General features: G+C 74.3%; 49 protein-coding genes and 1 pseudogene (1 of these 50 running past the window's edge). 27 read left to right on the top strand and 23 right to left on the bottom strand.

The genetic code is table 11. The features are described 5' to 3' along the window. Positions 1-9: 9 nt before the first annotated feature. The 5 genes from PUR61_RS06200 to PUR61_RS06220 form a co-directional block, all read right to left on the bottom strand. Positions 10-1,506 carry a cytochrome P450 gene (locus PUR61_RS06200; RefSeq protein WP_329876602.1) on the bottom strand — a complete coding sequence of 499 codons (1,497 nt, stop codon included), beginning with the start codon at positions 1,504-1,506 and terminating at the stop codon, positions 10-12. Between the two features lie 310 nt (positions 1,507-1,816). Then, the gene (locus tag PUR61_RS06205; RefSeq protein WP_329876462.1) at positions 1,817-2,437 is read right to left on the bottom strand and encodes a GTP-binding protein; all 621 of its coding nucleotides are present in this window, start codon (positions 2,435-2,437) and stop codon (positions 1,817-1,819) included. Further along, positions 2,418-2,777, bottom strand: a complete 360-nt coding sequence (locus tag PUR61_RS06210; RefSeq protein ID WP_329876465.1) for a DUF742 domain-containing protein — start codon at positions 2,775-2,777, stop codon at positions 2,418-2,420. The genes PUR61_RS06205 and PUR61_RS06210 overlap by 20 nt, the downstream gene beginning before the upstream one ends. After that, on the bottom strand, positions 2,774-3,181 hold the full coding sequence (locus tag PUR61_RS06215) for a roadblock/LC7 domain-containing protein (protein ID WP_329876467.1): 408 nt from the start codon (positions 3,179-3,181) through the stop codon (positions 2,774-2,776). The genes PUR61_RS06210 and PUR61_RS06215 overlap by 4 nt, the downstream gene beginning before the upstream one ends. Next, positions 3,178-4,761, bottom strand: coding sequence for an ATP-binding protein (locus PUR61_RS06220; RefSeq protein ID WP_329876469.1), 1,584 nt, complete (start codon positions 4,759-4,761; stop codon positions 3,178-3,180). Before PUR61_RS06220 ends, PUR61_RS06215 begins: the two co-directional genes overlap by 4 nt. Before the next feature lie 529 nt (positions 4,762-5,290). Here PUR61_RS06220 and PUR61_RS06225 point away from each other — a divergent pair. Together PUR61_RS06225 and PUR61_RS06230 are read left to right on the top strand one after the other, a co-directional pair. Continuing rightward, entirely contained in the window at positions 5,291-6,385 is a 1,095-nt protein-coding gene (locus PUR61_RS06225) for a polysaccharide deacetylase family protein (RefSeq protein ID WP_329876471.1), read from the top strand. Between the two features lie 132 nt (positions 6,386-6,517). After that, a complete protein-coding gene (locus tag PUR61_RS06230) occupies positions 6,518-7,102 on the top strand; it encodes a hypothetical protein (RefSeq protein WP_329876473.1) in 585 nt (194 codons plus the stop codon). A gap of 88 nt (positions 7,103-7,190) precedes the next feature. Here the strand turns inward: PUR61_RS06230 and PUR61_RS06235 are convergent, their stop codons facing one another. Next, positions 7,191-7,802 (bottom strand): choice-of-anchor C family protein, encoded by a 612-nt coding sequence (locus tag PUR61_RS06235; RefSeq protein WP_329876475.1) that lies wholly within the window; start codon positions 7,800-7,802, stop codon positions 7,191-7,193. A 685-nt stretch (positions 7,803-8,487) separates the two neighbouring features. On the opposite strand from PUR61_RS06235, the gene PUR61_RS06240 reads away from it, so the two are divergent. Both PUR61_RS06240 and PUR61_RS06245 read left to right on the top strand, forming a co-directional pair. Then, positions 8,488-9,312 (top strand): hypothetical protein, encoded by an 825-nt coding sequence (locus PUR61_RS06240; protein ID WP_329876477.1) that lies wholly within the window; start codon positions 8,488-8,490, stop codon positions 9,310-9,312. Positions 9,313-9,594: 282 nt separating this feature from the next. After that, the gene (locus PUR61_RS06245; protein WP_329876479.1) at positions 9,595-10,182 is read left to right on the top strand and encodes a lytic polysaccharide monooxygenase auxiliary activity family 9 protein; all 588 of its coding nucleotides are present in this window, start codon (positions 9,595-9,597) and stop codon (positions 10,180-10,182) included. 61 nt (positions 10,183-10,243) lie between these two features. Here the strand turns inward: PUR61_RS06245 and PUR61_RS06250 are convergent, their stop codons facing one another. The 5 genes from PUR61_RS06250 to PUR61_RS06270 all read right to left on the bottom strand — a co-directional run bounded on the left by PUR61_RS06250 (position 10,244) and on the right by PUR61_RS06270 (position 17,648). Beyond that, positions 10,244-13,009: a hypothetical protein gene (locus tag PUR61_RS06250; protein WP_329876604.1), complete on the bottom strand. Its 2,766-nt coding sequence runs from the start codon at positions 13,007-13,009 to the stop codon at positions 10,244-10,246. Positions 13,010-13,104: 95 nt separating this feature from the next. Then, positions 13,105-14,220 carry an ATP-binding protein gene (locus PUR61_RS06255; protein WP_329876481.1) on the bottom strand — a complete coding sequence of 372 codons (1,116 nt, stop codon included), beginning with the start codon at positions 14,218-14,220 and terminating at the stop codon, positions 13,105-13,107. Between the two features lie 76 nt (positions 14,221-14,296). Beyond that, positions 14,297-15,727, bottom strand: coding sequence for a VWA domain-containing protein (locus PUR61_RS06260; RefSeq protein WP_329876483.1), 1,431 nt, complete (start codon positions 15,725-15,727; stop codon positions 14,297-14,299). Further along, positions 15,724-17,172, bottom strand: coding sequence for a hypothetical protein (locus PUR61_RS06265; RefSeq protein ID WP_329876606.1), 1,449 nt, complete (start codon positions 17,170-17,172; stop codon positions 15,724-15,726). Before PUR61_RS06265 ends, PUR61_RS06260 begins: the two co-directional genes overlap by 4 nt. Further along, positions 17,142-17,648, bottom strand: a complete 507-nt coding sequence (locus tag PUR61_RS06270; RefSeq protein ID WP_329876608.1) for a hypothetical protein — start codon at positions 17,646-17,648, stop codon at positions 17,142-17,144. The genes PUR61_RS06265 and PUR61_RS06270 overlap by 31 nt, the downstream gene beginning before the upstream one ends. Before the next feature lie 286 nt (positions 17,649-17,934). On the opposite strand from PUR61_RS06270, the gene PUR61_RS06275 reads away from it, so the two are divergent. Then, positions 17,935-18,942, top strand: a complete 1,008-nt coding sequence (locus PUR61_RS06275) for a hypothetical protein (RefSeq protein ID WP_329876485.1) — start codon at positions 17,935-17,937, stop codon at positions 18,940-18,942. Positions 18,943-18,972: 30 nt separating this feature from the next. Here the strand turns inward: PUR61_RS06275 and PUR61_RS06280 are convergent, their stop codons facing one another. Beyond that, positions 18,973-19,371, bottom strand: a complete 399-nt coding sequence (locus PUR61_RS06280) for a DUF1801 domain-containing protein (RefSeq protein WP_329876487.1) — start codon at positions 19,369-19,371, stop codon at positions 18,973-18,975. A 110-nt stretch (positions 19,372-19,481) separates the two neighbouring features. Continuing rightward, entirely contained in the window at positions 19,482-20,150 is a 669-nt protein-coding gene (locus PUR61_RS06285; protein ID WP_329876489.1) for a hypothetical protein, read from the bottom strand. Between the two features lie 128 nt (positions 20,151-20,278). On the opposite strand from PUR61_RS06285, the gene PUR61_RS06290 reads away from it, so the two are divergent. Beyond that, the gene (locus PUR61_RS06290) at positions 20,279-21,190 is read left to right on the top strand and encodes a glutaminase (protein WP_329876610.1); all 912 of its coding nucleotides are present in this window, start codon (positions 20,279-20,281) and stop codon (positions 21,188-21,190) included. A gap of 335 nt (positions 21,191-21,525) precedes the next feature. On the opposite strand, the gene PUR61_RS06295 is transcribed toward PUR61_RS06290, so the two are convergent. The 3 genes from PUR61_RS06295 to PUR61_RS06305 all read right to left on the bottom strand — a co-directional run bounded on the left by PUR61_RS06295 (position 21,526) and on the right by PUR61_RS06305 (position 23,414). Then, positions 21,526-21,966: an NTP pyrophosphohydrolase gene (locus PUR61_RS06295; RefSeq protein WP_329876491.1), complete on the bottom strand. Its 441-nt coding sequence runs from the start codon at positions 21,964-21,966 to the stop codon at positions 21,526-21,528. Between the two features lie 168 nt (positions 21,967-22,134). After that, entirely contained in the window at positions 22,135-23,058 is a 924-nt protein-coding gene (locus PUR61_RS06300) for an aldo/keto reductase (protein ID WP_329876612.1), read from the bottom strand. A gap of 2 nt (positions 23,059-23,060) precedes the next feature. Next, positions 23,061-23,414 carry a hypothetical protein gene (locus PUR61_RS06305; RefSeq protein WP_329876618.1) on the bottom strand — a complete coding sequence of 118 codons (354 nt, stop codon included), beginning with the start codon at positions 23,412-23,414 and terminating at the stop codon, positions 23,061-23,063. Between PUR61_RS06305 and PUR61_RS06310 the strand changes: the two are divergent. After that, a pseudogene (locus PUR61_RS06310) lies at positions 23,412-23,735 on the top strand (LysR substrate-binding domain-containing protein); the annotation flags it as partial. The gene PUR61_RS06305 and the pseudogene PUR61_RS06310 overlap by 3 nt on opposite strands. Before the next feature lie 210 nt (positions 23,736-23,945). Here PUR61_RS06310 and PUR61_RS06315 read toward each other — a convergent pair. Continuing rightward, complete coding sequence (locus PUR61_RS06315) at positions 23,946-24,743, bottom strand: MHYT domain-containing protein (protein WP_329876493.1); 798 nt, start codon at positions 24,741-24,743, stop codon at positions 23,946-23,948. A gap of 703 nt (positions 24,744-25,446) precedes the next feature. Between PUR61_RS06315 and PUR61_RS06320 the strand changes: the two genes are divergently transcribed. Further along, entirely contained in the window at positions 25,447-25,902 is a 456-nt protein-coding gene (locus tag PUR61_RS06320; protein ID WP_329876495.1) for a hypothetical protein, read from the top strand. 137 nt (positions 25,903-26,039) lie between these two features. Here PUR61_RS06320 and PUR61_RS06325 read toward each other — a convergent pair whose 3' ends face one another. After that, complete coding sequence (locus PUR61_RS06325) at positions 26,040-26,837, bottom strand: SDR family NAD(P)-dependent oxidoreductase (RefSeq protein ID WP_329876497.1); 798 nt, start codon at positions 26,835-26,837, stop codon at positions 26,040-26,042. A gap of 129 nt (positions 26,838-26,966) precedes the next feature. Here PUR61_RS06325 and PUR61_RS06330 point away from each other — a divergent pair, with 129 nt between their 5' ends. Then, on the top strand, positions 26,967-27,458 hold the full coding sequence (locus PUR61_RS06330) for a MarR family winged helix-turn-helix transcriptional regulator (RefSeq protein WP_329876500.1): 492 nt from the start codon (positions 26,967-26,969) through the stop codon (positions 27,456-27,458). Positions 27,459-27,633: 175 nt separating this feature from the next. On the opposite strand, the gene PUR61_RS06335 is transcribed toward PUR61_RS06330, so the two are convergent. From PUR61_RS06335 to PUR61_RS06350, 4 genes are all read right to left on the bottom strand, one after another. Beyond that, positions 27,634-28,728: a baeRF3 domain-containing protein gene (locus PUR61_RS06335; RefSeq protein ID WP_329876502.1), complete on the bottom strand. Its 1,095-nt coding sequence runs from the start codon at positions 28,726-28,728 to the stop codon at positions 27,634-27,636. Positions 28,729-28,798: 70 nt separating this feature from the next. Further along, on the bottom strand, positions 28,799-29,431 hold the full coding sequence (locus PUR61_RS06340; RefSeq protein ID WP_329876504.1) for a hypothetical protein: 633 nt from the start codon (positions 29,429-29,431) through the stop codon (positions 28,799-28,801). A gap of 316 nt (positions 29,432-29,747) precedes the next feature. Further along, on the bottom strand, positions 29,748-31,346 hold the full coding sequence (locus tag PUR61_RS06345; RefSeq protein WP_380520045.1) for an MFS transporter: 1,599 nt from the start codon (positions 31,344-31,346) through the stop codon (positions 29,748-29,750). A 229-nt stretch (positions 31,347-31,575) separates the two neighbouring features. Beyond that, positions 31,576-33,870: an FUSC family protein gene (locus tag PUR61_RS06350; protein WP_329876506.1), complete on the bottom strand. Its 2,295-nt coding sequence runs from the start codon at positions 33,868-33,870 to the stop codon at positions 31,576-31,578. A 234-nt stretch (positions 33,871-34,104) separates the two neighbouring features. Here PUR61_RS06350 and PUR61_RS06355 point away from each other — a divergent pair, with 234 nt between their 5' ends. The 10 genes from PUR61_RS06355 to PUR61_RS06400 all read left to right on the top strand — a co-directional run bounded on the left by PUR61_RS06355 (position 34,105) and on the right by PUR61_RS06400 (position 46,555). After that, complete coding sequence (locus PUR61_RS06355; RefSeq protein WP_329876508.1) at positions 34,105-35,061, top strand: GlxA family transcriptional regulator; 957 nt, start codon at positions 34,105-34,107, stop codon at positions 35,059-35,061. Between the two features lie 204 nt (positions 35,062-35,265). Next, positions 35,266-36,264, top strand: coding sequence for a type I glyceraldehyde-3-phosphate dehydrogenase (gene gap / locus PUR61_RS06360; RefSeq protein ID WP_329876510.1), 999 nt, complete (start codon positions 35,266-35,268; stop codon positions 36,262-36,264). Between the two features lie 261 nt (positions 36,265-36,525). Next, entirely contained in the window at positions 36,526-38,031 is a 1,506-nt protein-coding gene (locus PUR61_RS06365) for an MFS transporter (RefSeq protein WP_329876512.1), read from the top strand. Between the two features lie 243 nt (positions 38,032-38,274). Next, the gene (locus PUR61_RS06370) at positions 38,275-39,096 is read left to right on the top strand and encodes an AfsA-related hotdog domain-containing protein (RefSeq protein WP_329876515.1); all 822 of its coding nucleotides are present in this window, start codon (positions 38,275-38,277) and stop codon (positions 39,094-39,096) included. Then, entirely contained in the window at positions 39,093-39,761 is a 669-nt protein-coding gene (locus PUR61_RS06375; RefSeq protein WP_329876517.1) for a methyltransferase family protein, read from the top strand. The genes PUR61_RS06370 and PUR61_RS06375 overlap by 4 nt, the downstream gene beginning before the upstream one ends. After that, positions 39,758-40,450 carry a nitroreductase family protein gene (locus tag PUR61_RS06380; RefSeq protein WP_329876519.1) on the top strand — a complete coding sequence of 231 codons (693 nt, stop codon included), beginning with the start codon at positions 39,758-39,760 and terminating at the stop codon, positions 40,448-40,450. The genes PUR61_RS06375 and PUR61_RS06380 overlap by 4 nt, the downstream gene beginning before the upstream one ends. Further along, entirely contained in the window at positions 40,443-43,325 is a 2,883-nt protein-coding gene (locus PUR61_RS06385) for a PEP/pyruvate-binding domain-containing protein (RefSeq protein WP_329876521.1), read from the top strand. Before PUR61_RS06380 ends, PUR61_RS06385 begins: the two co-directional genes overlap by 8 nt. After that, entirely contained in the window at positions 43,318-44,586 is a 1,269-nt protein-coding gene (locus tag PUR61_RS06390; RefSeq protein ID WP_329876523.1) for a cytochrome P450, read from the top strand. Before PUR61_RS06385 ends, PUR61_RS06390 begins: the two co-directional genes overlap by 8 nt. After that, a complete protein-coding gene (locus tag PUR61_RS06395) occupies positions 44,583-45,482 on the top strand; it encodes a hypothetical protein (protein WP_329876525.1) in 900 nt (299 codons plus the stop codon). Before PUR61_RS06390 ends, PUR61_RS06395 begins: the two co-directional genes overlap by 4 nt. After that, positions 45,479-46,555: a ketoacyl-ACP synthase III family protein gene (locus PUR61_RS06400; protein WP_329876527.1), complete on the top strand. Its 1,077-nt coding sequence runs from the start codon at positions 45,479-45,481 to the stop codon at positions 46,553-46,555. The genes PUR61_RS06395 and PUR61_RS06400 overlap by 4 nt, the downstream gene beginning before the upstream one ends. Positions 46,556-46,615: 60 nt before the next feature. On the opposite strand, the gene PUR61_RS06405 is transcribed toward PUR61_RS06400, so the two are convergent. After that, the gene (locus PUR61_RS06405) at positions 46,616-47,263 is read right to left on the bottom strand and encodes a GntR family transcriptional regulator (RefSeq protein WP_329876529.1); all 648 of its coding nucleotides are present in this window, start codon (positions 47,261-47,263) and stop codon (positions 46,616-46,618) included. Between the two features lie 106 nt (positions 47,264-47,369). Here PUR61_RS06405 and PUR61_RS06410 point away from each other — a divergent pair, with 106 nt between their 5' ends. The 8 genes from PUR61_RS06410 to PUR61_RS06445 form a co-directional block, all read left to right on the top strand. After that, complete coding sequence (locus PUR61_RS06410) at positions 47,370-49,346, top strand: beta-galactosidase (protein WP_329876531.1); 1,977 nt, start codon at positions 47,370-47,372, stop codon at positions 49,344-49,346. Continuing rightward, positions 49,343-50,692: an aminomethyl-transferring glycine dehydrogenase subunit GcvPA gene (gene gcvPA / locus PUR61_RS06415; protein WP_329876533.1), complete on the top strand. Its 1,350-nt coding sequence runs from the start codon at positions 49,343-49,345 to the stop codon at positions 50,690-50,692. The genes PUR61_RS06410 and gcvPA overlap by 4 nt, the downstream gene beginning before the upstream one ends. After that, positions 50,689-52,245: an aminomethyl-transferring glycine dehydrogenase subunit GcvPB gene (gene gcvPB, locus PUR61_RS06420; RefSeq protein WP_329876535.1), complete on the top strand. Its 1,557-nt coding sequence runs from the start codon at positions 50,689-50,691 to the stop codon at positions 52,243-52,245. The genes gcvPA and gcvPB overlap by 4 nt, the downstream gene beginning before the upstream one ends. Beyond that, a complete protein-coding gene (locus tag PUR61_RS06425; protein ID WP_329876537.1) occupies positions 52,200-53,381 on the top strand; it encodes an ATP-NAD kinase family protein in 1,182 nt (393 codons plus the stop codon). Before gcvPB ends, PUR61_RS06425 begins: the two co-directional genes overlap by 46 nt. Beyond that, on the top strand, positions 53,378-54,127 hold the full coding sequence (locus tag PUR61_RS06430; RefSeq protein WP_329876539.1) for an SDR family NAD(P)-dependent oxidoreductase: 750 nt from the start codon (positions 53,378-53,380) through the stop codon (positions 54,125-54,127). Before PUR61_RS06425 ends, PUR61_RS06430 begins: the two co-directional genes overlap by 4 nt. Before the next feature lie 106 nt (positions 54,128-54,233). Then, entirely contained in the window at positions 54,234-55,544 is a 1,311-nt protein-coding gene (locus tag PUR61_RS06435; protein ID WP_329876541.1) for an ABC transporter substrate-binding protein, read from the top strand. Next, complete coding sequence (locus PUR61_RS06440) at positions 55,541-56,485, top strand: carbohydrate ABC transporter permease (protein WP_329876543.1); 945 nt, start codon at positions 55,541-55,543, stop codon at positions 56,483-56,485. Before PUR61_RS06435 ends, PUR61_RS06440 begins: the two co-directional genes overlap by 4 nt. 7 nt (positions 56,486-56,492) lie before the next feature. Next, a protein-coding gene (locus tag PUR61_RS06445; RefSeq protein WP_329876545.1) for a carbohydrate ABC transporter permease crosses the window boundary here: on the top strand, positions 56,493-56,780 show its beginning. It continues 537 nt past the right edge of the window; the window shows 288 of its 825 coding nt (coding positions 1-288); the start codon lies at positions 56,493-56,495; its stop codon lies off the right edge, out of view.

Genomic DNA, 56,780 nt, shown 5'->3' on the forward strand with positions numbered 1-56,780 from the left:
CCGCCGCCCTCACCGCCGGAGCAGTCCGGTCAGGAGGCTCCACCAACCGCGTCGCTGCCGCGGGACGGGGGCCGACGCGGTGGACGCCGGTGACAGCCCGTCCCCGGCCGGCGAGGGCGGCTGAACGGGCACCCCAGCGTGCGCCCGGACGCCCGCCGTCGCGCCGTCCGTGCTGTCGGTGCTCTCTTCGCTCCCCGTGCCGGTGGGTGCCGCAGCCCCGGCGGCGGTGGCGGTCGTCACGGGCGCGGTCACGGGCGTGGGGGCCAGCGGCTCGGGCAGGTCGGTCCGCGGGGTGAACTCCACGGGCAGCGCGACCAGATGGCGGGAGAGCCACGCCGAGGTCCACGTCAGCTCGGACTCGTCGACGGCGAGCTGGAGGTCCGGCAGACGGGTCAGCAGGATGTCGATCCCGGTGTCGGCGATGGCCCGGCCGACGTCCTGTCCGGGGCACTCGTGCGGGCCGCTGCCGAACGCCAGGTGGGAGCGGTTGCCGTGCAGCGGCCTGGCCAGGTCGGGGCGGACGACCGGGTCGACGTTCCCGGCGGCGAGGCCCAGCAGCAGCATGTCGCCGGCCTTGATCCGCTGGCCGCCGAGCTCCGTGTCGCCGGTGGCCCAGCGGCCCGCGACGAGCGACATCGGGGCCGAGTCCCAGAGGACCTGGTCCAGGGCGTCCGGGACGGTCATGTGTCCGCCGGACAGGTGGGCGCGGAACCGCTCGTCGGTCAGGATGAGCTTCAGGGTGTCCGCGATCAGGTTGACGGTCGTCTCGTTCGCCGCGAGCAGGACCACCCGCAGGTGTTCCAGCACCTCGTCGTCGGTGAGCCCGGCGGGGTGGGCCATCAGCCGTGAGACGAGGTCGGGGCCGGGGGTGATGCGTTTGCGCTCCATCGTCCGGCGCAGCGAGGCCACGACGTAGTCGTTGCTGGCGATGGCCGTCTCGGTGCCCTTCATCAGGTCCCGGGCGGCGTCGACCAGACGCGGTCCGTACTCCTCGGGCATCCCGACCAGCTGGGTCAACACCAGCATCGGCAGGTGCTCGGCGAACCGGGTGACGAGTTCGGCGTGCCCGGCCGGGCCGAACTCCCGGACCAGTTGGTCGGTGAACCGGGTGACGTAGCGGCGGATGCCGCGCCGGTCGAAGCCGTTGAGGCCGTCGTTGAGGGCCTCGCGCAGGCGCCGGTGCTCCGCGCCGTCCGCGAACACGCAGAGCGGTTGCCAGGCGATCACCGGCATCAGCGGGGAGTCGGGTGCGACCAGGCCCTCCTGGAACGCCGTCCAGCGGCGGGAGTCCCGGGAGAACCGGGAGGGGGTGCGCATGACGGTGAGGTTGGCGGAGTGGCCGAGGACCAGCCAGGCCGGGAGGTCGCCGTGGAGGAGGACGGGAGCGACCTCGCCGTGTTCGGCGCGCAGCCGCTCGTACAGGCCCGCGGGGTCCGCCTCGGCCTCCGGGCCGTAGAGCCGCCGGAGGCCGGCGGGGGCGAACGCCCGGAGCCCGAGGTCCCGCAGTCCGACGTCCGGCGGTCCGGTCTGCTGCAGCCCGAGGCTCTCGATCCCGAGGTCCTGAAGGCCCTGAAGACCCTGGGAGCCCTGAACGCCCTGGGGGTCCGGGAGGTCCTGGACGCCCGGGAGGTCGGAGCCGGGCCGGTGGGCGGGGCAGCCGCTCGGCGGGACGAGGGCGGCGTCGTCGGGGAACGGGCTGGTCACGGTGGCTCCGGGAGTGGTCGGCAGGCGAAGAGGGGGCGGTGGCGGGGAGTCGGCGACGACGGGCGGCGGTCCGGCCGGTCCGGGCGGTGAGCACCCGGCCGGACCGGCGCGGTCATCGCACCGGCGACGGGCCCGCGAGGTCGTACAGGTAGTGCATCAGGGCGAGCAGCACGTCCCGGCCGGATTCGCGGACCCGCGCGTCGCAGGCCACGATCGGCACGTCGACCGGCAGGTCGAGTGCGAGCCTCAGCTCCTCCTGCGCGTACGTGGGCGACTCGGGGAAGACGTTGGCCGCGACCACGAAGGGCACGCCGCGGTCCTCCAACCGCCCGATCACGTCGAAGCTGATCTCCAGCCGCCGGGTGTCGACCAGGACGACGGCGCCGAGCGCACCCTCGAACAGGCCGTTCCACAGGAACCAGAACCGTTCCTGGCCCGGGGTGCCGAACAGGTACAGCACCAGTTCCTCGCTGATGCTGATGCGGCCGAAGTCCATCGCGACCGTGGTGGAGGACTTGCGCTCGACGCCGGCGATGTCGTCGACGTCCGCGCCGGCCTCGGTCATGGTCTCCTCGGTGGTCAGCGGGCGGATCTCGCTCACCGAGCCGACCAGGGTGGTCTTGCCGACGCCGAAGCCGCCGACGACCACCACCTTGACCGCTGCGGCGGCCGAGTCCGGGAGCAGATCGGCGCTCGCCGGCCCCAGCACCGTCTCAGAGCCTCTGAAGTCCATGCATCACCGCCTCCAAGAGGGCACGGTCGGGGAGAAGCGCGGCCGGGACGGAGGCACGGGCCTCGATCCTCTCCTCGTCGAGGAGGTCCGCCAGCAGCACGGTGACCGCGCTGACCGGCAGCCGCAGGTAGGCGGAGATCTCGGCGACGGACAGCGGCGACCCGCAGATCCGCAGGATCGCGGCGTGCTCCGGCGGCATGGTCGGCGTCGGCTCCGAGCGGGAGACGATCAGGGTGACCAGGTCGAACGCGGTACGTCCGGCCGGACCACCGCGGCCGCGCGTGATCACGTAGAGGCGTTCCGGGGCCTCGTCGCCCCAGTCCTGGTCGGCTGTGCTCATACGACGGGCTCACCCCTGCGCGGAGGCGTACTGAGATGCTCGCCGATCCGGGCGACCAGGTCCCGCATCCGCTGGCCCATGAGGCCGGCGTCGACGCCCTCGTCGGCCAGCACCGCGAGGAACGCCCGGGCGCCGGCCGCCATCAGGTAGAAGAACCCGCCGCCCATCTCGATCACGACGAGCCGCATCCGGCCGTCGCCGTGCGGGAACTCGTGCCCCACGGCGGCGGCGAGGCTCTGCAGACCCGCGCAGGCGGCGGCGAGGCGGTCGGCGGTGTCGGTCTCGGTCCCGTGCTGGGCCATCCGCAGACCGTCGGCGGAGAGCACGACGACGTTGCGGACGTGCGGCACCTCCTCCGCCAGTTGCTTCAGCATCCAGTCCATGTTGGTTCGTTGGCTGATCACCGCTCGTCCCTCCCCGCCGACTCGTCGCTGCTGTGGCCCGCCGGTCCGGCGGACGGTGAGGTCCCGTTCACTCCGTCGTGGAAGGCGGCGAGCCACAGGCCGGGCTGCACCGCCCCGCCCGGGGGTTCGGCGGCCGCCCGGGGAGGTGGTGGGGGAGCGCCGCCGGTGCGGGAGGCCGCGGGGACCCCGTTCCGGGACGGTGCGGGGGCGGCGCCCCGGACGGGGGCGGGGGTGACGGTCCGGGAGGGGGCGGCGTGGCGTCGCCGCCTGGGCAGGCCGTTCGCGGTCCGCTCGCTCACCACCGGGGCCTCGTCCCCCGCCGGGAACGCTCCGGACCCGGCCCGCCGGGCCGGCCCGGTGTGCGGCCGGCGGTCGTCCACCGGCGGCGGCCCGGAGGAGCCCGTGACGCCGATGCCGTGGGCGCGCCCGGTGGCGGGTGCGGTGGTGATCAGCTCCTGCGGCACGATCAGCACGGCGCGCACCCCGCCGTACGCGGACGGGCGCAGCGAGACCTGGAAGCCGTAGGCCCGCGAGAGCCGGCCGACCACGGCCAGGCCGAGCCGGGGGGTTTCGCCGAGGTCGTTGAGGTCGATGCCGGCCTGTGCCTCCCGGAGCATCCGTTCGGCGCGGGCACGGCCCTCCTCGCTCAGGCTGAGGCCGCCGTCCTCGATCTCGATCGCGATGCCGGTCTGCACCTCGACGGCGGTCAGGTGCACGTTGGTGTGCGGCGGGGAGTAGCGGGTGGCGTTGTCCAGCAGTTCGGCGACCGCGTGGATGAGCGGTTCGACGGCCGGTCCGACGACGGCGACGTCGGACACCGGGTGCAGTTCCACCCGCTGGTAGTCGAGGATCCGGGACATACCGCCGCGCAGCAGGCTGTACAGCGGAACCGCCTTGTTCCACTGGCGGCCGGGGCGCGCGCCGCCGAGGACGGCGATGCTGTCCGCGAGGCGGCCGATCAGCGCGTTGCCGTGGTCCAGGAGGAGCAGGTCGTCGAAGACGGCGGGGTCGTTGCCGTGCCGGTGCTCCATGCCGCGCAGCTCGTGGGCCTGCCGGTGCACGATCGCCTGGACCCGGCGGGCGATGTTGACGAAGGCCCGCTGGGCGGACTCGCGCATGCCCTCCTCGGTGTCGACGGTCTCCAGCACGGCGCGCAGGAGGGTTTGTTGGGCGACCCGGAACTCCGGTCCGACGAGGATGTCCTGCGGTTCGTTCGCGGTGACGACGTCGTCCAGGGACTCGCCGCGCTGGAGGCGGACCACCGCGTCGGGCAGGCCGATCCGGGCCAGCCGGACGGTCTCGGCCTCCTGCCGGGACAACCGGCGGCGCAGCTCGTCCTCCCGCTGGGCGCACCGTTCGCGCAGGGCCTCCGTCGCCCGGCCCCGACGGACGGCCTCGGCGGCCACCAGGGCCACGGACAGCGTGCCCACCGCCGCGCACCAGCCGACCGCGACGCGGGAGCCGGGGGAGGCCGTGGACACGGCGAGGACGGCGACGGTCGCCGTCACGAGGGCGGGGACGAGCCAGACGAGTACGGGAGCGGAGCGCCGGCCTCCGGGTGACGATCCAGCACCAAGCATTCGGCATCCTCTAAACGGTCGGAAGGGTAGGGGGCGGGACGTGCGGGGCCGGCGCACCGCGGACCGGCCCGGGTTCCGGCGTCCGGGGCGGTGTTGGCACCAGGTTTACCGTGCCCCGGCCCCACCGAACCGCAGGCCGCGCGCAGTTCGCCAATGCGGGCGGTATCCCGGAGAACCCGTCACGCGGAGGGGGCGGTTCGTGCTAACGCGGCTGCCGCCGAGAGGTCTCCGGGCCGTGACCGCGGGCCCGTCGGGGCGTCCCGCCGCCGCTCCCGCCGCCGCTCCCGCCGCCGCTCCCGCACCCGCTGATGCGGCGGAACTGCCGGTCCGGGTCTCTCGTCGCGGAGGCCGCTCGTCCGTATGATCGGGCTTCCTGCCGTCGGGGCTTGTGGGGGACGGGAGTTGTGCTGCCCGGCAATCGTGGGCGGTACCGGTGGAACGGGCGGTCTCCAGCAGTCATCAGCAGTCACCGGGAGCCTCGCCGGGCCGGGTGGACCGGTCCGGCGAGGCCCGAGGGAGGGGCGGGAGCATGCGATTCGCGGGTGTGGGTCTGACGCGGGACGGCTATCGGATCGCCGTGCTGGACACGGCGGTCAGCCGTCCGGCGACGGTCGAGGTGTACGAACACTGCGTCCTGGAGAGGCCGGTGGCGCGGCTGGTCGAGCTGGCGCAGCTCGCGCCGGACGGTTTTGCGGTGGTCGTCGACAGTGGCAACGGGATCTTCGACGGTTCCCTCGCCGCCGCCGGGGTCACGGTGTTCCGGGCCGACCCGCCGGTCCTGACGGACGGTCGGGTGACGGCGGAGGCACTCGCCGAACTCGGCCGCTCCCGGCCGGAGGCGCTCGTGGCGCTGGGATCCGGGGGCTGGACGATGAGCGGGCGCGAGGAGGGGATCACCGCCGCGGAGAGGGCGTCCGGTCCGGTCGAGCGGCGGCTCGCGGCGGAGGGCCGGCTCCTGCTGGGCGGACCGGTCCGCCGGACGGAGGCGGACGGAGAGGTCGCCGGGTCCGGGTCCGCGCCGATGGTGGCGCTGACCTTCGACGACGGCCCGGACCCGGAGTTCACCCCGCAGGTGCTGGACGTGCTCCGCCGGTACGACGCCCCGGCGGCGTTCTTCTGCATCGGCCTGCACGTGCTGGCCCACCCGGGCGTGGTGCGCCGGACCGCCGCCGAGGGCCACACCCTCGGCAACCACTCCTGGTCGCACGCCTACCTGCCCGACCTCGGCCCGATCGGGCTCCGTGAGCAGCTCGGCCACACCTCCGAGGCGCTCGCCGAGGCGGCCGGTCTGGACGGGCCGGTGGCGTGGCTGCGCCCCCCGTACGGCGGCCGGAGCCCCGAACTGCTGGACACGGTGGCGGATCTGGGCCTCACCACGGTGCTGTGGGACGTGGAGACCAACGACTGGGCGCTGCCCGGGCCCGAGGTGATCGCCGAGCGGGTGTTCCGGCAGGTCCGTCCCGGTTCGGTGGTGCTGATGCACGACGGCGGCGGGGACCGCGCGCAGACCGTCGCGGCGCTCCCCGCGGTGATCACCGGGCTGCGCGAGCGCGGCTACCGGCTGGTGGGTCTGGGCGAGTTGCTCGCCGCCCGGGTGCCGGCCGGGTGCGGCGTCGGGACGTAGGGCGGCGGGTAGACGTTCGCGGACGGCCCGGACCGGTCCCTTCGGTCCGGGCCCCGGGCGGGTGCCGGGCGGGTGCTAGAAGAGGGACGAACGGGTGCCCGCCCGTCGCCGATCCAGCCGAAGGGTTCCGTGATGCCAGAGTCCACGTCCTCCAGGTTCTCCCGTGCCGCCGGCCGCACCGCGCTGGCGGCCGCAGCCGCCCTCGCCCCCGTGCTCGCCGCCGCCCCGGTCGCGTCCGCCACCGCCTCGGGGCTGGACGACACCTGGTCCTGTTCCGTGCCGACCGGCTACGTCTACGACCAGATCGTCGCCTCGTCCTCCTGCGGGACCCGGCCGCTGTACCACCTGCGCACCCCGGTGGACGGGCTCGTCTCGTGCGTCACCGAGCGTGGTTTCGTCTACGACACCGCCTCGCAGACGTCCAACTGCAGCATGGTGAAGAGCTCCAAGTCGGCCTCCTACCGGCTGCGGATCCCCGGGGACCTGGTCACCTCCTGCGTGACCGCCACGGGCTTCGTCCACGACCTGGTCACCGCGCGCGCGGAGTGCAGCATGAGCCCCGGGTCGACCAACCCGGCCTACCGGCTCCGTACTCCGGTCGACGGCCTCTGGGCGTGCAAGGTGCCGGCCGGGTGGACCTACTCGGCCACCGTGACCGACCGGGACTGCAGCCACAGCATCACCTCCACCGCCACCAAGTACCGCCTGAAGGTCTGACGGTCCGCCGCCCGTCGCGGGCCGCCCGCCGCGGGCGCGGTGGAGCCGGCGGCGGGCGGCCGTCGGCTCCACCGCGCCCCGGCTCCGGTCAGCCGCAGGTCGGACAGGGCTGGCAGGCCTGGACCTGGACGTTGTCCACGACGGGTCCGGCGCTGCTGCCGGCGGTGGTGCTCCGGAAGGCCAGCGTGGTCGAGGCGTTGGTCGCCACGAAGGTGAACTGCCGGGTCACGTACCCCATGGCAGCGCGCGTCTTCCCGGTGACGTCGAAGGAGAACGCCTGGAACTCCTGGCCGTCCACGCGCGCCTGACCGGTCTTCAGGACGGGGGCGCCGTCCGGGTTGCCGGCGATGGAGTAGGTCACCGTGTAGGCCGTGCCGGGCGTCGTCGTGAAGGTCTGCGAGACGGTCCCCGCGTTGGACCCGTTGAGGTCCACCGACTGGTCGCCCTCGGCGGCCTGCCAGAACCCGGCGCCGATCAGGTCCACCGAACCGGCGGTGACCTGCCACGGCCCGATGGTCTGTCCGGCCGAGAGGGTCTGGAAGGTGTTCGCCGCGACCTTGGGCGTCTCGAAGCTGCCGTCGTCGAAACGGCTGAGCGCGCGGGTGGCGCCGGAGGCGGTGCCGCTTCCGGCGAGGAGGGCGGCGACGGCGGCGGTGGCGACGGCGGTGACGGCGGTCGTGCGGAAACGCTTGATCGACATGGGGTTCTCCCAGGTGCGGGCCCTGCTGCGGGCCGGTGATCGGCCGGACACCTGAGATCGTCCGGGGCCGGTGGGGTCGGGGCCAAGGGTGGGGCACCGGCGCCCCGTGGTACGGGCCTCCGTCGTCGGGCCCCCGCACGCCGGTTTGACGGGGCGGTTCTCCGGTGCCGGGCGTGCAGGTCCACCGGCTGAGCCTGTGACCTGGTCGATTCTTCGTGGGATCGGGCCGACGGCGGGCGGGTGCCGGGCCGGCCGGGCCGGTGGGCAGCGGTCGCGGGGTGACGGTTCCGTGGTGCACGAAGCTTCGTGCGCCGTCGATCGGCTTCGTGGGCGCCCCGGCGTGCGCGGACGGCGCGGGCGGGACGCGGCGCCGTCCCGCCGGGCGGTCGGGGGCGGTCGGGCGACCGGTCGGGCGGGTGTGCTTCGGGCCGGGGCAACTTGGGGATTCGGCGCCGAACCGTCCGTGCGCGCCGGTAGCCTCTCGACGGGTGTCCGGCAGGTGCCCCGCGCATCCGCACAGGTTCGAGGAGGCGTCCGTGGAGAGGACTTCGGCAGGGCGGGTGGACCCCCGGCCTCGGTCGGCCGCGCAGTCGGGCGCGCCCGGCACTCCGAGGCCGTTCACCGTCCCGAGGCGGGCCGGCACTTGGCGGGACATGCGGTCCGACGCACGGAAGGACGCCCTCCGATGACTCTTCCCTCCCACCGCAATCCCTCCTCCCCGGCCGGCGGCGACCCGCGCCGGGGCGTGCTCGACGCCGCCCTGGTCGACCGCGTCACGGACGCGGTCCTGTTCGCCGGCCTGCCGGTCGCGTTCGGCGACCAGGGCCCCGGTGTCCGCATCCGTCCCGCGGAGGCGGTCGACGCCGCCGACCGGTGCGAGGGCCTGGCGGCCCTCGACTGGCTGCCGTCCCGGCGCCTGGCCGACGCGGCCGCCATGGAGGATCCGCAGCACGCGGCGGGTTCGGCCCGGCAGGTGGTCGGGGTGAGCATGGTGAACGCGCTCGCCGAGTTCCTCCCCGCCTTCGGGCTGGACGTGAGCCGGGACCGCTCCGGCCGCGAGCTGCGGGTGGGCGGAGCGGCGGACAGCGGACTGCGCGTGCCGCCGGACGTCCTGGTCCGGCGTCCTGCGGGGGCCACACCGGCCGAGCTCGGACTCGACGCGGAGCTCGTCGACGCCGTCCGCCGCAGCGCCGCACTGGCGGGGCTCCCCGTCGCCGGGCACCTCGGCGCCGCCGGTGTCACCCTCGGCCCGTGGCCGACGGGGGAGGACGGAACCGGTGGCGACGGGGGTGCGGACATCGGCTGGAACCCTTCGCGCCGGCTCTCCGACCTTGCCGACAGCGGCTCCCCGGCCGCCGGGCTCGCGGCGGTCGCCCGCACGTCCGTCCACGCGGCGATGCTCCACGCACTCGGCACGATCCTCGGGGCCTGCGGGACGGAACTTCGCTGGTTCCACGCCCGCAACCGGCTGCGGGCCCTCGGCGAGTCCACCCCCGCCATCCGGCACTGACACCGGCCCCGGGGAGCGGCCCGGCGCGGCCCGGAGCCGCCCGGAGCACCCCGGAGCCGGTTCCGCAGGGCCGGCCGCCGCGTGTCGGCGGACTCCTGCGGCGGGGTGCTGGTCCAGACCACAGGTGAATCTGGTCCAGACCATTGACGGTCGGCGGGGCGATGCCTACGGTATGGGGCACTTACCTGGCGCAGGCATGCCAAGATCCGCACGGCTGGCGCACCCCCCCCACACGCGCTTTCCTGCGTCGGGCGCACTCCCCACCCCCCACGGAGGAGAACCATGCGCAAACGCCACATGGTGGGCGCGGCCCTGGCCGCCCTCGCCGTCCCGCTCGCGATGGCCGTTCCGGCCCAGTCGCACGGGTTCATCAACCTGCCGCCGAGCCGCGCCGCGCTCTGCGGTGCGGGCGTCGTCACCAACTGCGGTGACATCCAGTGGGAGCCCCAGAGCGTCGAGGGCCCGAAGGGCTTCCCGACCAGGGGACCCGCCGACAACACCATCTGCGCGGGCGCCGACTCGCGCTGGGCGCCCCTGGACAACCCGCGCAACGGTGCCTGGCCGACCACGAAGGTGACGGCCGGCCAGCAGCTCACGTTCACCTGGGAGATCGAGGCCAGGCACTCGACCACCAACTTCAGGTACTTCCTCACCAAGCCCGGTTACAGCGCGACCCAGAAGATCACCCGGGCCGGTCTGGACCTCACCCCGTTCCTGACCGTCCCGTACAACGGACGGCAGCCGGCCGCCACCACCACGCACACCGCGACCCTCCCCACCGGTCGCACCGGACACCACGTGATCGTCGCGGTCTGGGACGTCGCCGACACGGCGAACGCGTTCTACTCCTGCACCGACGTGCTGTTCTGATCCGACCCGCACCACCGGGCCCGCCGACCTCCTCCCCGGGGCCGGCGGGCCCGCCGGCCGCTCAACTCCCGGACAGCAGTGCCGCCAGGGCGAGGGCCGTGTCCGGGTGGCGGCCGAGCAGCGCCGCGCCCGCCGGGCCGGACTCCGCGGGCGCCCACCCCCCGTCGCAGCCCAGCAGGCCGGCCAGCGCGTCACACGTCCCGGGGTGCGCCGCGAGCAGCGCGGCGCCGACCGGGCCGCCGCGCCGGGGGATCCCGGCCGCGGGCGGCACCGGCTGCGCCCGCCACGGCGGGACCCAGGTGTCCAGTGCCCCCGGCCGGCCGGGGAAGATCCGCCCGGCCTCCCGGATCAGCAGCGGTGCGAGGTCGGCGCCGTCGGCGCGCAACGTGCCGATCAGGGTCGGCAGCCAGGGCAGCAGCACCGGGTCGGGCAGTCGTGCGAAGGCGTTGGAGACCGCCTCCACCACGAAGTCGGCCAGCCCGGGGGCCGGCTCCAACGCGTGCAGGAACCCGCTGAGGTACCGCGGATAGGAGGGCAGTACCAGCGGGTTGGCGAGCAGTTCGTCACACCGCTCCCGCAGCTCGGCCCGCGTCAGCCCGCCGAGCTGCACCCGGGCCGCCCAGAGCAGCGCCGTCCTGGACGGGTCCTGCGGATGCGACTGCGCGACGGCGAGTTCCAGCTGCGTCCGGTCGCAGCCCAGGGACACGGCCAGGTCCTCCATGCTGAGCAGGAAGCCCAGCATCGCCGCGACCTGGCGGACGGTCGCGTCCTCGTCGACGAACGCGGTCGGCAGCAGCGTGCAGTAGTGCGCGTACCCGGTCCTGACGAAGGACTCGATCCACCCGGGCAGGACCGGCTCGGCGGTCCGGTAGTGCGCCAGCAGCCGCCGGATCCGGCGCAGCACCTCCGGTGCGCCGTCGACCCCGCGCTCGGTGGCCAGCACCTCCAGGGCGCGGGTGCCCAACTCCTCGGCGAGGCGCCGGCTGCGCAGGTAGAGGGTGGCGTCCTCGACCGTCCGCAGGACGGTCCCCGCCGTGGCCTGCGGCGCGTTGGCGGCGCGCCGCAGGCGCTGTTCCAGGACCTGTTCGACGCTGACGCCCTCGTAGCCGAGCTCGATGAGCGCCCGCTGGTGGGTGCCGATCGCCACGTCCCAGGACTCCTGGATGGGCCGTTCGCCGAGCCGGCGCTCGCCCATGATCGGTCGGGCGGCCTCGTGCGGCAGCAGTTGGCGCAGGATCCAGAGGAGGTCGGAACACCGCTCCAGCTCGGGGCGGGACGCGACATCCAGCAGGGCCCGCTTCACGCCCCGCTGCTCCAGGTTGAGGCCGAGCGGGGCGAGGCGGTCGTGGACGTCCCGGGCGAGGGGCGGCAGCGCGTCGTAGCCGACCTGGCCGACCCGGTCGCCGCCCATCATGATCTCGACCAGCCGGGCGACGTCGCGCCGGCCCGGCACGGTGTCCTTCTCGATGCAGGTGACCGCCGCGTCCTGGAAGTCGTACGGCGTGGGCCTGGCCCGGTCGCGCAACCCGGCCAGCAGGATCGACGTCTCGAACACCGCGATCGCGTCGGCGGTGGAGGCGAGGTAGCCGTTGCGGCGGGCCGCGCGCACGATCTCCACGGACCAGCCGAGGAGTTCGGCCTCGTCCAGGGCGTCGAGGACGGGCGGGCGCTGCAGGAAGCCGGACAGCTGGTCGGAGGCCGGTGCCGAAACGGCGGGCGCGGGTGCGACCCTGCGGGCCTTGGCGGTCGACTTCCTCGCGCCGGGCCCGCCCGCCAGGCGGTACGGCTGCACCCGGGTGCGCTTGAGGTTCTTCGTCCACACCGTCGCGGCGATCGACACCGAGCCCGCGGCCAGGCCGAACTGGGCCTCGATCGCCGCGTGGCTGGAGGGGATGAGGCCGTGCCGCCACGTGGTGGCCGTGCGCGGGCCGATCTCGAACCCGGCACTGCCGTGGACGCCGAACTCGGCCACGCGGCTGGCCGCGTGGAACGCGCCGCAGACGTACAGGCAGTCGGCGGGGTCGGTGCCGGTGGCGGCCAGGTGCTCGCGCATCCTGGTCCACATGTAGCGCTCGCGGTCCTCGTCCACCCGCACCCGCCGGACGTCGCCCGGGGCGAGGCGCCGGAACAGGCTGCCGATCAGCAGCATGACCTGCCGGTACGTGTCGTGGTCGGCGTCCCCGAGCGGCAGCTCGACGTACTGGTGCCACCACTCCGACCAGTGCCGGACCTTGCCGTGGCGCAGCAGGTGCTCCTCCAGCTCGGCGAACCGGGGCCGCAGGTCGCCGATCTCCACGCCGACCGCGTCGCCGTGCAGTGCGGCTTCCGGTTCGGCCGCCGGCGCGTCCGGGTCGGCCGGCCCGTCGGCGGCGGCGTCGCGCGGCTCCCACTGGAAGACGTGGTCGCTGGAACGGTCGACGAGGACGAGTTCGACACCGGGGGTGTCGAGGGCGTAGGCGATGGCCTGGTACTCGGCGGACGCCTCGGTGATCGGGGCGACCACCGACAGCGGCGCCCAGTCGGCGGGGAAGCCCTCGATCTCGCTCGCGAACGCCTGCACCGCCACCGGGAGCCGGCAGTTGCGCAGTTCGGCGAGGAGCGGCGCCATGTCCTCGCACAGCTCCAGGTAGACCACCTTGGGCTGCTTCTCCCGGAGCCGCCGCGCCATCGCGACGGCCGAGGCGGGGGAGTGGTGGCAGACCGGGAAGATCTCCAGGGGTTCGCGCACCGCGCGGTCGATGTCGTCGACGAGGCCGAGCAGGATGCCCTCCAGGGCGTCCGGTCCGCCGGCGAACGACGCCGCGGCGTCCTGGAGTTGGGACCGCAGTGCGTCGAAGGTCCCTTCGTCGGCGGAGCCCCCGCCCCGGGCGGGCGTGCCGGCCCCCGCCCCGGCCCTGGTCTTCGCGGCGGTGTTCGCGGCGCTCACGCGAGCGTGGCGATCGTGTCGCGGCCGCCTTCGAGGAACTCGGGCCAGGCCCCGCCCTCCGCTTTGCTGCGCGGCTCGACGACACCGTGCAGGTACTTGTTGAGGATGGCGAGGTCCTCCGGCTCGCGTCGGGCGAGCGACCCGACGAGCGAGGAGGCGAGGGTGCGGGCGGTCAGGGTGCGCTCGCCGAAGAAGGTGCCGTGCAGGACGGCGTCCTCCAGCACACCGATCTGCTCGGCGGTGGACAGCGCGGACTCCAGCTTCTCGTCGTCGCTGCCGGCCGCAGCCGCGGAGGCGCGCAGGTCCGCGAAGGACTGCAGCAGGACGTCGAGCAGGGTGGGCGGCACGTCCAGGTCGATCTGGTGCCGGCGCAGCAGCTCCTCGGTGCGGAAGCGGACGATCTCCGCCTCGCTCTTCCGGTTGGTGACGACCGGGATGCGGACGAAGTTGAAACGCCGCTTGAGGGCCGAGGACAGGTCGTTGACGCCGCGGTCGCGGCTGTTGGCGGTGGCGATGATCGAGAAGCCGGGTTTGGCGAACACGATGCCCGCGTCGCCGGTGAGCTCGGGCACCGAGACGTACTTCTCCGACAGGACGGAGATCAGCGCGTCCTGGACGTCGCTCGTGGAGCGGGTCAGTTCCTCGAAGCGGCCGATCGCGCCGGTCTCCATCGCGTTCATGATCGGCGAGGGGATCATCGACTCCCGGGACTGGCCCTTGGCGATCACCATGGACACGTTCCACGAGTACTTGATGTGGTCCTCGGTGGTGCCGGCCGTGCCCTGGACCACCAGCGTGGAGTTGCGGCAGATCGCGGCGGCCAGCAGCTCGGCCAGCCAGCTCTTGCCGGTGCCGGGGTCGCCGATCAGCAGCAGTCCGCGGTCGGAGGCGAGCGTGACGACGGCGCGCTCGACGATGCTGCGCTCGCCGAACCACTTCTGCCTGACCTCCCGGTCGAGGCCGTCGGAGGGCTCGGAGCCGAGGACGAACAGCCGGACCATCTTCGGGGAGAGGCGCCAGGTGAAGGGCTTGGGGCCGTCGTCGATCGACTCCAGCCAGTCGAGCTCGTCGGCGTACTTGATCTCGGCGGGGGCGCGGAGCAGGTCGGACATCAGCGGACTGCCTTTCCGGGGTGTCGGTACGGGGTCGTGCGGGGGTGGTGCCGGTGGAGCGGGGAGGCGCTCGGCGCTACCCGAGGAAGTTCTTGAGCTCGTGGACGAGCTTGCGGATGTGACCCGAGATCACCGGCGTGCCCTGGTCCTTGAAGCGCTCCCGGAACCACGGGTTGACGCTGGCCCGGCCGGCGCTGGTCACCGAGCCGACCGGGATGAACTTCGCTCCGGAGCGGTGCACGGCGGCCATCTGCTCGAAGAGCTGCTCGCCGTTCCACTCGTAGAAGTCGGAGATCCACACCACCACGGTGTTGCGGGGCTCGGCGATCTTCGGCTGGGCGAGCGCCATGGCGACGGTGCCGTCGGTGCCGCCGCCGAGGTTGGTGCGCAGCAGCGTCTCGAAGGGGTCGTGCACCCACGGCGTGAGGTCGACCGCGCGGGTGTCGTACGCGACGAGGTGGACGTCCACCCTCGGCAGCCCGGCGAAGACGGAGGCCAGGATGGTGCAGTTCACCATGGAGTCGACCATCGATCCGGACTGGTCCACGACCACGACGAGGCGCTGGGGCGTGGTCTTGCGTGCGGTGTGACGGTAGTACAGGCGGTCGACGTAGAGCCGTTCCTGCTCCGGGTCCCAGTTGGTGAGGTTCTTCCAGATCGTCCGGTCGAGGTCGAGGTTGCGGAAGACCCGCTTCGGCGGGACGGACCGGTCCAGCGCGCCGACCGAGGCCTTCTCGACCTGGGTGCGCAGCACTTCGGCGACCTCGTCGACGAACCTGCGGATGAGCGCCTTGGCGTTGGCGAGGGCGACGCCGGACAGGTTGTCCTTGTCGCGCAGCAGCTGTTCGATCAGCGACATGCTCGGCGTCAGCCGTGCGGCGAGCCCCGGGTCCGCCAGGACCTCGCGCAGGCGCATGCGCTTGACCAGGCCCGCCTCGATGTCCGCGAGTTCGGGGCCGATCCACGGGATGAGCGTGGACAGGTCGGGGGTGCCAGTGCGGCCGCCGGGGTTGGTGCCCGCCGCCGTCCCGCCGGGGCGGGTGCCGCGCAGTTCGCCGGGCCGGCAGCCCAGCGCGCGCTCCAGCCAGCCCGCGTCGGCCTGCCAGCCGGCCAGCTGTCCGGCGGTGACGGTACCGGAACCGGTCGCGAAGACGTTCAGCAGCACCTTCGACACCAGGGCCGCGCGGCGGACCTCGGCGGCACGGTCCCGCCCGTCGGGTTCGGACGCGGTCCCGGGCGTCATCAGGCCGTCGAACTCGCCGGCCAGCTCCGGATGACGCTGCACGATCGAGTCGACCGAGGCGGCCGGGTCCAGCAGGGCGGCCGGCAGGCCGGACTCCTCGACGACGGCCAGGCTCGCCGACTCCAGCGCGGCCTGCTCCTCGGGGTCGAAGAGCCGGGCGAGCAGGCGCCAGTACAGGACCTGCCGGCGGTTGGCGTCACCGTCCGCCCCGGAGTCCGGCGTACGGTCCGGGCCGAGGGCGGGTTCGGTCGTGGGTCGGGTCATTTCCGCAGCAGCTTTCCGGCCCGCTCGCGCAGGGCCTGGACGGCGTCGAGGGCGGCCTTCTCCCCCTTGAGGCCGGTCTTGTCGGCCGTTCCGCCCGCCCACGCCCCGGCGTGCAGCGCGACGGTCTTCCGCTTCACGGTGGTCTCGACGGCGAGGGGCTGGACGCTGAACTCTCCGGCGTCCCAGCGCAGCAGCCCGATGCACGCGCTCGACGCCGCGACGGCCTGCGGGGTGAGCGGCCCCGCGGTCGGTATGCGGTCGGTGTCGACGGTGATGCGGTGCCCGGCGAGGGCGAGGGTCAGCGTCTCGCCGTCCTGCTCGACGGCGTAGCCCTCCAGGAGGACGGGCGCCGCGATCCGTGCGGGGTGCCGGTCCAGCGGCGCGGTGGGCGCGACGAGCGCCGTGGCGAGGACGACGCGGGCGGTGGCGAACGGGTCGGCGCCCGTACCCGGTCGGGCCGCCGCGTCGTCCCAGAGCAGATCCCCCTCGGCGGTGACCGGCATGGCGGTCAGGTCCATCGAGAGCCCTTCGCCCGCGGCGGCCAGCAGGGACAGGTGGGGGCGAAGGAGCTGCCACACACCGGCGCCGACGACCGTGTCCGGCTTGGGGACCGACACCCCGGCGCGGACCAGGCGGGGCGTGCTTCCGTCGGCGGGTTCGAACACCGCGTGGACCTGGACCTGTGCGGCGGTCGCGTGGGCGTGCAGGTCGACGCCCAGCGGCAGCAGCCGGCCCGTCACGACCGCCGGCGGTGCGGCGGCCGACGGGGCGCCGGCGGCGCCCGGCTGCGTGAGCAGCATCGCCCGGGACCACAGGTCGGCCCAGCGGCGCAACGGCACCTGGTCCAGGGCGGCGCCGGGGCAGGACGCGGCGAGTTCGGCGGCGAAGCCGTCCAGCAGTGCGGCGAGGCGGCGCAGCCCAGGGTCGGGCAGCAGCGCGGAGACCACCGGTGCGGCGCCGGCGACCGACTCGTGGTCGATGCCCTGCCACCCGGCGCGGACCAGGTCGGCCAGCCAGGAGCGGGCGGCGGCGAGCAGGTTGGCGGCCGGGCCCGAGCCCGCCGGGGACACCGCCGCCGGGCCCGCGGCCGGATCGCCGGCGGGAGGCCGGCCGGTCGCCTCGCCTATCCGGTCCGTCAGGGCGTCGTGGACGGCGCCCAGCAGTGCGGTGCGGGCCGCGGCGAGGACGGTGAGGTGCTCCTCGCCCGCCGCACCGGCGGTGGCCTTCCCGGCCGCTTCGGCGACCCGGTCGGCCAGCGGCGATCCGGTGACCGCGTCGGCGAGTGCGGCCAGGCCGGCGGCCTGGGCGGGGCCGGGCCGGCGCAGGCCGCCGACCAGGGCCCGGTCGAAGGCGTCGACCGCCGCCAGGGCCTCCTGGAGCCCGGCGACCGGTTCGGTGAGCAGGTCGATGCGCATCAGGCCACCGCCCGGCTCGACGGGAACCAGTGCAGCTCCGGCAGCGGCGCGGTGGTCGGCGCGAGTTCGAGGTAGGCCAGTTGGCGCAGGAAGCGGCTGAACACGCTCGCGGCGGCCGATCCGTCGGCCTTCGGCGGGCGGGTGCCGGTCATGGTGCGGGTGATCTCCGGGCCGCCCGGTTCCGGGGTGCCCGCGTCGACCCGCAGGTAGCGGGCGACGCGCTCGCCGCCGTACTGCAGCACCGCCTCGTCGACCAAAGCCGCCAGGTGCTTGCAGAAACTGCCGTACGCGCCGCCGCAGGGCCGGTTGTTGTTGGTGCTGCAGGTGAACGCGAAGTCGCCGGCCGCGACCGACGAGACGTAGACCCGCCCGATGTCCGAGCCGCTGGACACCACGCCTTGCAGTCGACCGTCCGTCAGTTCCACGAACGGGACCTTGGCGAGCTTGCGCGGCCGGGCGGGCGCGACCACCTGGGCCGTGCTCGACTCCTCCCGGGAAAACGACACACCAACTCCTTGCACTGAGAGGGTTTTCGCGCCGGAGCGGCGCTGTACGGAGGAACCTATCGGGGGCCACTGACAACGACCGCCGCCCCCCTGTGCTGCGGAAACGTTCCCCCCGCTCCCTCACCCGCCCCCACTGCCCGCCTCCCGTTCCCGGCCGCCGTCCGGGGGCACCCGGCGCGGCGGACCGGCGGAAAAGCCCTGTCGCCGAACGTGGTCGCACGGTTATGGTGAGTGACATTCGGGTCGTGTGCCGGTGGGAGGACCAAGAGGGCGGGAGGGTGCGGCAGTGGCGGTCACGGAGGTCAGGGTCGGTCGGGACAGGGTCAGGCTGGACGTGGAGGGGCTCTGCGGTGCCCGGCTGGCGCCGACCGGCTCGGTGGTGCTGCCGGAGCACGTCGAGGTCTACCGGATCGGGGTCGGCTGGGGCGAGCAGGTTCCCTGCTCGGAGGCCGACCGCGCGCGCTGGGAGGGTGCCCTGGGTGCCTTCCTCGACTGCCTGTCGCGGGCCCTGGAGGAGGTGTACCGGGCGCACGGTGGCCGCAGCGCCGTCATCGACCTGGCCGAGGGCTCACGCGCCTGGCACGGCATCGGCCGCCCACGCCGGTGGCCGGGTCGGCAGCGGCGGGCCACCGAGCGGTCGGTGCACGCGCAACAGGTCTTCGCGCTGGAGCTGCACCGGGTGACCGAGCTGTACCGGCCGGTGCGGGCGGAGCTCGAACAGCGGGTGGCGGAGGCGCTGGTGGCGCGGAAGGCGGCCGAGGAGGCCCGCCGACGGGAGGAGCGGCGGAGACGGGCGGTGCTCGACGGGGTCGCCGCCCGCGAGGTGTGGCTCTACCGGCCGGCGGGCCGGGGCGAGCCCGTCCGCATCCACCGCTCCGACATCCGCCGCTCCGACCTGCCGGCGGCGGAGTCATCTGCGGCACCCGAGGGCCCGGAGGGCTCCGCGGGCCCCTCCCGGGGCCCTCTGACCGCAAGGGAACTGGCGGCGGCTCTGCGGGAGCTGGTACGCGCCCCCGACGGCAGCGGTGACTTCCGCTGGGACGAACGGGCCCGCGCCGCGACCGAGGAGGAGTGCCGTGCCCAGGACGTCGCCGTCACCTTCCACGACTGGTGGCGCGAGGTCACCGGGAACCACTGGCGCACGGGTCCGGAGGGCCCGCAACCGGTGGTCGCGAGTCCCGGCACGAGGGGGTCGAGCCGCAGCCACGGCATCGGAGGCACCGGTGTGTCCGGATCCGGCGGCTACTCCGGCGGCCACGGCCTCAGCGGGTTCGGGGGCTTCGGCGGCTACTGAATCCACGCCGGCACCCCGCCACCCCCGCTCCTACCGGTCGCGCTTCAGCACCCGCCAGCCACCGGCCCGGTTGTCGGCGACGATCTGCCGGAACATCGCCAGCAGCGCCGCCTCGTTGACCGCCCCGCCCTCCCGGACGGCCACCGTACGGGCGGTCTTGTTGTCGTGGCCGCCGGTGACGATGCCCTCCGGGTCGGGCACGATGCCGCCGTCGTAGAGGAACACGTTGACGTGGTCCTTGGCCGCGAGCAGCGCGCAGATGTTGCCCTGGAGCACGAAGTACGGGACGACGGTCCGCTTGACGGTCTCCGCGACCTCCGGATCGGCCTCGTGGACGAGGTCCCTGACCCGCCGGCAGATCTCCTGCTGCCAGCCGGGCAGGGCGTCGATGTAGGCATCCACGCGGGGATCGGTCTCGTAGCGGGCCATGACGCTGCTCCTCGTGCCGGTGACGGACGCGCTGTCCCGGACGATTCTGCGCCCGGCACCGGCACGAGCCGGTGAACACCGCGCCGCCCCTCGGGTCGGTGCCGCGGCGGTCAGACCTGCGCCGCGTACCGGGTCAGCCCGGCGCGGACGGCGACGTCCACGGCCGGCTCCAGCAGCAGGGGCGGGCGCCCGTCGTCCCCGGTGCCCGCCGCGGCCAGCAACTCCGCCACCACGGAGGTGTCGACGGTACGGACCTCGGCGCGCCGCAGGTACCGGACGAGGGCGGCGGTGAACACCGGCTCGTCCGCGCGCTGCACGCCGGCCAGGCCGGTCGCCTCGTCGACGAACGCCTCCTCCGAGCCCAGCCATTCGGCCGCCCCGGACAGCCCGTCGTCGTGGATGGCGGCCGGGTAGGGGATCCGGTGCCAGGCACCGTCCTCCCACCAGTAGAGGAACCCGAAGAGGTTGCCCCGGGCGTCCTCGCGCAGCTGCTCCGAGGGCAGCCAGTCCGGGCCTCCGGCGAGGAAGTCGATCTGCCGGCCGTCGACGTGGGTCACGCTCCCGTCGGAGTCCTGGCCGCAGAAGACCGCGTGGCCGTCGTCGAGCACGGTGACACGCCACCAGTAGGACCCGCCGGTGGCGTCGCACCACACGCCGTGCTCGTCCAGCCAGTAGCCCTCGGGGTCGCCCTGGGCGGCCTCCAGCAGGGCGAGGGCGACGGCCCGCGCCCACACGGCGTCCGCGTGGTGCAGGTCCTCGGGCCGGCTCGGCCTGTGCATGGTGGTACGTCCCCTCCGTCGGTGACGCACAGCCTGCCATACCCCCTCCTCCGGCGGTCGGCCCCGGACCGGGTGGACCCGGGTTCCCGCAGGTCGACGAGGTCGACCAGAATGGCGGTGTGGACGAAGTGGACTACCAGGTGCTGTTGCACGAGGCGATGGAGGCGGCCCGGCGGTCGCCCCTGCGAGGGCGGGTCGCCGACTACATTCCGGCCCTCGCGAAGGCCGACCCGGCGGCATTCGGGATGGCGATCGCCACCGTCGACGGGGAGGTGTTCGGGGCGGGGGACTGGCGGCACCCGTTCTCGATCCAGTCGGTGTCGAAGCTCTTCACCCTGGCGCTGGCACTGGCCGAGGGCGACGACGGACTCTGGACCGGCGTGGGCCGCGAGCCGTCCGGCAACCCGTTCAACTCGCTGGTGCAGCTGGAGTCCGAGCAGGGCATCCCGCGCAACCCGTTCATCAACGCCGGCGCCCTGGTCGTGACGGACCGGCTGCTGAAGCTGACCGGGGACGCGGTCGGGGCCGTCCGGGACTTCCTGCGCACCGAGTCCGGGAACCCGGCCGTCGCGGTGGACGACTCGGTGGCTTCCTCGGAGGCGCAGCACGGTCACCGCAACGCCGCGATGGCACACTTCATGGCGAGCTACGGGAACCTGCGCAACCCGGTCGACAGCGTTCTCGCGCACTACTACGCGCACTGCGCGATCGAGGCCAGCTGCCACGACCTCGCGCTGGCCGGACTCTTCCTCGCCCGCCACGGGGTGCGGGCCGACGGTTCGCGGCTGCTGTCGCGCAGCGAGGCCAAGCGGATCAACGCGGTGCTGCTCACCTGCGGTACCTACGACGCGGCGGGCGAGTTCGCCTACCGGGTCGGCCTGCCGGGCAAGAGCGGGGTCGGCGGCGGGGTGCTGGCGGTGCTGCCGGGCCGGGGCACGGTCTGCGTCTGGAGCCCGGGCCTGGACGCCGCCGGGAACTCGGTGCTCGGCGTCGCGGCCCTCGACGCGCTGACGACCGCGACCGGCTGGTCGGTGTTCTGATCCGGAGGCCCGCACCGGGGACGGCGCGCACCGGGGACGGCGCGTGCGCCGACGGTGCGACCGCCGGCGCACGGGTGTGCCCGTCCGCGTCGCAGCCAGGGGAACGGCGCCCCTGCGGCGCCGTCCAGGTGGCGTCCGCACGGCGGTCGACGATCAGGACGCGGTTGTCGGCGGTGCCCAGGGCGACGACGTCGCCGCCGACCGGCGCCGGGCCGACCCCGGTGGCGGTGACCTCGTATTCCCCGCCGTGCCGCCGTGCCGCCGTGCCGCCCTGCGTCCCCGCTGCCGACAGGCGGCGGTCGCGCGTCGGGCCGGTGGCGTCGGCCGCACGGGGCTCACGCCGGGCGGACCGCCCGGGGGCCGACGACGTCGGCGCCGAGCGCGGTGACCCTGGCTCGCAGTCCGCGGTCCGCGGTGACGACCAGGCACCTCCGCCGGGTCCGGTCGGTCAGGGCGTTCTCGACGAGGTCGACGATCCGGTCGTCGCCGCTGCCGGACGCGGCCTCGACCCGGACTCCGGGGACCGGGGCGACGCCGCGCGCGGCGCCCTCCACGACGAGGACCACCTCCAGCGGCCCGGAGTGCGCCCACGCCGGGCCGCCGGCAGGTGACACCAGCCCGCCGTCCGCGATGCCGGTCAGGGAGTCGCGCAACCGCTCCGCGGCGCCCCGCCGGTCGCGCCACCAGCCGTCGGGCACCGACCCGACGACGTTGGCGGCGTCCACCACCAGCAGGGGCACCTGCCCGCTGCCCTCGTCCGTGTCGCCCTCGTCCATGGTCCGAAAGTCTTCCACGGCGCGCCCCGACGCCTCCGTCCGCCGCCCGACTCCGCCGGAACCTCACCCGTCGGCCGCCCGCACCGAGTTCCCGCACGACTTCTCGGACGCCACGGACCGGCGGTCGGACGAGCCCGTCCGGGGCGCGGCGGCGCTCCGAACGCGGTCTCACCCCGCTCCCGCCGTCGCTGCGGGCGGCTGCTCCGGGCCCGTGAACGGGCCGGCGAGGGCTTCGAGTTCGTCCGGGTGGAGGACGAGGTCGGCCGCCGCCGCGGAATCGCGGATGCTGGCCGGGCGGCGGGCACCGGGGATCGGGACGACGACGGGGGAGAGCGCGAGGAGCCAGGCGAGGCCGACCTGTTGCGGGGAGACCCGCCGTGCGGCGGCGATCCGGTGGAAGGCGGTGCGGGCAGCGGTGTCCTCCGAGGGGTCGTCCAGGACGCTGCGGGCGAGACCGCCGAGCGGGCTCCAGGGGAGGAACGCCAGGCCCAGCCGTTCACAGAGCCGCAGTTCGGGCTCGCCGCCGCGTACGGCGGGCGAGAACCGGTTCTGCACCGAGACCAGGTCCGGGCCGAGGACGTCCCGGGCCGTCAGGATCTGCCGCTCGTCGACGTTGGAGATCCCCGCGGCCCTGATCTTCCCGGCGTCCAGCAGTTCACGTACGGCACCCTCCGACTCGGCCCACGGGACCCGGGGGTCCGGCTTGTGCAGCTGGTAGAGGCCGAGCGCCTCGACACCGAGGCGGCGCAGCGAGTCCTCGCAGGCCTGCCGGAGGTGTTCGGGCCGGCCGTCGACGCTCCACGAGCCGTCCCCGGGCCGGCCGCGTCCGCCCTTGGTGGCGACCAGCACCGCCGCCCGGTCGGCGGCCGGCCGGGCGGCCAGGGCCCGGGCGACCAGCCGCTCGTTGTGGCCGACCTCGTCGGCGTGCCAGTGGTAGGAGTCGGCGGTGTCGAGCAGGGTGACGCCGGCGTCCAGCGCGGCGTGCAGGGTGGTGAGGGCGGCGTCCGTGTCGGGCCGGCCCTCGACGGAGAGCGGCATCGCGCCGAGCCCGATCGCGCCGACCGTCCGGTCGCCGAGGGAGCGCTGTCGCACGGTCACGCCGCCCTTCCGCCGGACACCCCGGCGCCGTGGCCGTCGCGGCCGTGGCGCTCCTCGGGAGCGTAGGAATCCCCGCGGTTCCCGAGCCCTCCGAACTCCCCCAGCCCTCCGAGTGCCCCGAGGACCTCGCCCACGGCGCCGTCCAGCCACTGCGCCGTGGGGGAGAACCGCAGCCCGAGGCCGGCGGCGCGCCGGTTGTCCATCGGGTACCAGCGGTCGAAGGAGAACGGCGAGCGGTCCGTCTCCCCGGCCCGGCGGTAGCGCGGGGTGGTGCCGAGCCGTTCCGCGATCAGCTCGCAGAGCGCGACCGCGTCGACCGGCCCGTCCGAGCAGGCGTTCACCGCGGCCACGCCGCGCTCGCCGGATTCGAACTCCGGGTCGCGGGCTCCACCACCGACTACTTCTTCGCCCGGTCCCTGGTGGCGGCGGGCGTGGGCGTGTCCCTGGTGCCGTACGTCGCGCTCGATCCGGCACTCCCCGGCACCCGGGTGGTTCCGGTGAGACCGCCGCGTCCCGCCCGCCACTTCGGGATCGCCCGGGCCCGGCGCAGCCGCCCCCACCCGTACGCCGAGGCCCTGGCCGCCCTCCTCCGCGAACACGCCGCCCCGGCCTCCCCGGGCGAGGACCCCCCGGCCCCGGCCGCGTCCGGCGCCGTGCCCCGGACGTCCTGACGCCCCGAGCCGAGGCCGTCCGGCTCTGCGGCCGGAAGGACGGCACCGTCGGGTACGACGGCCCGGCACCTCCTCCGCCGGCACGGACCTCGCCCGGTACGGACTCTGCTCGGTACGGACTTCAGTCCGGTGCGGCGCATCGACCGGTGCCGGCGGGGGACCGGCGTCCGGGCGCACGACGGGTCGAACCGCCGTGCGCCCGGTTCCGGGTCAGTCGCGCCGGTCGAACAGCCGGACCGGGATGGGTTCCGGCCGAGGGGCCGGGCGACCCGAGAGGGAGGACTCCTGCGGGGAGAGCATGAGGGCGATCCCGCCGAGCGCGAGGAGGACGAGCACCGCCACCGCGAGCGGGGTGATGAACTGCGAGGCGGGCAGGCCGGCGGTCGGCGTGCGGCCGTCCAGCACGACCGAGACGGCGGCCATCCCGGTGTAGTGCATGGCGACCACCGCGACGCCCGCGATGAGCGCGGAGGCCAGCGAGGCCAGCAGGCCGGTGATGTTGAGCGTCATCCACAGCGCGGCGGTGGCCGCGAACACCGCGATCGCGATCGAGGCGGCGACGACGAGCGGCTGGTACGAGACCTGCCCCTGCACGTGCATGGCGGCCATGCCGAGGTAGTGCATCGCCGCGACGCCGAGACCGGTGACCGTCCCGCCGATCAGCAGGGTCCCGGCACTACGCGGTCGGTAGCCGACGTAGAGGATGCCGAGGCCGACCACGCCGATCGCCAGCAGCAGGCTGCACAGCGTCAGGGGCACGTTGTAGAGGATCGTCGATCCGGTGACGTTGAATCCGAGCATCGCCAGGAAGTGCATCGTCCAGATGCCGCAGCCGATCTCGGTGGCGCCGAGCAGCAGCCAGCCGAGGCGCCGGCGCGGCGGCAGGTCGAGGGCGCGGACGGTGCACCGAAGGCCGAGAGCGGCTCCGGTGCAGGCGACCAGGTAGGAGAGGACCGGGTTGATCCAGCCGTAATGGAAACCGTCGATGGGGGCGGTGTGGAGGTGCATGCGGTACCTGAACTGACGTGTCGCTGATGGATGGTGGGAGGGCACGCGCGGCGCGCGACCCGGCGGTTCCGGGGGACCGGAGAGGCGCGGGAGGCGAGGGAGGCGTACGGGAAGGGCGGGAATCCCGAAGGGAACCGGAGTCGGCACCGGCACCGGTACCGGCGCCGGTATCCGGTCCGGGCCGGGGCGGTCCACCGGCAGCCGGTGGAGCGGGGCCGGACGCGCGCAGGCGTCCGGCAGGCTGCGATCCGGGCACGGTTCTCCTCGACGACGCTGATGACCCCGGCGGCCCGTCAGGCGTCGAGGGTCACGAGCGCCACGGAGTGTCGGCAGGCGGGAGCAGGCTCCGGAACGTACGGAGCGGACACGGTGCGACGTTCGTCGTCGGACGGGCGCCGTGACGGGAAGCCGTCTGCCGGGCCTCACGTGCCGGTACATACTATCGACCCGCCGGTCAAGGGCTGTACGGGGGGTGCGTCTACGGACGATGTCGCGCGGGCGTGCCGGTGCGACCGCGTCCGCGGCGCGCCGAGCAGGCCCCCGTCGGCCTGCCCCGTGGCGCCCGCACGCCGCCCCGACCGTCGAACGTGCGGTCGACGCCCCGGCAGGTCGGTCCACCGGCCGGGGCGCCGGGCCTGCGCTCCGGATGGTGAAGCTGCGGGAACGGGACACGGTCGGCCCGGTCTTGGGACATGATCGGAGGGTGTCGACCCAGAGCCAGTCCCCGCCGCCCCCGACCGCCTCCCTGGTCTTCTGGGCCGGGCGGTGCGACCACCACGCCCGGACCGTCGAGCTCGAACTCGCCCGGTGGGGGCATGAGTTCCCCGACGGACCACCCGATGCGGAGGACTCGCTGATCCTGCTGCGCCGTACCGTGGGGGAGCTGCGGTCGGACGCCGGGGCGGACGCCCTCCATGCGGACGGTCTCCGGGCGGAGGCCATCGGTGCGGACCGCCTCCGCGTCGCGGATCTCCTGGAGCGGGCCGCCGGTCCGTTGGAGGCGGCGCGGCAGTTCACGGCCCGCACGCTCTCTCCGGCGTTGCTGCCCCTGATCGCCCACCACCTGCGCACCGCGGGCGCCGCCCTCGCCGCAGCCCGGACCTCTGTGCAGGCGGGTGCTCCGGCGGCGGGTCCGTTCCCGCCGCGGCCGACGCCGTAGGGCGGTCACGTCCGGCCGGGCGCGCGGGGCGGCCGTAGCGCCCCGGCCGTCGACCGCCCCGCCCGCCTCCTTCCCCCCTTGTCGCTTCCTTCTCTCCCGGCTCCCTTCCTGGCCGGGCCCGCCCTGCCGCGCCGGCCTCAGCCGGGGAGCATGGCGCGCCGGCCGGGCGCCGCGGAGGACTGCATGGTCATGCCACCGTCGACGACCAGGAGTTGGCCGGTGAGGTAGCGCGACTCGTCGGAGGCGAGGAAGACCATGGTGTGGCCGATGTCCTCGGGTGTGCCCAGGTAGGGGAGGGCGTTGCCGTTCCTGAGCGACCGGATGACCTCCGGGGGCAGGTTGTTCTCCAGGGCGGGGGTCATGACCGCACCCGGAGCGATGGCGTTGCAGCGCACGCGCTGCGGTCCGTACTGGACGGCGATCGACTTCGTGATGCTGACCACGGCCGCCTTGACGGCGCCGTAGGAGGTCTGGAGCACGTCGCCGACGAGGGCCGCCACGGAGGCGGTGTTGACGATCGAGCCGCCGCCGGCGCGGATCATGTGGGGTACCGCGTGCCGGGAGCCCAGCAGGGTGCTGCGCATGTTGAGGGCGACGGCCCGGTCGAACTCGTCGAGGTCCATGCGCAGCAGGTCCAGGTCCTTGCGGGGATCGGTCCCGCCGACGTGGTTGCAGAGGACGTGCAGTCCGCCGAACTCACGGACGGCGGCGGCGACCATGTCGGCCACCGAGCCCTCGTCGGTGACGTCGACGGTGACGGGCAGGGCCCGGCCGCCGACCGCCTCGACGAGCCGGGCGGTCTCCTCGGCGCCCCGGGTGTTGTGGTCGGCGACCACGACGAGGGCGCCGTCGCGGCTCATCAGCTCGGCCGCCGAGCGTCCGATCCCGCTCCCCGCGCCGGTGATGACCGCGACCTTCTCCTTCAGGCGATCCATGGCCAGGTCCTTTCGTCGTTCGTGCTGGTGCGGTGGTTCGTGTCGGGCCGCACGGGCATGATGCCCATATTGTGTAGCGTACATATGATGTGCACTATGCACAAAGAATCGGCGGCGCGGAGGACCGGAATGAGTGAGCACGAACGTCGGCTGGGTGAGCTGGAGCGTGAACTGACCCTGCTGTCCCGCCACTTCGTCGCGGCCCGTGGCCCCCGGATCGGCCAGACGCTGGAGCGCTCGGCCTACGTCCTGCTCACCCGGCTGGAGGCCGGTGAACCGCTCACGCTGAAGGAGCTGGCCCTGACGTTCCACGTCGGGGTCTCCACCGTCAACCGCCAGGTCGGGGCTATGCTCCGGGCCGGCCTGGTGCAGCGGATCCCCGATCCCGCCGGAGGGACGGCCCGCCGGTTCCGCCCCACCGCGCTCGGCCTGGAACGCCTGACGGCCGACCGGGCCGTCAGCCGCGCGGGCACGGCCCGCCTCATCGAGGCCTCCGGCTGGCCCGAACCGCAGACCGAGCGGTTCCTCACCCTGCTGGTCGAGTTCAACCGGAGCATCGAACAGCTCGAAGGGCTCACCTGGTCCCGCCCCGCCCGAGCGGACGGCCCGGCCGACCGCTGACACGGCCGACCGCTGACACGGCCGACCGGTGACACGGCCGACCGGTGACACGGCCGACCGGTGACGCCGGCGGACGGGAGGGCGGAGGCCGCGCACGGGCACGACGGCGCGGGCCCCGCCCTGCGGGTGGGCAGGACGGGGCCGGGAGCGGCACGAACCTCAGAACCTCAGGAGCTCAGTACCGCAGGACCGCGGCGATGTGCCCCATGCCGCTCAGCTTGCCGTCCGGGACGAAGTCGACCTGGGCCCCGCCGTCCAGCGCCTTCTCGATGATCTCGTCGACGATGTCCTCACGGGCACCGGCCTCGCCGTCGGTGGCCGGGACGAGGTGTTCGCCGTCGTCGCGGACGGTGGCGCGGTAGTCGTCCTCGACGACCAGCCGACCGATCCGCCCGTCGCCCGTGGTCTGCCATACCTCGTCGAGCCCGGCGGCCAGCAGCTGGCGGCCGCGGGCCTGGTCCAGCTCGGCCTCCGCGTTCGCGGCGGCCCGGTCGGCCTGCTGGGCGAGGGCGGGCCGCACCGCCTCCCGGAGCGCCTGGGCGGGCCCTTCGGCGAGGCCGCCCACCGCGACCGTCGCCACGGGGCCGGGGGTGGCGGTCCAGAGGTCCTGGAAGAGGGACAGCGCGTGGGCCTCGCCCACCAGGTGGAACGGGCGGGGGTCCTCGGCGAGCACGTCCCGCAGGCCCGCCTCCGCCTCACGGAAGAACTGGCGGGTGGCCTCGTCGCTGAAGGTGCTCGGCAGGTCGCCGATCCGCTCCTTGCGCTCGGCGTCCGGGTCCTCCAGGCTCCGGGTGAAGGGGAAGCTGCCGGACTGCGCCTCCAGGCGGTCGCCCGTGCCCGCCCACAGGCTGATGCGGTCGGCGGCGAGCGCCAGGACCCAGTAGGGGCGGTCGGCCGCACGGGCGGCGACCAGGTTGCGGGTGAGATAGGAGTCCGACACGACCGTGCGGGCCGGCACGGCCCGGGTCAGCGACCACACCTGGTGCTCGCCGGGCGAGACGAACAGGGCGAGGCCGTCCTCCGCGTGCACGAGGTCGACCTCCTTCAGCGCCTGGTCGAGCTGGCCGGTCACGTCGAGCCGGTCGGCCCGGGAGATCGCCTGGTCCTCGTCGATCCTGGCCCTCGCCTCGGCGACGAGGTTCCGCAGGAGAACCGGGTCCTGGGCGTTGTCGGGCTCCCGGCGGTGGGTCGGCATCAGGATCGAGACCGCCGGGTACGGGCGGGGACGGCGAAGCTCGGCGAGGGTCGCGGTGGTGAGGTCGGAACGCATGGGGGAGTACCTTTCGTCAGAACCCGTCCGGCGGGCGTACGCGCGCGGCGGTCCGCTGTCCGCCGTGGACTCAGTACCTCTGGGCCTTGACCACGACCGGGGTCAGCGGCAGGTCGCCCGGTTGGCGGCTGAACGCGATCGGGTCGGCCTTGCCGCCGGCCGGGATGTTCTCGGCGCCGACCACCGCGGTGTCGACGGTGTTGCCGGACGCGTCGGTGAAGTCCACCCGGACCGCGTAGGAGGCGGTCTCGCGCGTGCTGTTGACGATCGTCACCACGGCCGCGTGGAGGCCGCCGGTGGTGCTCCGCGGTACACCGGTGAGGGTGACGTCGGAGAGCGCGTTGCCGCTGCCCGCCACGCCCTGGAGGACTTCGGTGGCCTTCTGGCGGCTCTGCGCGGCCTGGGCGTCCGCCGACGCCTGGAAGGACGACGCGGCGGCCTGGGCCGAGGCCGAGCGGGAGGAGGCCTCGGCCAGGGCGGACTCCGCCTTCGAGGCGAGTGCGGAGGGCGGCTCGCCGGAGAACGTCGACGGGTTCGGTGCTTCCGTCAGGGTGGGGCGGGCGGTGTCGGTCGGCGTCGCGGGCGCCGACGAGCTGCTGCACGACGCCACGGTGAGGACGACCGCTCCCGCGACGGCCGCGAGGGCCGCCGCAGTTCGCGCCGGCCTGCTTCCTCTGATGCGGCAGGGGTAGAGCGTTCGCATCCCGTGCAACCTTTCAGCCGTCCGTTCGGCCGCCGGTGGGGGCCGTTCCCATGCTCGGCTCCGGGCGGCCGGGCGACGAACGCTGCTGGCCCATTGGAGTTGCCTCCGCGGAGTCACCTCCGTCCGTCGGGCTCCGCACCGCACGACGGCACCGGAACGACGGCACCGGAACGACGGCACCCTCCCACCGGCCGGCCGGTGGGAGGGTGCCGGACGGTCAGCCGACGACCCCGCCGGAGGGGCGCTCCCCTCGGAGGGGCCCGGCGCCGCCCGCGCAGGGAAGCCGGTGAGCCGCCGGGTCCGCCGGCCGGAGCGGTCACCGGCCCCGCTGCGGGCCGGTCTCCTCGGTGACCCGGGTACCGGGGTGCAGCAGCGCGCACAGGAACGCGACGGCGAGCGCCGCCGCCATGCCGTACAGCACGGGCCCGTTCGCCTCCGCGAAGTCCGCCCGGATCGCGTCCGTCATCGCGGCCCCGACACCGGCGGGGGACTGGCCGCCGGAGCCGTGGCCGGTGATGCCCGCGGTCACCGTGTCGGCGACCTGGTGCGCGGTGTCGGCCGGGACACCGTCGGCGACGAGGGTCTCCCGTACGTTCCTGGTGGTGGTGTGGAGCAGCACGGTGCCCAGCACGGCCAGCCCCAGGCTCGCGGAGTAGTTGCGCACGGTCTGGGTGATCCCGGTGACCTCGCCGTAGGACGCGTCGATCGAGCGGTTGACGGCGTCCGTCGACGCGGGCGTCAGCAGCAGCCCGATGCCCGCGCCCGCCAGCACGATGTACGGCCACTGCGCGCCGAGCGAGAGGTCGGTGATCTTCGAGGCCCACAGGGCGAACCCGACCGCGGACACCGCCGTGCCCAGCAGCATCGGCGGGCGCGCGCCGCGCCGGTCCAGCATCCGTCCGCCGATCTGCGAGCCGGGGGCGAAGCCGGCGAAGAACACCAGCAGGTAGAGGCCGGCCTCGTTGGGGGACTGGTCCAGCGCCACCTGGGCGTAGACCGAGGCGAAGAAGAACACCGGGACGAACGCGATCATGGCGAAGAACAGCACGGCGTTGTCGGCCGCGAAGGCGCGGTCGGCGAAGACCCGAAGCTTGATCAGCGGGTGTTCGGTGCGCAGCTCCAGCACGCAGAACACCACCAGGACCGCCAGCCCGCCGACGATGCACAGCCAGGTCGCCCAGCTGCCCCACCCCCAGGTCGCCGCCTGCTGGAGCCCGAGCACGCTCAGCCCCATTCCGGCGGCCACCAGGAGCGCGCCGGTCCAGTCGACGGGCTCGCGGCGCGGGGTGTTGCGGATCCGGGCCAGCACGGTGAGCACGATCGCGATCACGGCCACCGGCACGTTCACCCAGAAGATCGCCCGCCAGGTCCAGGAGGTCAGCCAGCCGCCGAGCACCGGGCCGATCGCCGTGAGGCCGCCCGCGACCCCGAAGAACAGCGCCAGCGCCCGGCCGCGCCGCTCCAGGGGGAACACCTCGACCACCACCGCGAGCGCCGCCGGGAACATCAGCGCCGCGCCGAGTCCCTGGACCGCGCGGAAGCAGATCAGCCAGGACTCCGCGGCGCCGCCGGACGGCACCGCGCCGCACAGCGCGGAGGCGATCACGAAGGTGAGGGTGCCGATCAGCATCATCCGCTTGTGGCCGAGGACGTCGGCGAGCCGGCCGCCGAGGGCGAAGAACGCCGCCAGGGAGAGCAGGTAGGCGTTGACCACCCACTGCATGCCGACGGCCGACAGGCCCAGCTCGCGGATGATGTCGGGTGCGGCGATCGAGACGATCGTCTGGTCGATGAAGGTCATCGAGACCGCGAACAGCATGGCCGCCAGCGCGAGCCGCCGGCTCGTCTCGGCGGGCACGGCCGATGCGGCGGGCGCGGGATCCGCCGGGGTGGGGTCGGGCCGCTGGCTTCCCATCCGTTCCGTCCTTCCGCCCTACGGGCCTTCCGGCGCTCGGGCCTGGTGGTGCGCGGGACCGGTCGTGGTGGCGGGGCGGGGGACGATCCTTGTCGCTCCGGCCGTCACCGGTCGGGCCCGGGCTGGCGTCCGGGCCGAACACCGACCATGCCCGGGCGGCGTTCCGGTGGGGCGCTGCGCCGCGTTCCGGTGGCGGGGATGTCATCCGTGCGGCGGATCGGCCGTACGGTCACGCGGTCGGCCCCGCACCCCGGTTCCCGTCGCGGTCCCCGTCGTGGTCCGGGGCGGGGAGCGGGTGCGGGTCCAGGCGTGCGAGGTCGTGGGTCAGGCCTTCGAGCCAGGCGGCCACCTCGTACAGGAAGGGCGCGCCACCGGGCGGTGGCGGCGGTGGTGGCGGGGGAGGGGTGGCCGGGCCCGGTGCGGGCGTGCCCCGGCGGCGCCGGTCCGCGAGCCGCGCCGCCGCGGCCGTGTACGCGCCCGCCACGTGGTCACCGGACCGCAGCAGCCAGGCCCGCTCGGCCGCGTCCGGCCCGGGCCGGACCGGACGCTCCAGGAGCCGGGTGCTGCCGCGACGGGCGTGGTGGCCGGCGATCAGCGCGGCCTGCCAGTCGGGTCCGGGCAGGTCGGCCACGGGCCGGGGCTCGTCCTGGAACTGCGCGTACGCCGACTCCACGACCGGCAGGGCGTGCGTCACCGCCGCGGTCGGGTCCCGCGCCGTCCCCGGGGTCGCCCCGGGTGCCGGGAACGTGGCCGTCGCCGGAGCCCCCGCGAGGGCCGCGGTGGTGGCCGTCACCGCCGCCGCGACCGCGTCGAGCAGCATCGCGGTGTCCCGTGGCAGGACCGTCCGCGCCCCGTGCGGCCAGGCGAGCAGGCCGCACAGCAGACCGATCAGGCTGCCGGTGAGGACGTCGAGCAGGCGGACCTCGGCGAGCTGCCAGGAGGCCGGGGCGAGCTGGCCGAAGATCGCGGCGACGACGACCGTGAACAGCGCCTGGGCCCAGCCGACCCCGAGCAGCGGTCCGAGGAAGAACGTGACGGCCATCAGCGGTGGCAGGAGCACCGCGTACACGACGCCGTGGTGGCCGACGACGGCCAGCAGCGCCCCGGCGGCGGCCGCCCCGACCACCGTGCCGGTGAGGGCCAGCCGGATGGTCCGTCCGGTCTGGACGAAGGTCGTCCGGGTCAGGCTGAGCGCGGCGAGCATCGCCCAGAAGCCGTGCGGGAGGGAGACCGCGCCGGCGACCGCGCGCGCCACCGCCAGGGCGAGGCTGATCCGCAGCGCGTTCTGGAAGTACACCGACCGGGGGCCGGCGTGACCGGCGATCCGCCGCCAGTACAGCCTCCCGGTGCTCTGCCCGGCGTACGCGAACGCCGGTCCCCCCACCCACCCGGCGGTCACCGCGCTCCGGCCGCACACGGCCAGGCGGGCCGCCGTGGACAGGGCCACCGCGGCCTCGGCGGTCTCCGCGAGCGCGGCGCGGCGACGGGGCGCCGCGGCCGTGTCCGCGCCGTCCCGGCCGCGCGGGCCGCCCGCCCCGTCCGGGGCTCCCCCCGCGTCCGTCGCGTCGGGCGGTGTGCTCCGGAACGCGCGCAGCGACCGTTCCAGGCGTCGTGGGGCCGGCTCCTCGCCGGTGGCCAGGAGGTGTGACGACTGGGCGGCGCTGCGGGCGATCTCCGCCAGCAGTCCGGCCTCGGCCCTCGGCACGGACCGGGCGCCGGCCGGCGGCCGGGGTGCGGCCGTCAGCCGTGCGAGCAGCGCCCGGGCCGCCCAGCCGGCGTGGGCCTCCGCGCGGTCGCGCAGGCCGGGGCCGGCCGGGCGTTCCGCCGCGGGCACCCGCCGGGCGCGCAGCGACTCGCCGACGGCGGTCGCGGCGCGGGCCGACGCACCGGAGAGCGGCCCGGGGTCCCGGGCCAGCGCTGCCGCGGTCCGGGCGGCGGTGGCGGCGGCGTCCGCGGTGAGCAGCCGGTAGGGCCGGGCCCGGGGCTCGGGCAGCAGCACCGCCTCGGCGGCGACGAGCAGCCCGAACCCGACCGCCGTCCCCACCAGGCGGGCCGGCAGCTCGTCCGGCGCGTACGGGGGGAAGCACGGGAGGATGTACATCAGCTGCAGCCCCGGGGCGGCGCCGGCGAGGCGCGGGCCGGCCACCGCGGCGAAGGCGAGGACGAAGCCGACCGCCAGCATGCCCGCCACGGCCGTCCAGGTGCGGCCCGCGAGGGCGGTGCCGGCGGCCACCAGCAGCCAGGCGACGGGCAGGACCCGGAGCAGGACGGCGGCCCGCTGGCGGCCGGTGCCGGGGATGCGGGACAGCGCCGCCATCGCCACCGAGGAGAACAGGGCGTAGAGCGCCGCGACCGGCTCGTCGAGGCCGTACAGGCAGACGAGGAACCCGGTGGACGCGGCCAGTGTGACCCGCAGCGCCCGCCGACCGGCGAGCGCCGCCTCCCCGCCGCCGGTGCGCAACCCGTCGACGGCCCGGCGTACCGCCCGGAGCGGGCCACGGGGCGGCGGGGCGTCCTCGGACATCGGCTGTCTGCCCCTCGGATCGGCTGAGGCCCCCGTCCCTTCCATCCTGCCCACGGCCGGGGGAGGCTGCGAGCCCGCGGCCCCGGCGGTGGGGGCCCTCGGGGCCGCCGTCGGTCCCGGAGCGGTCCCGTGTCCCGCCGCGCCGGCCCGCGGTGGCAGGATGCTTGCGTCCGGTGTCGTCCGGGTCAGGCCCGTGCGGGGCGCACGGCGGTCCCGGGAAGCGAAGGAGGCCCGATGGGCCGCAGGAACCACCACGTCGCCGTCCTCGTGCTGGAGGGCGCGAAGCCGTTGGACGTGGGCATCCCCGCGCAGGTCTTCTCCAGCCGGCCGAGCATGCCGTACACGGTGCGGGTCTGCGGCGCCGCCCCCGGGCTCGTGACCGGTGGGGACGGCCTCTCGTACCACGTGGCCGACGGCCTGGAGGCCGTGGCGGACGCGGACACCGTCTTCGTCCCCGGCTACCGGGACCCGGTGACCACGGAGCCGCCGCCGGCCGTCGTCGAGGCGCTGGTGGCGGCCCACGCGCGGGGCGCCCGGCTGGCGGCCATCTCGACCGGGGCGTTCGCGCTGGCGGCCACGGGCCTGCTCGACGGGAAGAAGGCGACGACCCACTGGCACTACACGAAGGCCCTGGCCGAGCGGCACCCGCGGGTGCGGGTGGACGAGAACGTGCTGTTCGTGGACGAGGGCGAGGTGCTGACGTCGGCGGGCGCGGCGTCCGGGATCGACCTGTGCCTGCACCTGGTGCGGCGCGACCACGGGGTCGGGCTCTCCAACCACGTGGCGAGGCGGCTGGTGGCCGCGCCCTACCGCAGCGGCGGGCAGGCGCAGTACGTACCGCGCAGCGTGCCCGAGCCCTTGGGCGACCTCTTCGCGAGCACCCGGGAGTGGGCGCTGGCCCACCTCGCCGAACCGCTGACGCTCGAAGCGCTCGCCCGCAACGCGCGGGTGTCGGCGCGCACCTTCTCCCGGCGCTTCGTGGAGGACACCGGCTACACGCCGATGCAGTGGGTGCTGCGGGCCCGCCTCGACGTGGCCCGCGAGCTGCTCGAACGCACGGACCTGGGGGTGGAGCAGATCGCGGACCGGGTCGGGCTGGGCACGGGCGCGAACCTGCGCCTGCACTTCCACCGGGTCCTCGGCACCTCGCCCACCGAGTACCGCCACACCTTCGCGGCCCGCGACGCCTGAGCGCGGTCTCCGGAAGCGTTTCCGGAAGCGTTTCCGGCCGAGTGCCCGGAGGCGTGTCCGGCGGCGGAGAGGGCGTGGCGGGATCCTTGCGCCCGGTGGCGCTGATCGTGGCGAGATCCTTGCGCACCGTGTCGATCAGGCCCCTGTCCGGCCGGGTCCCCGGATCCGATCATGGAGGAGCAACGAAACGACAAGGGAGCCGCAATGACCCGCATCGCCATCAACGGTTTCGGCCGCATCGGACGCAACAGCCTCCGCGCGCTGCTGGGGCGCGGCAGCGACCTCGAAGTGGTCGCCGTCAACGACCTCACCGCGCCCGACTCGCTCGCCCACCTGCTCAAGTACGACAGCGCGCTCGGCCGCTTCGACCGCTCGGTCGCGGTCGACGGGAACGACCTCGTGGTCGACGGCCGCCGTATCAAGGTGCTCGCCGAGCGCGACCCCGCCGCCCTGCCGTGGGCCGAGCTCGGCGTCGACATCGTGCTCGAAGCCACCGGCCGGTTCACCGCGGCCGACGCCGCCCGCGCGCACATCGAGGCCGGCGCCCGGCGGGTCCTGGTGAGCGCGCCGTCCGACGGCGCCGACGTCACGCTCGCCTACGGCGTGAACACCGACGCCTACGACCCGGCCTCGCACGTGATCGTCTCCAACGCCTCGTGCACCACCAACGCCCTGGCCCCGCTGGCGCAGGTGCTGGACGACCTGGCCGGCATCGAGCACGGCTTCATGACGACCGTGCACGCCTACACGCAGGAGCAGAACCTCCAGGACGGCCCGCACCGCGACCTGCGGCGCGCCCGCGCCGCCGGCGTGAACATCGTGCCCACCACCACCGGCGCCGCCAAGGCCATCGGCCTGGTCCTGCCGAACCTCGACGGCAAGCTGTCGGGCGACTCGATCCGCGTGCCGGTCCCGGTCGGCTCGATCGTCGAGCTGAACACGACGGTCGCGCGGGACGTGACCCTGGACGAGGTGCTCGCCGCCTACCGCGCCGCCGCCGACGGTCGGCTCAAGGGCATCCTCGACTACGCGGACGAGCCGCTGGTCTCGGGCGACATCACCGGCGAGCCGGCGTCGGCGATCTTCGACGCGGCCCTCACCCGGGTCGACGGCAAGCACGTGAAGGTCGTCGCCTGGTACGACAACGAGTGGGGCTTCTCCAACCGCGTCGTCGACTCGCTCGAACTCCTCGCCCGCGCCTGAGTCCCCGCTCCGGCTCCCGCCGGGGCCCCTGCCTGAGCCTCGCGCTCGGGCCTGGGCCCGAGCCCCCGCCCGAGCGCCGTCACGGCGCTCGGGCGGGGGCCGTTCGGGGGACGTCCGGTGCGTGTCGCCCGGGCCCGAGCGGGGGGCCGCCCGGATAGTGGCCTGGTCCGTCCGGCACCGGGCCGGGCGCAGGAGGGGAGCGGACGCATGGCCGGAACGCCCGCGGAATCGAACGGCGGGTCCCCCCGGCGGTGGACCGCCATGACCGGTATGTGCGTTGCGGCCGGCATGGTCTGGCTGTCGTTCGCGGACTTCGGAGTCGCCGTCCCGACGATCTCCGACGAGCTGTCGGTCTCGCTTCCCGCACTGCAGTGGGCCAACAACGCCTTCAGCCTCACCACCGGCGCCCTGGTGCTCGCGGCCGGGAAGCTGGGCGACGTGTTCGGCCGCAAGCGCGTCCTGGAGATCGGCCTGGTCCTGCTGGGCGTGTTCTCCCTGCTGGCCGCGTTCACGCCCGGGGTGGAGGGGATGATCGCCGGGCGGGCCGCGATGGGCGTCGGAGCGGCGCTGATCCTGCCCGCCACCCTGGCGCTGATCCCGCCGATGTTCCCCCTGAGCGAGCAGCCGCGCGCGTTCGGCGCCTGGATGGCGGTCGCCTGGGTCGGCCAGGCCGCCGGACCGGCCGTCGGCGGGGTGCTGACGGGACTTCTCGGCTGGCGCTCGACCTTCTGGATCAACGCTCCGCTGGCAGTGGTCGCCTGGTGGCTCGTGCGCCGGTCGGCCGAGGAGTCGACCGACCCGAACGCCGGCCGGCACATCGACCTGGTCGGCCTGGTGATCAGCGCCGCGGCGGCGTTCTGCCTGCTCTACGGGTGCACCGCCGGCCAGGAGGACGGCTTCGACGACCCGGTGATCATCGGGCTGCTGGTCGGGTCGGTCGTCCTGGCGGCGCTGTTCGTGCTGGTCGAGCGGCGGGTCCGGGACCCGTTGCTCGACCTCCGGCTGTTCTCGTCGCGGCCGTTCTGCGGGGCGCTGGTGGCCAACTCCGTGATGAACATCGTCTTCGCCGGTGTCAGTTTCCTGCTCACCCTCTACCTCCAGGAGGTCCGCGGGTACGGCCCCGTCGCGGCCGGCCTGTTGCTGCTGCCGTCCACGGTCACCATCCTGCTGTTCAACCCCTTCGGCGGCCGGGTGTCGGCGCGGCGCGGGGCGCGGCTCCCGGTGGTCCTCGGCCTGCTCCTGCTGGGTGCCGGCACCCTGGTGGCGGCCGTCCTCGGCCACTCCTACCACTACGCGGTCCTGGCCGCCGGGCTGCTGGTGCTCGGCGCGGGTCTGGGGCTGATGTCGATCCCGCTGTCGGACACCGCGGTGGCCGGTCCGCCGGAGGAACTGGCCGGGACCGCCTCCGGGATGTTCAAGGTCACCAGCATGCTGGGCGGCGCCTTCGGTGTCGCCGCGACGGTGGCGGTCCAGCAGGCGGTGGAGACCGACCAGGCGATCAGCCGGGCGCGGGCGGCGGGGCTCTCCGAGTCCGACGCCCAGCAGCTGGGGAACGCCGTCACGGACTCCAAGCTCGCCTCCCAGATCCTCGCCTCGGTCGACCAGGCCACGGCGCAGGCGATCACCGCGGCCTTCCGCGAGGTCCAGGCGGTCGGTACCGGCCGGGCGATCGGCCTGTCCGGGCTGCTCGCGATCCTCGCGGCCGTGGTCCTGCCGTTGTTGTGGCGGCAGCGGCCCTCCCGCCGGGCGCCCGACCCGCAGCGCTGAACGCCGGGGCGAAAGGCAGGGCCCGGGGCGGACGGCTTTACGGACGCTCGCCCTCCGCTCATCTGACGACAGCTCAAAAACCGCACAGTACGGGACAATTGTCGGCTCGTACGTCACGTTCGGCGCGGCAATTTCCCGATGTCCCTTGATCGGGCAACTGTACGATGGCTACCGTCAACCTCCGTGAAATCGTTAGCACCTAGAGCCTCTTTGGCAACTGATGCATCATCAGGCCGCCTTGACGTGCCGGTTCTCGGCGCGAGCGGGAGTCCGGTACCGCTGCACGTGGACGAGGACGACCCCTGTTTCTTCGATCATCCGCTCGACCACGTCCCCGGCATGCTGCTGGTGGCGGCCCTGCTCGACCTGATCCGCGCCCGGACGCGGGAACAGGCGGACGCGGGCTTCGGACGGCTCCGGATCTCGCTGAGCTTCGACCGGATCTGCGAACGCGACCGGCCGGTGCTGCTGCACTGCGACCCGGTCCCGGCCGACGACGGACCGGCCTGGCGGCTGCTGGCCGACCAGGACGGCGAGACCGTCTGCCAGGCGGTCGTCGACCTCGGCCGGACCGCGGCGCCCACCGGGCGGCGCACCGCCACGGGCACTGCCGGGCCGGACGGTGACCTCCCCGCCGACGCCGCCCTGGTGCACCGGCGCCTGCCGGAGAACATCCTGCTGGGCACGGCCGTGCGCACCGAGCGGGCCGCCGTCCTCGTGCCGTCCGACGGGCACCGGCTGCAGGGGGACGCCGAGGGCCTGCACACCCCGGACGCGCTGATCGAGTCCGCCCGCCAGATGGCCACCATGCTCGGGCACACGGCGCACGGACGCGATCCGGACGCCCAGATGCTCTGGCTCAGCCTCGAAGCCGACGTGCCGACCGACCTCCCGACGTCCGTCCCGCTGGCGCTGCACTGGGAGTTCACCCCCGCCCGGGGCGCGCGGGCCGCCTACCCGATGGTGCTGGTCGACGCGGAGAGCGGCGAGCCGCACGGCCGGATCGAGATCGTCGTCCACTCCCTCGACCGAGCCCGCTACGAGAGGCGGAGGGCCGCCAAGTGAGTACCGCGAAGTCCGTTGCCGGACACGGCCCTTCCCTGGCCGTCCAGGCACCCCGTCTGCTCTTCCTCTGCGCGGTGGCCGCGGTCGGCACCGGCGCGGTGGTCCACCTGCGCCACCTCGACCGCACGGTGGACCTGGTCGCCGGCCTCCTCGCCGTCTGCTACCTCGCGTGGCTCGCGGTCGAGATCCCCGTGACGTTCCGCAGGTCCGCGGCCCCGCCCAGCGAGTCGGCCACCCTGCTGCTCTACGCCGCGGCCCGGATCGCCACCGCCGGCTCCGCCGTGCTGGGCCCCGTGCCGTGGGACGGCTGGTCGTGGGCGCTGCTCGTGCCGGCCCTCGTCTTCGTCGGCGGCGTCACCCTGCGACAGGTGGCGATCCACACGCTCGGCCGCTTCTACTCGCACCACGTGATGCGCCAGCAGGACCACCAGATCGTCACCTACGGCCTGTACCGGTTCATCCGGCACCCCGCGTACGCGGGGATGCTGCTGGCGCACGTCGGGTTCGTCGGCTTCTTCCTGAACCCGGCGAGCGCCGTCCTGCTGGTCACGCTCGCCGCCGCGATCACCTGGCGGATCCGCACCGAGGAACGGATGCTCATGAACATCCCCGGCTACGGCGCCTACGCGGCCGGCCACGCCCGACTGGTCCCGGGGCTCTGGTGACCGCGCCCACGGAGGTGCGGGAGGGCCGGCTGCTGCTGACGCCCGACGAGCTGCTCACCACGACCCGGACCGTCCGCCGGCGGCTGGACCTGTCACGCCCGCTCGACCTCGCGGTCGTCAAGGAGTGCCTGGAGATCGCCCTCCAGGCACCGAACGGCGGCAACACCCAGCACTGGCACTGGCTGGTCGTCACCGACCCGGACCTGCGGAGGCGGATCGCCGCCGTCTACCGCCGGGTGTTCGACGCCCGCTACCCGTCCGGCGAACGCCCCCCGGCCACCCCGGAGGAGGAGGCCACCGCGCGCATGGTGGCCAGCGGCCGTCACCTGGCCGTACACCTGCACGAGGTGCCGGTGCTGGTGATCCCGTGCTTGCGGCTGCGAGGCGGGCGCCTTCCGGCCGGCAGCCAGGCCGGTCTGTGGGGATCCCTGCTGCCGGCGGCCTGGAGCTACATGCTCGCCGCCCGGTCCCGCGGGCTGGGCACCGCGTGGACCACCGTGCACCTGGACGCCGAGCAGGAGGTCGCCGCCCTCCTCGGACTCCCCGACGACGTGCGCCAGGGTGCCCTGATCCCGACCGCGCACGTCCTCGGGGAGGGCTTCCGGCCGGCTGCCCGCCGGCCCGTGGAGAGCGTGCTGCATCTGGACGGCTGGGCAGGTCGGGGGTGCGGCGGTGGATCCGATGACTGACCTCGTGGTCACGGCGGAGGCCGGCGACGCCCTCGCCGACGCCGCCGCGGTGGGGAACAAGTTCGCCCGTCAGGAGCTGCTGCGCCGGGCGGGCTTCCGGGTGCCGGAGTTCTTCTGCCTGTCCGCCACGGCTTTCGACCGGGCGCTCGACGAAGTCCGGCCGCTCCTTCCGGACCTGCCGCCGGACACCGGCGACGAGTCCGCGGTCGTCGACTGGTGCGCGGCCGCCCACAAGGCCCTGACCGACCTGAGCGTCCCGCAGGCCCTGGCCGGGCGGATCCGGGCGGAGTTCACCTCCCTGGTCGGCGCCGACGGCCTGGTCGCGGTCCGCGCCTGCGTGGTCCCGGTCGTCGGCTCCGGGCCCGAGGGCACCACGGACGACGCCGTCGGGGAGGACAGCGCCGTCGACCCGTTCGCCGGGATGAGCGACAGCTTCCTGTACGTCGACCTGGCCGGGCTCGCCGACGCCGTCGTCCGCTGCTGGGCGTCCGCCTTCAACCCGCAGGCCGTGCGCTACCGCGCGTTCCGGGGACTCGACCCGACGCGCGCCCGCGTCGCGGTCGGCGTCCAGCGGATGGTGCTCGGCACCCGCTCGTTCGTCGCGTTCACCCGTGACCCCCGGGACGGCTCCCGTCGCCACCTGATCGCGGCCGCGCACGGCATCGGCGAGGGCGTCGTCCAGGAGAAGGCCGACATCGACCACTTCTTCCACGACCCCGCCACCGGCCGGGTGACCGCGCAGACCGTGCACAAGCGCTGGTCGATGGGCCTGCCGGAGGACGCCGTCGCCGGAGCGCCGGTCCTGCTGGCGGTGCCCGCGGACCTGGCCGACCCGCCGGTCCTCAACGACGCGGAGGCCCGTACGGTGGCCGAACTGGCCGCCCGGGTGGAGGAACTGTTCGGCACCCCCCAGGACATCGAGGGCGCCATCACCCCCGACGGCGTCATCCACCTGGTGCAGGCCCGGCCGCTGGTGACCGCCCCCGCGGCGGGCGCGCCCGCCGCGCCGGACGGCGCCGGCCCCACCGTGTACTGGGGCAACCACAACATCACGGAGAGCTTCCCCGGGGTGTCGGGCGCGCTCACCTACTCCCAGTCGCGCGAGTTCTACCGCCGGTCCTTCGGCGACCTCTACCGGCGGATGGGCGTTCCCGCACGGCTCCTGCGGGAGAACGCGCACCGGCTCACCCGGATGGTCGGCTACCTGGAGGGCCAGGTCTACTACCGGCTCGACGACTGGCACGAACTGCACGGCCAGATGCCGATGTTCGACATCGTGCGCGGCCTCTGGGAGCAGGGCATGGGCATCACGGGCCCGGCCCGCGGCACCCGCCGCCGGTCGCGGGCCCGGGTGGTGGGCTCGGTGCCGGGCCTGCTGTGGCGCACCGCCGCCCACCCGTGGGAGGTGAGCCGCTTCCTCCACTGGTGGGACCGGCAGATGACGGAGGCGAACGCCGTCGGTGACACCCCCGAGGAGCTGATCGCCCTCTACCGGCGGATCTGGGACCGGGCCGAGCGCAAGTGGGGCGTCACCCTGGTCAACGCGCTCATCGCCCTGCTCGTCCTGCGCTCCGGCACCGCCCTGCTGCGCCGGTGGACCGGCCTCGGGCCGCAGGCGTTCGTGGCACTGCTGGTCGGCGGCAAGGAGAACCGGTCGCTGGAGGCCGTCCGCGCGGCCATGGCCCTGGGCGAGCTCGTGGGCACGATTCCCGAGCTGCGCCGCGCCGTCGTCGAGAACGACGACCCGCGGCAGGTGTGGACGGACCTGACCGCCGGCCGCTACGGCGAGCCCGTCGCCGACGCCGCCCGGTCGTACGTCGCGCGCTACGGCGACCGCGCCCTGCACGACCTCAAGCTGGAGGAGCCCACCCCCCGCCAGCACCCGTGGGCCGTCGTGCCGCTGATACGCCCGCTGGTCCGCCAGGGGGCGACCGTCGCCGCCAACCGGGCGGAGGAACGGGCCGCCGCCGAGCGGGCCCGCGCGAACCTGCGGGAGGTCTGCCCCCGTCCGGTGCGCCGCGCCGTGCTCCTGGCGCACGCGGCAGTGGCCCGGGACCTCGTGCGTATCCGTGAGGACACCCGGTTCTGCCGCACCCAGCTCTTCGGGATCTCGCGCGACGTGATGTGGCGCCTCGGCGCGGAACTCGCCCGCACCGGCGTGCTGGACGACCGGCTGGACGTGGCGGACCTGACGGTGGAGGAGGTCATCGGCGCCTTCGACGGCACCGGGACCGTCTCCGACCTGCGCGCCCTGGCGGCACTGCGCCGGGCGGACCGCCTGCGCTGGACGGAGTCCGAGCAACGACCCAGCCTGCTGGGCGTGCCCGGCAACCTGCCGCTGGTCCGCGCACTCCCGTACGCCGCGCCCGTCCTGGGCGACGACGCCCGCGACGACCGGGTGCTGCGGGGGATCGGCTCCAGCGGGGGTGTGGTCCGGGGCCGCGCCACGGTGGTGCTCGACCCCGGCGCCGGTACGGACGTCGACGGCCGGATCCTGGTGGCCCGGGAGACCGACCCGGGCTGGCTGTTCCTGATGATGTCCGCCAAGGGCCTGGTGGTCGAACGCGGCACGCTGCTGTCGCACACCGCGATCACCGGCCGCCTCCTCGGCGTCCCGACGGTGGTCGCCGTGCCGGAGGCCACCAGGGCGATCCCGGACGGTGCGTGGATCGAGATCGACGGGAGCGCCGGCACGGTCCGGCTGCTCCCCGACCCGGCGAACGCCGAGCACACCGAGCCCGCCGAGCACACCGAGCCCGCCGAGCCCGCCGGGCCCGGCGGGCCCGCCGAAGACGTGGCGAACGCCGATCATGCGACGGGCCCCGCGAACGCGGCGGGCGCCCGGAAGACCGAGGGGGCCGAGAACGATGACTGACCCGGTACGTTTCCCCTTCCCCCCGGAGGCCGGTGTCTGTCCGGCCGCCGAGTACCACGAGCTCCTGGCCACCGGAGAGCCGTACCCGGTCCGGCTCTCCAGCGGCCGGCCGGCCCTCGTGATCACCCGTCACGAGGACGTCGCCGCCGTCCTCAACGACGACCGCTTCAGCCGGGCCCGCTACGTGGAACTCGCCCGCCCGCTCCTGGCCCGCAAGGCGGACTCGATCCTGCTCGCCACCGCCGACGCGCCGGACCACACCCGCCGCCGCCGCGCGATCCTGCCCGACTTCACCGCCCGGCGGGTCCGGCAACTACGGCCCCGACTGGAGGAGTTGGCCGAAGAACTGCTGGACGGTCTGACCGCCGGCGCCGACCACGGCGAGGCGGACCTGGTCGACGGGTACGCCGTGCCGTTCGCGATGCAGCTGATCTGCGAGCTCCTCGGCGTCCCGCGCGAGGACGGCGTCCGGCTGCGCCGCGAGGTGGACGTCCTCATGTCGACCTCCGGCCACACCCCGGAGGAGGTCGCCGCGACGCAGGCCCGGATGGACGCGTACTTCGAGGAGCTCGTCGCGGGGAAGCTGCGGGCCGTGGAACGCGGCGAACCGGCCGAGGACCTGCTGACCAGGATGGCGACCCGGCCCGAGGAGGATCCGGCCCTGCGGCTCTCGCCGAAGGAGATCGTGTCCCTCGGTTCGGGCATGCTGATGGCGGGCTACGAGACCACCGGCAACTCCTTCGCGATGTGCGTCCTGCTGCTGCTCGGGCATCCCGGTCTCGCCGAACGGCTGCGGGCGGAGCCCGGGCGGATACCGGCCGTGATCGAGGAGATGCTCCGCTGGAGCTCGCTCAACAACACCGGCGGCGCGCCCCATCTGGTGACGGAGGACACGGAGTTCGGGGGCTGCCCGGTCCGGGCCGGTGAGATCGTGGTGCCGGTCACGGCCGCCGCCAACCGGGACCCGGCGGTGTTCAAGGACCCGGACACCTTCGACCCGGACCGGCCGGACGCCACCGGACACCTGGCGTTCGGCCACGGCCGGCACCTGTGCCCGGGGGCCGAACTCGCCCGCGCCGAGCTGCAGATCGGCATGGCCGCGCTGCTGCGCCGGTTCGAGGTGCTGGAACTCGCCGTGCCCGAGGCGGAGTTGAAGTGGCGCCGGACGATGTTCATCAACGGCGTCTGGGAGTTGCCCGTCCGTTGGTCGACCCGTCCGAGGCAGTCGGCGCGACCGAAGCCGTCGGGGCCGCCGGCGTGATCCGTCGTCTCGGCCTCTTCGTGCGGGGCAGCTTCCCCCTGCCGCTGTCGGTGGTGTTCGGCGCCCTCTGGGCGGTGGGGGTGACGGGGCTCTACGCCGCCGTCCACCCGCACGCCCAGCACTGGCGGCCGGGGTGGGGCACCGTCCTCGCGGCGGTCACCGTCGTCGTCGACCTGCTGCTGCTGCGGGCCGCCGACGATCTGCGGGACCTGCCGTACGACCGGCGGCACAATCCGGGCCGCCCGCTGGCGCGCGGCGCGGTGCTGCCCCGCGACCTGGTGGTGCTGCTGGGCGTGGGCGCGGCCGTCCTGCTGCTGCTCAACACGGGGAACCGGCCCGCGCAGCTGCTGCTCGCCGCGCAGTTCGGGTACCTCGTCCTGCTGGTGGGGGCGGAGCTGCGGTTCGGCTGGCCGCCCGGGGACGCGGTGGTGCTGAGCGTGCTGTTGAGCGCTCCGGTCCAGATCCTGCTCAACCTCTACCTGTACGCGGTCTTCCTCGGCGACACCGGTCTGTCCGCGGACCGGCACGTCCTGGCGGTGCTCGCCGTGGTGATGCTCGCGGCCACCCACCACGAGCTGGCCCGCAAGCTGGTCCGGGCCCCCGGGGAGCGGGAGCGCACCTACGTCCACGCCTTCGGGGTCCGGGCCACCACCGCGCTGGCGGTGGGGTTCGCGGTCGCCTCCGCGGTGGTGGCGCTGGCCGTCCTCCGTCCGTGGGAGGCGGGGGCCGGGGCGGCCTGGGGGTGGCTGGTGGTCCTTCCGGTGGCCGTCGTCCTCCGGGCGGCGTGGAGCTTCGTCCGGGGCGGGGCGCCGCGCTGGCCGCTGCGCGCGGTGGTCGGCTACCTGCCGGCCGCCTTCACCTGCTACCTGCTGATCGGCATGGGGGTCACGGCATGAGGACGGAGAACCTGTTCATCGCGGGCCTGGGCACCTGGGTCCCGGGGTTCGAACCGGTGGCGGAAGCCGTCCGCCAGGGCCGGTACGACGCGGAGCGGGCGCGGGCCGAGGGCTGGACCGGCGTGGCGTTCGCCGGGGACGTGTCGGCGCCCGAACTCGCGGCCGGGGCGGGCGTGGAGGCCCTCAAGCGCTCGGGCCTCGACGCCGACCGGATCTCGCTGGTCCTGCACGCCGGCACCTTCCACCAGGGACCCGACGGCTGGTACGCCGCGAACTACGTCCAGGACAAGGTGGTCGGCACCGCGGTGCCGGCGATCGGCCTGGACCAGGGCTGCACGGCGATGCTGGACGCGCTCCACCTCGCCCACGGCCACCTGGCGGTGGGTCCCGGCGGCGGCGCGGTGCTGGTGACGGCGGCCGACAACTTCGGTGCCCCGCTGGTCGACCGGTGGAAGTACGCGGACGGCTGGACCGCCGGCCGGGGCTCGGTGCTCGGTGACGCCGGCTGCGCGGCGGTCGTCTCCACCGAGGGCGGTCCGCTGCGGATCCGTTCGCTGGCGCTGTCGTCGCTCTCCAGGTGGGAGCACCTCTACCGGGGGGAGGACCCGGTGTTCCCGCCCAGGCCGGGCCTCACGGTCGAGACCTCCCTGGGGCGGCGGATGTCAGCCCACGCCGACCGGCTCGACCGGGACGGCGGCCACGACGCGGAGGGCGGGTCGCGCCGGGCCGTCGCCGGTGACCTGGTGCGGGCGCGGACGGCCCTGGCCCGGCAGGCGATGGAGGAGGCGGGCATCGGTCCGGCCGACGTCACCCGGGTCACCCACGTGTTCTCCGGTCACCCCCGCTACCTGGAGACCCTGTTGGAGCCGCTGGGGATCGACCCCGGCCGCGGCATGCTCGACCTCGGCCGTGCCCACGGTCACCTGGGGGCGGGCGACCAGTTCCTCTCCCTCGCCCACCTCGTGGAGACCGGCGCCGTGTCGCCGGGCGACCACGTCCTGATGATGGGCAACGGCGCGGGCATCTCCCTGGCCTGCTCGGTGATCGAGGTCCTGGAGGACCCGGGCTGGTGAGGTCGACACCGACCCGCCCCGCGCACCCGTCACGCCGCTGCGGCGTGACGGGTGCGCGCGTCACCGGTCCGGGGGGATGTGGGCGAGCATGCGTTCCATGCCGCCCACCCAGTTGGCCCTGAGCGCCTCGGTGGCGCCGGGGAGGTCGTCGTCGAGGAGTCTCCGGGCGATCTCGCAGTGCTCCTCGGCCTCGCGGGCGACCGGCTGGTCCTCGGCGACGACGAGGTTCTCGTAACGGCGCATGCCGGCCTTGATGCGGGCCAGCAGGTCGAGCAGGCGCTCGTTGGGGCAGCCGCTCAGCAGGAGGCCGTGCCACTCGTCGTCGCGCCGGTCGACGGTCGCGTGGTCGGCGACGGGGTCGGGGAACTCCCGGGCCATCTCCAGGAGCCGGGGGGCGATGCCCCGCAGGTGCGCGGGGTCGGAGGACTCCAGCGCGAGGGATTCCAACGAGGCGACGATCGCGACGAGTTCACGGAACTCGGTACGGCTGACGGGCGCGAAGCGGAAGCCGCGGCCCTGGTTGCTCTCCAGGACCCCTTCGCCGGTCAGGGTGATCAGCGCCTCGCGCAGGGGGGTGCGGCTGACGCCCAGTTCGGCCGCCAGGACGGCCTCGTTGACGTCGGTGCCGGGGGCGAACTCGCCGCGGGTCAGACGGTCCATCAGCTCGTCGCGGATCTGTTCTCGCAGCGGGCGGCGCTCGATCGCCATCGGGTCCCCAATCCTCGGATTTCCACCATAGCCCTTGACCGGATGCAGAGTACTGCACTATGCATTCTGAATACAAAATGCGAACCGGGTGGACGGGAGGCGGCAGATGAGCCTGACGCGGGTGCCGGGGATGCTGTTCGGAGGTGACTACAACCCCGAACAGTGGCCCGAGGAGGTGTGGGAGCAGGACGTCCGGCTGATGGCCGAGGCCGGGGTGAACGTCGTGACCGTCGCGGTGTTCTCCTGGTCGCGGCTGGAGTCCGCGCCCGGGGTCTTCGACTTCGGCTGGCTGGACCGGGTCCTGGACCTGCTCCACGCCCACGGGATCGCGGTGGACCTGGCCACCGCGACGGCGACGCCGCCGCCCTGGCTGGTGCGGGAACACCCCGAGATGCAGCCCGTCGACGCGGGCGGGACCCGCCTGGGGTTCGGTTCCCGGCAGGGCTACTGCCCCTCCTCGCCGGTGTTCCGGGCGGGCACCGTGCGGCTGGCACGGGCGATGGCGGAGCGCTACGGGGAGCACCCGGCGCTGGTCATGTGGCACGTCGGAAACGAGTACGGCGACCACACGGTCGAGTGCTTCTGCGAGGAGTCGGCGCGGGACTTCCGGCGCTGGCTCGCCGACCGCCACGGGAGCCTGGAGGGCCTCAACACCGCCTGGGGGACGTCCTGCTGGGGCCAGCACTACACGGAGTGGACGCAGGTCGAACCGCCCCGGAAGGCACCCGGTCCGGTCAACCCGGCCCAGGTCCTGGACTGGCGGAGGTTCTCCAGCGACGCGCTGCTCGCCTGCTTCGAGGCCGAGCGCCGGGTGCTCAAGGACGTCACCCCGGACATCCCCGTGACGACGAACTTCATGAGCATCCTGCACCACCTCGACTACTGGACGTGGGCGGCGGCCGAGGACGTCGTCAGCGACGACGCCTACCCCGACCCCGCCGACCCGGCGTCCCACGTGAAGGCCGCACTCAGCTACGACCTGATGCGCTCGCTGAAGCGGCAGCCGTGGCTGCTCCTCGAATCGGCGCCCGGCGCGGTGAGCTGGCGGGAGGTGAACGTCCCCAAGGAGCCGGGCCTCATGCGCCTGCACAGCCTGCAGGCGGTCGCCCACGGTTCGGACGGGGTGATGTTCTTCCAGTGGCGCCAGGCCGCGTACGGGCCGGAGAAGTTCCACTCGGCGATGCTGCCGCACGGCGGGACGGACACCCGCCAGTGGCGCGAGACGCTCGAACTGGGGGCGGACGTGCGGCGGCTGGCCGAGGTCGCGGGGGCCACGACGTCGGCCGACGTCGCCCTCGTCCTGGACTGGGACAGCTGGTGGGGGCTGGAGGCGCCGGAGTCGCTGCCGTCGAACCGGCTCGCGCTGCACGCGCTCCTCCTCGCCTGGTACCGGCCGCTGCACGCCCGCGGCATCGCCGTCGACCTCTCGCCGCCCGGCCGGGACCTCTCCTCCTACAAGGTCGTCGTCGTCCCCAACCTCTACCTGTGCACCGCGGAGCAGGCCGCGAACCTCGCCTCCTTCCCGGGCCGGCTGCTCGTCGGCCCGTTCAGCGGGGTCGTCGACGCCGCCGACCAGGTCCACGAGGGCGGCGCGCCCGGGCCGCTGCGGGAGCTGCTGGGCGTGCGCGTCGAGGAGTTCTGGCCGATCCCCGACGGCCTGACCCAGCAGGTGGTGACGCCGGACGGCACCCGGCTGACGGCCCGGACCTGGAGCGAGTGGCTGACCGTCGACGACGCGCAGGTGGTCGCGCGCTACCGCGGCGGTCCGCTGGACGGGCGCGCGGCGGTCACCCGGCGCGGGCACGCCACCTACCTCGGCTGCCTGCCCGACGACCTGACCCCGGTGCTCGACGAGGTGCTCGCCGGCGCCGGCGTCACCGGCGTCACCGGGACGGACCTGCCCGCCGGCGTCGAGGCGTGCCGCCGCGGCGCGTACCTGTTCCTGCTCAACCACGGGGCCGCACCGGCCACCGTCACCCTGCCCGCCGCCGGGACCGACCTGCTGACCGGCCGTCCCCTGCACGGCCACGTGGTGCTCGCGCCCCGCGACGCCGTGGTCCTGAAGCCCGAGGAGATCTCGTGACCCATCCCTACATCCCCAACGCGGGGCCCGAGGCCCGGGCGGCGATGCTCGCCGAGATCGGTGCGTCGAGCGTCGCCGAGTTCTACGGCGACATCCCCGCCGACCTGCGGCCGGGCCGCCCCCTCGACCTGCCCGCCCCGTTCGCCGACGAGCCCGGCCTGGTGCGGCACATGCGCGGCCTGCTGGCCCGCAACACCGACACCACCGAGGTGCTGAGCTTCCTCGGGCACGGCTGCTACCCGCACCACGTCCCGGCGGTGTGCGACGAGGTGAACGGGCGCGGCGAGTTCCTGACCGCCTACGCGGGGGAGCCCTACGAGGACCACGGCCGGTTCCAGGCCCTCTTCGAGTACGTCTCGATGATGGCCGAGCTGCTCGACATGGACGTCGTCAACGTGCCCACCTACGACGGCTTCCAGGCGGCGGGGACGGCCCTGCGGATGGCCGCCCGCCACACGGGCCGCGGCCGGGTGCTCGTCAGCGGCGCGATCGCGCCGGACAAGCTCGCCAAGATCCGGGACTACCTGGCCCCGGACGTCGAGGTCGTGCTCGCCCCGGTGGCCGGCTCGGGGGAGGTGGGCGAGATCGACCTGGACGACACCTTCGCCGCGCTCTACCTGGAGACGCCCAACGTCTACGGCGTCATCGAGACGCGCGGGCGCGAACTGGCGGACCTCGCCCACGGCGCCGGCGCCCTCCTGGTCGTGGGGACGGACCCGATCGCGCTCGGCGTGCTCGCGCCCCCCGCGTCCTTCGGCGCGGACCTGGTCTGCGGGGACATCCAGTCGCTCGGCATGCACCAGCAGTACGGCGGCGGCCAGGCCGGGTTCATCGCGAGCCGGGACGACGAGCGCCTGGTCGCGGAGTTCCCCTCCCGCCTGTTCGGCATCGCCCCGACCGCCGTCCCCGGTGAGTACGGCTTCGGTGACGTCTTCTACGACCGGACCTCCTTCGCGCTGCGCGAGGAGGGCAAGGAGTGGGTCGGCACCGCGGCCGCCCTGTGGGGCATCACCGCCGGCGTCTACCTCTCGCTGATGGGCCCGCAGGGAATGCGCGAGATCGGCGAGACGATCCTGGCCCGGACCCGGTACGCGATGGGGGCCCTGGCCTCGGCCGGTGCCCGGGTCCGTCACCAGGAGGCCTTCCACTTCCGCGAGTTCGCCGTCGAGGTGCCGGACGCCGACGCGTTCCTCGCGGCGCTGCGCCGCCGGGACATCTTCGGCGGGGTGCGGCTCGGCTCCCGGGAGGTCCTGGTCTGCGTCACCGAGCGGCACTCGATCGCCGACATCGACACCCTCGCGGCGGCCGCCAAGGACGCCCTCTCAGCCATCGGAGGCACCAAGTGAGCTCGCACGGAGAATCGTTCGCCACCCTGCCCGTCGCACCCAAGCCCGCGCTGCGCCGTTTCCACCAGGCCCGCTGGGACGAGGAGATCATCTTCGAGCTGTCCCGGCCCGGCCGGCGCGGGGTGGGCGTGCCCGCCCCGGACGCGCCGCCGGTCGAGCTGCCCGAGGGCGTCGGCCGCCGCACCCCGCCGGCGCTGCCCGAACTGTCGCAGAACCAGGTGGTCCGCCACTACCTGCGCCTGTCGCAGGAGACCCTCGGCGCCGACCTGAACATCGACGTCGGCCAGGGCACCTGCACGATGAAGTACAGCCCCAAGGTCAACGACACCTTCGTGCGGGATCCGAAGATCGCCGAACTGCACCCGCTGCAGCCCGAGGACTCCGTCCAGGGCGTGCTGGAGATCTACTGGCGGCTGGAGCAGATCCTCAAGGAGATCTCCGGCATGGCCCGGGTGTCGCTGCAGCCCGGCGCCGGTTCCGCGGCGATCTACGCCAACATCGCGATGATCCGCGCCTACCACGCCTCGCGGGGCGAGGGCGGGCAGCGCGACCAGGTCGTCACCACGATGTTCTCGCACCCCTCGAACGCGGCGTGTGCGAAGGTCGCCGGGTACGAGGTGATCACCCTGATGCCGGACGCCGCCGGCAACCCGGACATCGAGGCGCTGCGGGCGGCCGTGGGCCCGCGGACCGCGGCGCTGCTCATCACCAACCCGGAGGACACCGGGATCTTCAACCCGAGGATCCGCGAGTTCGTCGACCTCGTCCACGAGGCGGGCGGCCTGGCCTGCTACGACCAGGCGAACGCCAACGGCATCCTCGGGATCACCCGCGCCCGTGACGCCGGCTTCGACCTGTGCCACTTCAACCTGCACAAGACGTTCTCGACCCCGCACGCGTGCGGCGGTCCCGCGGCGGGGGCGTGCGGCGTCTCCGAGGCGCTGGCGCCGTTCCTGCCCGGACCGGTCGTCGAGCGTGCCGGCGAGTCGTACACGCTGGCCTCCCCCGAGCGGTCGGTGGGGAAGATCCGGCCGTTCCTCGGGGTCACGCCGAACGTGGTGCGCGCCTACGCGTGGGTGATGGCGCTCGGCGCGGACGGTCTGCGGGAGGTCGCGGAGACGGCCGTCCTCAACAACAACTACCTGATGCACAAGGTCCTGCGGATCCCCGGCGCCTCCGTCCCGTGGGCGGACCGGCGGCGGGTGGAGCAGGTCCGCTACTCCTGGCAGGACCTCACGGAGGAGACCGGGGTGCACTCCGAGGAGATCGGGATCCGCGCCGCCGACTTCGGCGTCCACTACTGGACCAGCCACCACCCGTACGTGGTCCCCGAGCCGTTCACCCTGGAACCGACGGAGTCCTACTCCCGCGAGGACCTGGACGAGTACGCCGCGATCCTCGCCCAGGTGGCCTCCGAGGCCCGGGAGAACCCCGAGTTCGTGAAGAACGCGCCGTACCACCAGACCGTCCACCGGATCGACCCCACCTCGCTGGACGATCCCGCGCAGTGGTCGCCGAGCTGGCGCGCCTACTGTCGCAAGCACCGCCGGTGATCGTCGGCCTGGTCGTGAACCCCGTGGCGGGACTCGGGGGTCCGGCCGCGCTCAAGGGCAGCGACGGCCCCGACGTCCAGGCCAGGGCGCTCGCCCTCGGCGCCGTCCCGCGTGCGGGGGAGCGGGCGGCCGCCGCGCTGGCGGCGCTCCACCGCCTGCGCCCGGACGTCCGGGTGCGCACCGTGGCGGGGGCCATGGGGGAGGACAGCGCGCGGGCGGCCGGCGTCCCCCACGAGGTCGTCCACCGTCCCCGGGCCGGTGCGGGGGCCGCCACCACGGCCGGCGGCGCGGTGACCGTGACGACCGGCGCGGCGGACACCCGGGCGGCGGTGGCGGCGCTCGGCGGGGCGGACCTGCTGCTGTTCGCGGGCGGGGACGGAACGGCGCGGGACGTGCTGGACGCCCGGCCCCGGGGGCCGGTGCTCGGCGTGCCGGCCGGGGTGAAGGTCTACTCCGGCTGCTTCGCGGTCAGCCCGTTCGCCGCCGCCGCGACCGCCGCCGCGTTCGACGGGACCACCCTGGACGCGGAGGTCGTCGACCTGGACGAGGAGGCGTACCGGTCGGGGCGGGTGGGCGCCCGGCTGTACGGGACCCTGCGGGTGCCCGCGGCCAGGACACGGCTCAGCGGGCGCAAGAGCGGGTCGTCGGGGGCGCCGCCGGGATCGGCGGAGTCGATCGCGCGCGAGGTGGTGGCGTCGATGGTGCCCGGCGAGACCTACGCGCTCGGCCCCGGGGCGACGACGCTCGCGGTGGGCCGCGTGCTGGGTCTGGACCTGACGCCGCTGGGGGTCGACGTGGTCCGGGACGGCGTCCTGCTCGCCCCCGACGTCACCGAGCGGACCTTGCACACCCTTGCCATGTCACAGGTCACACATGGTGTGCTGTCCGTGATCGGCGGGCAGGGGTTCGTGATCGGTCGCGGCAACCAGCAGTTCAGCCCCCGGGTGCTGGACCGGCTCGCCGGGATCGTCGTGCTCGCCACCCAGCAGAAGCTCGCCGCCCTCGGCGGCCGGCCGCTGCTCGTGGACAGCGGCGACGCCGCGACCGACGCCGCGTTCGGCGGCCACACCCGGGTCGTCACCGGGTACCGCGAGTCCGTGATGTACCGCATCCAGTCAGCGAACGAGGAGCTATGAACACGTTGCAGAACAAGGTCGCCGTCGTCACCGGCGGAGCCTCCGGCATCGGCCGGGCCACCGCCCGGCTGTTCGCCGCCGAGGGAGCGGCGGTGGTCGTCGCCGACCTGGCGGACGCCTCCGCCGTGGTCCGGGAGATCGAGGCGGCCGGCGGGCGGGCCGTGTCGGTACGGGCCGACGTCTCCTCCGAGGTCGACTGCGAGCGGATCGTGAACATCGCCGTCGAGCGGTTCGGCGGGCTGCACGTCCTGTTCAACAACGCCGGGATCATCCGGCGCCAGACCGCGCTGGAGATCTCCGCCGACGACTGGGACCGGGTGATGGCCGTCAACGTCCGGTCGGTCTACCTGATGTGCCGCTTCGCGATCCCGGCGATGACGCAGGGCGGCTCGATCGTCAACACCGGTTCCGGCTGGGGGCTGAAGGGAGGCGGCAACGCCCTGTCCTACTGCGCCTCGAAGGCCGCGGTCGTCAACATGACGCGCGCCCTGGCGATCGACCACGCCGCCGCGGGGATCCGGGTCAACTCGGTCAACCCCGGCGACACCATGACGTCGATGCTCCGCGACGAGGCGCGTCAGCTGCAGGTGGAGTGGTCGGCCTTCGAGAAGGACGCCGCCGACCGGCCGATGGGCCGCGCCGGGTCGCCCGAGGAGATCGCGAGCGCCGTGCTGTTCCTCGCCGGCGACGCGAGCAGCTACATCACCGGGTCCGCCCTCGTCGTCGACGGCGGCGGCCTCGCCTGACCCCCCCTGCTCCACCCCGCTCCACCACCCCCGTTCCACCTTTCCGTACCGCTCCGGCGCGCTCCACCCACCCACCCCCCCCGCGAAAGCTCCTCGGAGGCATCTGATGTCTGCTGTGAAGAGAAGGACGGTCCTGGCCGCCGCCGCCGTCGCCCTGTCCGTGTCCGTGTCCGCGTGCAGCGGGAGCGGCGGCGCGGGCTCCACCGGCGACGCGAAGGACGGCAAGGTCACCCTGCGCTGGTCGACCTGGGGTTCGGCCGAGGACATGGCGGTCTTCAAGGCGTTCAGCGACGAGTTCACCAGGAAGTACCCGAACATCACGCTGAAGCTGGAGCCCGTCGCCTCCTACGAGGACTACCACCCCAAGCTGATCACCCAGCTCACCTCCAGGACCGCGCCCGACGTGTTCTACGTCGGTGACGACTACATCGGCAAGCTCGTCGCCGACGGCGTGCTCGCCCCGCTCGACGAGCAACTCGCCGGCCCCCTCAGCAAGAGCAGGCCGACGGACTTCTTCGAGGGCATCTACGGCGGGGCGAAGAAGGGCGGTGTGACGTTCGGTGTCCCGAACGACACCAACCCCGAGGTCCTGTGGTTCGACAAGAAGGCCCTCGCCGCCGCCGGCATCACCGAGGACCCGGCCGCCCTGAACGAGGCCGGCCGGTGGACCATGGCCACGTACCTGGAGATGAACGCCAAGCTCAAGGACTCCGGCCGGTACGGCTCCATATTCTGGAACTGGTACGGCGCCAACTACAGCCTCGTCAACGGCTTCGGCGGCAAGGTCTGGGACAACGGCACGTTCGTCGCACCGTCGGACCCCAAGGCCCGGCAGGCGCTCAGGACCCTCGCCGACGGCTACCGGGACAAGACCTTCGCCTCCGCGGACCTGCTGCCCGAGGGCAACAGCGCGGCCACCCAGTTCGTCAAGCACAAGGCCGGCTTCTACGCCGGGGGCCGCTGGGTGATCGAGGGCATCGACAAGGGCGGCGACCGCGAGAGCTACGACGTCGTGCCGTTCCCCTCGCAGACCGGGGAACCGATCCCCGGCGCGGTCGCCGCGTCCTACCTGACCCTCAACAAGGACACCAAGCACCCGAAGGAGGCCTTCACCTTCCTGAGCGAGTTCGTCAGCAAGGAGGGCCAGCAGCTGCGGCTCAAGGGCGGCAGCGCCGTGCCGTCGATCAAGGGTGCCGAGAACCTGGTGACCGAGGGGAACTACCCCGCGCACGCCCGGACCTTCCTCGACGTCCGCGACAAGGGCTTCGCCAACTACCCCGACGAGGTCGCCGTCCCCGGCCTGACCAAGGCGATCAACGACCACCTCATGAAGATCTGGGAGGGCAAGGTCGGGTTCGACGAGGGGATGACCCAGCTCCAGAGCCTGGTCGACGGGATGAAGGGCCCGAAGGGTTGAGCGCCGTCTCCCAGGCCGTGGCACGCCGGCGGTCCCGCCCCGCACGGAGCGGCCGCGAGCCGCTCTGGCGGCGCCGGGACCGCCGGTGGGCCGTGGTCTTCCTCGCCCCCCAACTGCTCGGCCTGCTGGTGTTCCTGGTCGGCCCGCTCGGGTTCGCCGTCGTCCTGTCCTTCATGGAGTGGGACGGGCTCGGTGACGCGAGCTGGGTGGGACTGGACAACTTCCGGGCCCAGCTGACCGACCCCGCCTTCGGCCGCGCGGTGTGGAACACCGTCAAGATCGGCCTGATCACCGTGCCGGGCGGCCTCGTCCTGGCCCTCCTGCTCGCCCTGGCCCTGCACGGCGTGCGAGGCCGCACCGCCTACCGGGTCGTCTACTTCCTGCCGGTCGTGACGAGCTCCGTCGCGGTGTCGGTGATCTGGCAGATGATCCTCGGCGGCGGCGCCGACGGCATCCTGAACGGCACCGTGCAGGACCTCTTCGGGATCACCCTGCCGGACTGGCTGGCCGACCCGACCTGGGTGGTGCCCGCCATCGCGGTCGTCACGATCTGGTCGTCCCTCGGCCTCAACGTCGTGATCTTCCTCGCCGGACTCGCCACCATCCCGACGAACCTGCTCGAAGCCGCCCGGATCGACGGCGCCGGCCCGTGGCAGACCCTGCGCTCGGTCACCCTGCCGATGCTCTCACCCACGGTCTTCTTCACCGTGGTGGTCTCGGTGATCAGCTCCTTCCAGGCCTTCGACCTGATCTACGTCCTCGTCAACCCCGACCACAACGAGGGCGCCCAGACCATCGTCTACAAGGTCTACCAACAGGGCTTCCGCGAGTTCCACTTCGGCCTCTCCAGCGCCGCGGCCCTGATCCTGCTGCTCCTGACACTCCTCGTCACGGCGGTCCAGTTCAAGGCGCAGAAGCGCTTCGTCCACTACGAGTCGTGAGGCCGCCATGAGCAACCGCAGACGGATCCTCCTGCACACCGGCCTCACCGCCGGCGGCCTGGTCATGCTGTTCCCGTTCATCTGGATGATGCTGACCTCCTTCAAGGGCGCCACCCAGATGATCAACGACCCGCTCGCCTGGCTCCCCGGGCCGTGGCGCCCGCAGAACTACCCGGACGTCCTGGGCGAGGTGCCGCTCGGGCGCGCCTACTGGAACAGCATGTACATCGCGGCCGTCACCGTCGTCGCGACCCTGCTGACCGGTGCGATGGCGGCCTACGCCTTCGCCCGCATA

This window comes from Streptomyces sp. BE20 (assembly GCF_036322525.1).
Classification (GTDB): domain Bacteria; phylum Actinomycetota; class Actinomycetes; order Streptomycetales; family Streptomycetaceae; genus Kitasatospora.

Excerpts from the sequence above, each read along its gene's own strand:
- PUR61_RS06235 (WP_329876475.1), bottom strand. The coding sequence starts at position 7,802 with ATGTCGATCAAGCGTTTCCGCACGACCGCCGTCACCGCCGTCGCCACC.
- PUR61_RS06345 (WP_380520045.1), bottom strand. The coding sequence starts at position 31,346 with ATGGGAAGCCAGCGGCCCGACCCCACCCCGGCGGATCCCGCGCCCGCC.
- PUR61_RS06410 (WP_329876531.1), top strand. The coding sequence starts at position 47,370 with ATGAGCCTGACGCGGGTGCCGGGGATGCTGTTCGGAGGTGACTACAAC.
- PUR61_RS06285 (WP_329876489.1), bottom strand. The coding sequence starts at position 20,150 with ATGCACAGGCCGAGCCGGCCCGAGGACCTGCACCACGCGGACGCCGTG.
- PUR61_RS06435 (WP_329876541.1), top strand. The coding sequence starts at position 54,234 with ATGTCTGCTGTGAAGAGAAGGACGGTCCTGGCCGCCGCCGCCGTCGCC.
- PUR61_RS06400 (WP_329876527.1), top strand. The coding sequence starts at position 45,479 with ATGAGGACGGAGAACCTGTTCATCGCGGGCCTGGGCACCTGGGTCCCG.
- PUR61_RS06330 (WP_329876500.1), top strand. The coding sequence starts at position 26,967 with ATGAGTGAGCACGAACGTCGGCTGGGTGAGCTGGAGCGTGAACTGACC.
- PUR61_RS06225 (WP_329876471.1), top strand. The coding sequence starts at position 5,291 with ATGCGATTCGCGGGTGTGGGTCTGACGCGGGACGGCTATCGGATCGCC.
- PUR61_RS06315 (WP_329876493.1), bottom strand. The coding sequence starts at position 24,743 with ATGCACCTCCACACCGCCCCCATCGACGGTTTCCATTACGGCTGGATC.
- PUR61_RS06205 (WP_329876462.1), bottom strand. The coding sequence starts at position 2,437 with ATGGACTTCAGAGGCTCTGAGACGGTGCTGGGGCCGGCGAGCGCCGAT.
- PUR61_RS06230 (WP_329876473.1), top strand. The coding sequence starts at position 6,518 with ATGCCAGAGTCCACGTCCTCCAGGTTCTCCCGTGCCGCCGGCCGCACC.
- PUR61_RS06385 (WP_329876521.1), top strand. The coding sequence starts at position 40,443 with ATGACTGACCTCGTGGTCACGGCGGAGGCCGGCGACGCCCTCGCCGAC.
- PUR61_RS06325 (WP_329876497.1), bottom strand. The coding sequence starts at position 26,837 with ATGGATCGCCTGAAGGAGAAGGTCGCGGTCATCACCGGCGCGGGGAGC.
- PUR61_RS06220 (WP_329876469.1), bottom strand. The coding sequence starts at position 4,761 with ATGCTTGGTGCTGGATCGTCACCCGGAGGCCGGCGCTCCGCTCCCGTA.
- PUR61_RS06280 (WP_329876487.1), bottom strand. The coding sequence starts at position 19,371 with ATGGCCCGCTACGAGACCGATCCCCGCGTGGATGCCTACATCGACGCC.
- PUR61_RS06355 (WP_329876508.1), top strand. The coding sequence starts at position 34,105 with ATGGGCCGCAGGAACCACCACGTCGCCGTCCTCGTGCTGGAGGGCGCG.
- PUR61_RS06405 (WP_329876529.1), bottom strand. The coding sequence starts at position 47,263 with ATGGCGATCGAGCGCCGCCCGCTGCGAGAACAGATCCGCGACGAGCTG.
- PUR61_RS06245 (WP_329876479.1), top strand. The coding sequence starts at position 9,595 with ATGCGCAAACGCCACATGGTGGGCGCGGCCCTGGCCGCCCTCGCCGTC.
- PUR61_RS06295 (WP_329876491.1), bottom strand. The coding sequence starts at position 21,966 with ATGGACGAGGGCGACACGGACGAGGGCAGCGGGCAGGTGCCCCTGCTG.
- PUR61_RS06365 (WP_329876512.1), top strand. The coding sequence starts at position 36,526 with ATGACCGGTATGTGCGTTGCGGCCGGCATGGTCTGGCTGTCGTTCGCG.
- gap (WP_329876510.1), top strand. The coding sequence starts at position 35,266 with ATGACCCGCATCGCCATCAACGGTTTCGGCCGCATCGGACGCAACAGC.
- PUR61_RS06335 (WP_329876502.1), bottom strand. The coding sequence starts at position 28,728 with ATGCGTTCCGACCTCACCACCGCGACCCTCGCCGAGCTTCGCCGTCCC.
- PUR61_RS06255 (WP_329876481.1), bottom strand. The coding sequence starts at position 14,220 with ATGTCCGACCTGCTCCGCGCCCCCGCCGAGATCAAGTACGCCGACGAG.
- PUR61_RS06430 (WP_329876539.1), top strand. The coding sequence starts at position 53,378 with ATGAACACGTTGCAGAACAAGGTCGCCGTCGTCACCGGCGGAGCCTCC.
- PUR61_RS06350 (WP_329876506.1), bottom strand. The coding sequence starts at position 33,870 with ATGTCCGAGGACGCCCCGCCGCCCCGTGGCCCGCTCCGGGCGGTACGC.
- PUR61_RS06210 (WP_329876465.1), bottom strand. The coding sequence starts at position 2,777 with ATGAGCACAGCCGACCAGGACTGGGGCGACGAGGCCCCGGAACGCCTC.
- PUR61_RS06390 (WP_329876523.1), top strand. The coding sequence starts at position 43,318 with ATGACTGACCCGGTACGTTTCCCCTTCCCCCCGGAGGCCGGTGTCTGT.
- PUR61_RS06340 (WP_329876504.1), bottom strand. The coding sequence starts at position 29,431 with ATGCGAACGCTCTACCCCTGCCGCATCAGAGGAAGCAGGCCGGCGCGA.
- PUR61_RS06240 (WP_329876477.1), top strand. The coding sequence starts at position 8,488 with ATGACTCTTCCCTCCCACCGCAATCCCTCCTCCCCGGCCGGCGGCGAC.
- PUR61_RS06260 (WP_329876483.1), bottom strand. The coding sequence starts at position 15,727 with ATGACCCGACCCACGACCGAACCCGCCCTCGGCCCGGACCGTACGCCG.